Below are 45,684 nucleotides of genomic sequence, written 5' to 3'. Positions count from 1 at the left end.
CCAGATGTGGAAGCCCGGTAACGGGTGAAGCTGACTGGTACTAATAGGCCGAGGGCTTGTCCTCAGTTGCTCGCGTCCACTGTGTTAGTTCTGAAATAACGAACAGCTGTGTCCATGCCAGCGTTCAAATTTCATAGTGTTTCGGTGGTCATAGCGTTAGGGAAACGCCCGGTTACATTCCGAACCCGGAAGCTAAGCCTTTCAGCGCCGATGGTACTGCAGGGGGGACCCTGTGGGAGAGTAGGACGCCGCCGAACAACCCGCCCTTTTAGCTCAGTCGGTAGAGCGTCTCCATGGTAAGGAGAAGGTCAACGGTTCGATTCCGTTAAAGGGCTCCAAAAAAGAAGGCCCCCGCCAATAGGCGGGGGCCTTTTTTGTTTTCAGGCCGATGGCAGGGCGAGGCCGGCGGGGGCTGCGGGCCGCGAGGGCTGGAGGGGCGGGCCGGACCACACCTGCCTAGAGTGGATGTGAAGGCTAGATAAGGTACGTCCGGCGGCTTTGAGGTGCCCCCACAGGCCGCTCGGCTGGCCCAGGAGGCGTGATGACGGTACCCCCCGGCGTTGCGGCACCGCAGCACCCGCAGAACGACCCCGAGGACATCCTCAAGCACGTGGGAGCCACGTGGCACTGGGCGCTCGGCTTCGCCCTCGCGACCCTGATCCCCGGCATCCTCGTGCTGGTCTGGCCCGACGAGACGCTGCACATCCTGGCGGTCATCATCGGTCTGCAGCTCTTGGTGGCGGGCGTCTTCCGCTTCGTCACGGCCTTTTCGCACAGCAGCGACGGCGGCAGCAGACTGGCGGGGGTCCTGATCGCGATGCTCGCGTTCCTGGCCGGCGTCCTGGTCCTGCGTCATCCGATGCAGACGATCGGGGCACTGGCCCTGATCGTCGGGGTGTTCTGGTTGCTGACCGGAGTGCTCACGGCGTTCACCGCGATCGCAGACCGTTCACTCGTCCACCGGGGCCTGCGCTTCGGCCTGGGCGCCCTCGGTGCCGTCGCCGGAATCGTCGTGCTCTGTTTCCCGGTGGATTCGGCGGTCGCCCTGACACGGCTGCTGGGACTCTGGCTCGTGCTGCTGGGCGTCTTCGAAGTGGTGATGGCGTTCGCCCTGCGCTCCGCCACCCGGCGGGTCACAGGCCGGGACACCCCTTAGTCGCCCGTGCGCTGTTCCGGGACGCGGAAGGCCAGGATGGCCATGTCGTCCGAGGCGGGTTCGGCGGCGAAGCGTTCCACCGCGCGCAGGACGCGTGAGGCCACCGCGCCCGCGGTGAGGCCCGTACAGGTGGTGAGCACCTCGGTGAGGCCGTCGTCGCCGAGCATGCGGGCGCCCTCGCGGCGTTCGGTCACGCCGTCCGTGACGCAGAGCAGGACGTCGCCGGGGTCGAGGGTGAGGGTCTGTTCGTAGAGGTCGAGGTCCTCGATCACACCCAGCAGGGGCTGCGGCTCCGCGGCCGCGTCCACCTGGCCGTTCGGGCGCAGGCGCAGCGGGAGCGGGTGGCCCGCGCAGACGACCTTCATCAGGGCGCCGCCGTCGGGCTGGGGGTGGAGCTCGCCGTAGAGGAGGGTGAGGAAGCGGCTGCGGGCGCCCTCGTCGAGGATGGCCGCGTTGAGGCGCTCGAGCACCGCCGGGCCGCCGAGGCCCTCGCGGGCCAGCAGGCGCAGCGCGTGCCGGGCGAGGCCGGTGACGGCGGCCGCCTCGGGGCCCGTACCGCAGACGTCGCCGATGGCGAAGCCGTAGACGCCGTCCCGGATGGGGAAGACGTCGTAGAAGTCGCCGCCGACCTCGTTGCCCTCGCCGGCCGCGCGGTAGATGACCTCGACCTCCATGCCGGGGATGGCGGGGGAGCCGGGCGGCAGCAGGCTGCGCTGGAGCGAGCGGCTGATCGCGGTGCGCTCGGAGTAGAGGCGGGCGTTGTCGAGGGCCAGGGCGGCGCGACGGGACAGGTCCTCGGCGAGTTCGAGGATCTCCTGGCGGAAGTGCTCCTCCCGCGGCTTGCCGAGCGTGAGCATGCCGATCACGCGGTTGCGGGCGAGGAGGGGGAGGACCACCGTCTCGCCCCCGACCGCGAGCGCGGCGTCGGACCACGGGCGGGCGCCGGCCTCGCGGACCGGTTCGGGCGGGCTGACCTCGGAGAGCAGGTCCTTGAGGCCGTCGATGCGCTCCTCGTCCTCGTGGAGGACGTAGGAGAGGAACGGGTCCGAGGACTGGTCGGCGATGGTGTAGACGGCGCACCAGGTGGCCAGGGTGGGGACGGTCATCTGGGCCATGAGGGCCAGGGTCTGGTCCCGGTCGAGGGTGCCGGCGAGCAGGTCGGAGGCCTCGACGAGGAACGAGAGGGAGCCGCGGCGCAGGCGTTCCAGTTCGCCGAGCCGGGCGGACTCGACGGCGAGGGCGATGCGGTCGGCGGCGAACTGGAGGTGCAGGGCCTCTTCGTTGGAGTAGCGGCCGGGGGTCTCGGCGGCGACGCCGAGAGAGCCGGTGAGGCGGCCTTCCACCTTGAGGGGGACGGTGACGGCGGAGCGCATGCCGGTGGCCTCCAGGAGCGGAACGGCTCCGGGGGAGGCGATCAGGTCGTCGTGGACGGCGGGCATGCGGGCGGAGCCGTACCGGTTGGTGCCGGCCTCGACGGGGACGCGGGCGAAGCGCTGGCGGGTGGAGGGCAGGCCGGTGGTGGCGCGGACCTCGAGCTCGGTCTCGTCGTCGGTGGCGAGCAGCAGGAAGGCGGCGTCGGCGTCGAGGAGGTCGCGGGCGCGTTCGACGGTGCGCTGGAGGAGTCCGTCGAGGTCGTCGGGGGCGGGGGAGCCGATGAAGACCTCGAAGGGGTCCGTGGGGCGCGGATCGGTGAAGTGGCCGCTGTCGGAGGTGGGTACCCGTACCGGGGTCTGGAGCACGGCGCGCTCGTCGTCGTGGACGAGGAGGCAGACGATGGAAGGCTCACCGTGGGCGTCACGGACCCGGAGGTGGGAGGCGAAGACGGGGATGACGCGGCCGTCGGCGCCACGGACGCCGTAGCTGCCCTCCCAGCGGGACAGGCGCAGGGCCTCGGCGATGCCGGTTCCGGTGCCGGGGGTCTGCGGCCAGGCGGCGAGCTCGGCGAGCGGGCGGCCGAGGGCCTTCTCGGCGGGGTGACCGAAGATGTGCTCGGCGTCCTCGTTCCATGCGGAGATGAAGTCGTCGGAGTCGATCTGGAGGACGGCCACGCGGACCCGGCTGTCGGCCAGGGGCAGCAGCTGGTCGGGGACGACGGGGCCCGCCGAGCGGGTACCGACCGGCCGGTCTGGCAGGTCGAGGCGGAACCAGACGTGCTTGTGGGTGGCCGTGTACTCGACGCCCCAGCGGGTGGCGAGGGCGGCGCAGAGCATCAGGCCGCGGCCGTTCTCGCGGTCCGGGTCGGCGTAGGGGCGCTCTCCGGGGTGCTGGAGCGGGAGCTCACGCTCCGGGTACCGGTCGGCGACCTCGACGCGTACGCCGCCGTCGGCGCGCAGGCACAGGACCTCGGCCCGGGTTCCGGCGTGGACCACGGCATTGGTGACGAGCTCGCTGGTGAGGACCACCGCGTCGTCGACGATGTCCGCGAAACCCCAGCCGTGCAGGGTGTCGCGGACGAATCCGCGGGCGGCGGCGACCGAGCGCCCGAGGGGATCGAAGCTGGCAGCCGCCCGTGCCGTGATCACTGGTCTCCTTCGACGCGGTTGGACATCGGGTGCCAGGTTACTTACCTTCGCGGTCGGCATGGTGCCGTCGTCGGGGATTCCACCCGCAGGGTACGGCGGGTGTGCGATGGTGCCGAAGTGTTATGGCCGGGTTCGGCCAGGGTGAAACACTGGGCAGGCTTGCAGAGCCGGCTTGTGATGAGCCAGGTGTCCGGTGGAAAAGTGGTCGACCCTTTCGGGAGGGACACGGTGGAGTCTGGCGCAGCGGTGCGGCGTACGGGAACGAGGCCGAAGGGCGGACGTTCCCGGCGCAGTGGCACGACGGAGGTCGATACCGCCGCTCTGAACCGGCTGCTCACGGCCCTGGTGTCGATGCGGGACGGGAATTTCCGCAAGAGGCTGACGGTGTCCGGCGAGGGCGTGATGGCGGAGATCGCCGCCGTCTACAACGAGGTCGCCGACCGGAACCTCCACCTGACCGGGGAGCTGTCCCGGGTGCGGCGGATGGTGGGCCGCGAGGGCAAGCTGAGCGAACGGCTGGAAACGGGTGCCTGTGAGGGCTCCTGGGCGGCCGCGATCGACGCCTCGAACCAGTTGGTGGACGATCTGGCCCGGCCGGTGTCCGAGGTGGGCCGGGTGCTGTCGGCGGTGGCCGAGGGTGATCTGGACCAGCGGATGGATCTGCGGACGCAGGCGGCCGAGGGGGCCGGGCATCCGCTGCGCGGGGAGTTCCTGAAGGTCGGGCGTACGGTCAACAACCTGGTCGATCAGCTGTCCGCGTTCACCGACGAGGTGACGCGCGTGGCGCTGGAGGTGGGCACCGAGGGCAAGCTCGGTGGTCAAGCCCAGGTGCGCGGGATGTCGGGATCCTGGAAGGATCTGACCGACTCCGTCAACACGATGGCGTACCGGCTCACCGCTCAAGTGCGTGATATCGCTCTCGTCACGACGGCGGTCGCCAAGGGCGATCTGTCGCGCAAGGTCACGGTGCACGTGGCCGGCGAGATGCTCCAGCTGAAGAACACCGTGAACACGATGGTGGACCAGCTGTCGTCCTTCTCCTCCGAGGTGACCCGGGTCGCCCGCGAGGTGGGTACCGAGGGCGAGCTGGGCGGCCAGGCGAAGGTGCCCGGGGTCGCGGGCGTGTGGAAGGACCTGACGGACTCGGTCAACACCATGGCCGGGAACCTGACGGCCCAGGTGCGCGGGATCGCGCAGGTGACCACGGCGGTCGCGAACGGCGACCTGTCGCAGAAGGTACGGGTGAGCGCGCGCGGCGAGGTGGCGCAGCTGGCCGAAACGATCAACCAGATGACCGAGACGCTGCGGACCTTCGCGGACGAGGTCACGCGCGTGGCCAGCGAGGTCGGGGCCAAGGGTCTGCTGGGCGGCCAGGCGCAGGTGCCGGGTGCGGCGGGGACGTGGAAGGACCTCACCGACTCGGTGAACACGGTCTTCCGCAACCTCACCACCCAGGTGCGGGACATCGCCCAGGTGACGACGGCGGTGGCCAACGGCGACCTGTCGCAGAAGGTCACGGTCGACGTGGCCGGCGAGATGCTCGAGCTGAAGAACACCGTGAACACGATGGTGGACCAGCTGTCCTCCTTCGGTGCGGAAGTGACGCGTGTGGCCCGGGAGGTCGGCGTCGAGGGCGAGCTGGGCGGCCAGGCGCAGGTGCCGGGTGCGGCGGGGACGTGGAAGGACCTCACCGACTCGGTGAACACCGCCTTCCGCAACCTCACCGGGCAGGTCCGCAACATCGCCCAGGTGACCACGGCGGTGGCCAACGGCGACCTGTCGCAGAAGGTCACGGTGGACGTCTCCGGCGAGATGCTCCAGCTGAAGAACACCGTGAACACGATGGTGGACCAGCTGTCCTCCTTCGCCGACCAGGTCACGCGGATGGCGCGGGACGTGGGTACGGAGGGCCGCCTCGGCGGCCAGGCCCGGGTGGAGGGGGTCTCCGGCACCTGGAAGGAGCTCACCGACTCCGTCAACTTCATGGCCGGGAACCTGACCTCGCAGGTGCGCCAGATCGCTCAGGTGACGACGGCGGTGGCCCGGGGCGACCTGTCGCAGAAGATCGACGTGGACGCCCGGGGCGAGATCCTGGAGCTGAAGAACACCATCAACACGATGGTCGACCAGCTCTCGGCCTTCGCCGAGCAGGTGACCCGGGTGGCCCGGGACGTGGGTACCGAGGGCCGCCTCGGCGGTCAGGCGCAGGTGCCCGGCGTGGCCGGCGTCTGGCGTGACCTGACGGACTCCGTGAACGGCATGGCGGGGAACCTGACCTCGCAGGTGCGCAACATCGCCCAGGTCGCGACGGCGGTGGCGCGCGGTGACCTGTCGCAGAAGATCGACGTGGACGCCCGGGGCGAGATCCTGGAGCTGAAGAACACCCTCAACACGATGGTCGACCAGCTCTCGAACTTCGCGGAGCAGGTGACGCGGGTGGCCCGCGAGGTGGGTACCGAGGGCATCCTCGGCGGCCAGGCGGAGGTGAAGGGGGTCTCCGGTACCTGGAAGGACCTCACCCAGTCCGTCAACTTCATGGCGAACAACCTGACGTCCCAGGTGCGCAACATCGCCGAGGTGACCACGGCCGTGGCCATGGGCGACCTCTCCAAGAAGATCACCGTCGACGCCAAGGGCGAGATCCTCGAACTGGTCACCACGGTCAACACGATGGTGGACCAGCTGTCGTCGTTCGCGGAGCAGGTGACGCGGGTGGCCCGCGAGGTGGGCTCCGAGGGCATCCTCGGCGGTCAGGCCCGGGTGCGCGGGGTGACGGGCATCTGGAAGGACCTGACCGACAACGTCAACCTGATGGCCAACAACCTGACCTCGCAGGTGCGCAACATCTCCCAGGTCTCGGCGGCGGTCGCCAACGGCGACCTGACGAAGAAGGTCACGGTCGAGGCGCGCGGCGAGGTCGCGCAGCTCGCCGACACCGTCAACACGATGGTGAAGACCCTGTCGTCCTTCGCGGACGAGGTGACCCGCGTGGCCCGCGAGGTGGGTACGGAGGGCCGCCTGGGCGGTCAGGCGCACGTGCCGGGCGTTTCGGGGACCTGGAAGGACCTCACCGACTCGGTGAACTTCATGGCCTCCAACCTCACCGGTCAGGTGCGGCAGATCGCCATGGTCACGACCGCCATCGCCAAGGGCGACATGACCAAGAAGATCGACATCGACGCCCGCGGTGAGATCCTGGAGCTCAAGACGACCATCAACACGATGGTCGACCAGCTCTCGTCCTTCGCCGACCAGGTGACCCGGGTGGCCCGCGAGGTGGGCACCGAGGGCATCCTGGGCGGCCAGGCCCGGGTCAGGGACGTCGACGGGACCTGGCGGGACCTGACCGAGTCCGTGAACGAGATGGCCGGGAACCTCACCCGGCAGGTACGCGCGATCGCGGCCGTTGCCACCGCGGTGACCCGCGGCGACCTCAACCTGAAGATCGACGTGGACGCGGCGGGCGAGATCCAGGTCCTCCAGGACAACATCAACACGATGATCGCGAACCTGCGCGACACCACCTTGGCCAACAAGGAGCAGGACTGGCTCAAGGGCAACCTCGCCCGGATCTCCGCCCTGATGCAGGGCCGCCGGGAGCTCGACGACGTCGCCTCGCTGATCATGAGCGAGCTGACCCCGGTGGTCTCCGCGCAGCACGGCGCCTTCTTCCTGGCGCTGCCGGCCGGCGGCACCACCGAGATCGGGACGGAGGGGGGCGCGGACGGCTCGTACGAGCTGCGGATGCGCGGGAGTTACGCGTACGCGGGCGGCCAGATGCCCATCTCCTTCCGGCCGGGGGAGGGGCTGATCGGGGCGGTCGCCGAGGAGAAGCGGATGATCCTCGTCGAGAACACCCCGCCGGGCTACCTGAAGATCTCCTCGGGCCTGGGCGAGGCGCCGCCGGCACACGTGATCGTGCTGCCGGTTCTCTTCGAGGGGAAGGTGCTCGGCGTCATCGAGCTGGCCTCCTTCACGCCCTTCACGCAGATCCAGAAGGATTTCCTCAGCCAGATCGCCGAGATGATCGGTACGAGCGTCAACACCATCAGCGTCAACTCCAAGACGGAGATGCTGCTGAAGCAGTCGCAGGAGATGACCGAGCAGCTGCGCGAGCGCTCCGACGAGCTGGAGAACCGGCAGAAGGCCCTGCAGGCCGCCAACGCGGAGCTGGAGGAGAAGGCCGAGCTGCTGGCCCAGCAGAACCGGGACATCGAGGTGAAGAACACCGAGATCGAGGAGGCCCGGCAGGTCCTGGAGGAGCGCGCCGAGCAGCTCGCGGTCTCGATGCGCTACAAGTCCGAGTTCCTGGCGAACATGTCGCACGAGCTGCGGACCCCGCTCAACTCGCTGCTGATCCTGGCCAAGCTGCTCGCCGACAACGCCGACGGGAACCTCTCGCCGAAGCAGGTGGAGTTCGCCGAGACGATCCACGGCGCGGGTTCCGACCTGCTGCAGCTGATCAACGACATCCTGGACCTGTCGAAGGTCGAGGCGGGGAAGATGGACGTCTCGCCGACCCGGATCGCGCTGGTCCAGCTCGTGGACTACGTGGAGGCGACCTTCCGGCCGCTGACGGCGGAGAAGGGCCTGGACTTCTCGGTACGGGTCTCCCCGGAGCTGCCCGCCACCCTGCACACCGACGAGCAGCGGCTGCTCCAGGTGCTGCGCAACCTGCTGTCGAACGCGGTGAAGTTCACCGACGGCGGGGCGGTGGAGCTGGTGATCCGGCCGGCCGGCGCCGATGTGCCGGTGGCGATCCGCGAGCAGCTGCTGGAGGCCGGTTCGCTGCGGGAGGCGGACGCGGACCTGATCGCCTTCTCGGTCACCGACACCGGGATCGGGATCGCCGCGAGCAAGATGCTGGTGATCTTCGAGGCGTTCAAGCAGGCGGACGGGACGACGAGCCGCAAGTACGGCGGCACAGGGCTGGGCCTGTCCATCAGCCGGGAGATCGCCCGGCTGCTGGGCGGGGAGATCCACGCGGCCAGCGAGCCCGGCCGCGGGTCCACGTTCACGCTGTACCTGCCGCTGCACCCGAGCGAGCTGCCCCCGCAGGGGTACGCGCCGCCGACGCCCGGCGGCGCCCGCGGCGAGCTGTACCGCAGGTCCCTGGACGGGGGCCGGCCCGCGCTGCCGGGAAGCCAGGGCGGACCGGCGGTCGTTCCGTCGGTGCAGGCGCAGCCGGTACGGCCGGCGCTGTCGGCCGTGGAGCCGGCCGGGCAGGGGCAGGGGCAGGGCCAGGGCGGCGGTGGCGGAGCCGCGCTGTTCCGGCGCCGGCGCAAGGCGGCGAGCGATCAGGAGCCGCGTACGGCGGTTCCGGGGCAGCCGAACGTGGTGGGGCCCGAGGACGGCTGGGGCAGCGCGGAGGAGGAACTTCCGGTGGTGCCCCGGACGTACGACTTCCACGGCGAGAAGGTGCTCATCGTGGACGACGACGTACGCAACGTCTTCGCGCTCACCAGCGTGCTGGAACAGCACGGGCTGGCCGTGCTGTACGCGGAGAACGGGCGGGAGGGCATCGAGGTCCTGGAGCAGCACGACGACGTGACGGTCGTGCTGATGGACATCATGATGCCCGAGATGGACGGGTACGCGACGACCTCGGCGATCCGGCGGATGCCGCAGTTCGCGGGCCTGCCGATCATCGCGCTGACGGCGAAGGCGATGAAGGGGGACCGGGAGAAGGCGATCGACTCCGGGGCTTCCGACTACGTCACCAAGCCGGTCGACCCCGACTACCTGCTGTCGGTGATGGAGCAGTGGATGCGCGGCAAATGACCGCCGGGAGAGCGGGCGGACCCTCCTCGCCGACTGACTGTGCCCGCAACGGTGTGGAAGGTCGGTGAACGGGGAACCTTCTGCTCTCCCGCCACGTTTCTGCTTCGTGCACAGTGACATCTTGGTGACAGGGTGTGGCGATCTCGGGACTGGGGCTACGATGACCGGCACAAGGACGGACGGCGCAAGGATGCCGCCCTCTGGGGCGGGGCCCGGCGCACACGCCGGCGCCCGTAGCCGGGGAGGCCCCATGCCGGGGCGAGGAGGACAGGGCATGGTGCAGAAGGCCAAGATCCTCCTGGTCGACGACCGGCCGGAGAATCTGCTGGCGCTGGAGGCCATCCTCTCCGCGCTCGATCAGACACTGGTCCGGGCGTCGTCGGGGGAGGAAGCGCTCAAGGCGCTGCTGACGGACGATTTCGCGGTCATCCTGCTGGATGTCCAGATGCCGGGCATGGACGGATTCGAAACCGCCGCGCACATCAAGCGGCGGGAACGGACCCGGGACATCCCGATCATCTTCCTGACCGCGATCAACCACGGTCCGCACCACACCTTCCGCGGTTACGCGGCGGGTGCGGTCGACTACATCTCCAAGCCCTTCGACCCGTGGGTGCTGCGGGCCAAGGTCTCGGTCTTCGTGGAGCTGTACACGAAGAACTGCCAACTGCGCGAGCAGGCGGCCCTGCTGCGGCTCCAGCTGGAGGGCGGCAACTCGGGCGGCGTGGACGCGGGCAAGGAGACGGCCGGACTGCTGGCCGAGCTCTCCGCGCGGCTCGCGGCGGTCGAGGAGCAGGCCGAGGCACTGACCAAGCAGCTCGGCGAGGACTCCGCCGACGCCGGCGTGGTGGCGACCGCGGCGCACCTGGAGCGCAAACTCACCGGACTGCGGCGGGCACTCGACGCCCTGGAGCCCGGGACGGCCGGAGGGGCTCCGGCCCTGCCCGCGCAGAACTGACCGTGCGCGGGTCGGGGCTGGCGGCGCGTCAAAGCGCCTACGGAGCCGACGACACGAACGGGTGAAGGGGTGGGCACGCGTGTCCACCGGTGTGCGCACCGGTAACCTCGGGCCCATGGCCTCACGTACGTCCGGTAAGGGTTCCCAGAGCGCCGCGGGTACCGCGAAGGGCCGCACCGGCCGGACGGCGGCGCCGGCGAAGAAGGCTGCGCCCGCGCGCAAGCCGCCGGCGAAGAAGGCCGCGGCCGCCAGGCGGGCCCCGGTCAAGAAGGTCGCGGCCAAGCCCGCGCCGTCCCCGACCGGGGGAGTGGTGCGGTTGGTGCGAGCCGTCTGGCTGGGCTGCGCGCACGCGGTCGGCGCCGTCTTCCGCGGGATCGGCCAGGGGGCCAGGAACCTCGATCCCGCGCACCGCAAGGACGGCGTGGCGCTGCTGCTGCTCGCCCTCGCGCTGATCGTCGCCGCGGGTACCTGGTCGAACCTGAGCGGTCCCGTCGGGGACCTGGTCACGATGCTGATCACCGGTCTGTTCGGGCGGCTGGACCTGCTCGTGCCGATCCTGCTCGGCGTCATGGCGGTACGTTTCATCCGCCATCCCGAGCAGACCGACGCCAACGGCCGCATCGGCATCGGGCTTTCCGCCCTCGTCGTCGGTGTCCTGGGCCTGGTCCACATCGCCTGCGGGGCGCCGGGCCGGGACGAGGGCACCACTGCGATGCAGAACGCGGGCGGGCTGATCGGCTGGGGCGCCTCCAAGCCGCTGATCTTCACCATGGGCGCCCCACTGGCCGTGCCCATGCTGGTGCTGCTCACGATCTTCGGGCTGCTCGTGGTCACCGCGACCCCGGTCAACGCGATCCCGCAGCGGCTGCGCAGGCTGGGCATCCGGCTCGGGATCATCGCCCCGAACGAGTACGACGAGGGCTACGGCGCCGAGGCCGAGTCGGTCGCCGGTGACCGGCACGACCCGGAGCAGTGGCGGGCCCGTACCGGAGCCGGCGCGGACTCCGGCGACCCGGCGGACGAGGCCGAGAAGGAGGCGCTCGCCCGCCGGCGCAGGCCGCGCCGGGCCCCGGCACGGACGGGCATGGAGCGGGAGATGGACGCCGTCGACGTGGCGGCGGCGGCCGCCGCCGCCCTGGACGGGGCGGTCTACGGCGGAATGCCGCCCTCCCCGCTCGTCGCCGACCTCACGCAGGGGATCACCGGCGAGCGGCAGGGTGCGGAGCCCACCACTGCGGTGCCGACCGCCCGTGGGGAGCGTCCCGTACCGCGGACCGCGCCCAGGGCGGCCCCGGAGGCCGCGCCCGGGACCGACCCGGACCGTCTCGCCGAACAGCCGCACGCGACCACCGCCGCGGCCTCCGGGACGCTGTCGGTGCCCGATCTGACCAAGGCCCCGCCGCAGACCGAGGCCCTGCCGCCGCGCGCCGAGCAGCTCCAGCTGCGCGGGGACATCACGTACGCGCTGCCCTCTCTCGACCTGCTGGAGAAGGGCGGGCCCGGCAAGACCCGCAGCGCCGCCAACGACGCGGTGGTCGCCTCGCTGCGCAATGTGTTCACCGAGTTCAAGGTCGACGCGGACGTCACCGGCTTCACCCGGGGCCCGACCGTCACCCGGTACGAGGTCACCCTCGGCGCCGCGGTCAAGGTCGAGCGGATCACCGCGCTGACCAAGAACATCGCCTACGCCGTGGCCTCGCCCGACGTCCGGATCATCAGCCCGATCCCGGGCAAGTCCGCGGTCGGCATCGAGATCCCGAACACGGACCGCGAGATGGTCAACCTGGGTGACGTGCTGCGCCTCGCGGACGCGGCCGAGGACGACCACCCGATGCTGGTCGCGCTCGGCAAGGACGTCGAGGGCGGCTACGTCATGGCCAACCTCGCCAAGATGCCGCACGTACTGGTCGCCGGTGCCACCGGTTCCGGAAAGTCCTCCTGCATCAACTGCCTGATCACCTCCGTCATGGTCCGGGCCACCCCGGAGGACGTCCGGATGGTGCTGGTGGACCCCAAGCGGGTGGAGCTGACGGCGTACGAGGGCATCCCGCACCTGATCACGCCGATCATCACCAACCCCAAGCGGGCCGCCGAGGCGCTCCAGTGGGTCGTGCGCGAGATGGACCTGCGCTACGACGACCTGGCCGCCTTCGGCTACCGGCACATCGACGACTTCAACCAGGCCATCCGGGACGGCAAGATCAAACTGCCGCCGGGCAGCGAGCGGGAGCTCAGCCCCTACCCGTACCTGCTGGTGATCGTCGACGAGCTCGCCGACCTGATGATGGTCGCCCCGCGCGACGTCGAGGACTCGATCGTCCGCATCACCCAGCTGGCCCGGGCAGCCGGCATCCACCTGGTGCTCGCCACCCAGCGGCCCTCGGTGGACGTGGTCACCGGACTGATCAAGGCGAACGTGCCCTCGCGCCTCGCCTTCGCGACCTCCTCGCTCGCCGACAGCCGGGTCATCCTCGACCAGCCGGGTGCCGAGAAGCTGATCGGCAAGGGCGACGGGCTGTTCCTGCCGATGGGCGCCAACAAGCCGGTCCGGCTCCAGGGCGCCTTCGTCACCGAGGACGAGATCGCCGGGATCGTCCAGCACTGCAAGGACCAGATGGCGCCCGTCTTCCGGGACGACGTCACGGTCGGGCAGAAGCAGAAGAAGGAGATCGACGAGGACATCGGCGACGACCTGGACCTGCTGTGCCAGGCGGCGGAGCTGGTGGTCTCGACACAGTTCGGGTCCACCTCGATGCTCCAGCGCAAGCTGCGGGTGGGCTTCGCGAAGGCCGGGCGGCTCATGGACCTCATGGAGTCGCGGGGGATCGTCGGTCCGAGCGAGGGTTCGAAGGCGCGGGACGTGCTGCTGAAGGCCGATGACCTGGACGGAGTCCTCGCCGTCATCCGCGGCGAGGCCCATCCGTAATGAAATCCCGGGCAACCGTTTCCCTTGGGCCCGCGTCAAGTTGAAGAGAGGTGGCGGCACCGCGTACGAGATCGCCCAACAGCGTCGGGCCGCCGCGCCGGGGAGGGCTCCCTTCGCCATTCGGATGGCGTAGGAAGTGCACCCTCCGGTTGCTTCACCCTTTCGTCACCCCCCTAGACTGGACTTCCAGCAGGTGGCTACACGCTCGAAAGGCGCCCACGTGTCCATCGGCAACGCCAACTCCCCCGAAGAAGAGCGGCCTTCGACCGACGACCGGTCCGAGGACCGCATCGTCGAACGTCCCGTCGAAGGCCCGTCCATCGGGACGGCCCTCAAGAAGGCCCGGATCGCCGCCGGGCTCACCGTCGACGAGGTCAGTTCCACCACCCGCGTGCGCATCCCGATCGTGCACGCGATCGAAGAGGACGACTTCACGCGGTGCGGCGGCGACGTCTACGCCCGCGGTCACATCCGTACGCTCGCCCGCGCCGTCAACCTCGATCCGGCACCGCTGGTCGAGAGCTACGACGCGGCCCACGGCGGCCGGCCGGCGCCCACGCCCGCCGCGCCGATGTTCGACGCCGAGCGGATCCGCCCCGAACGGCAGCGGCCCAACTGGACCGCGGCCATGGTCGCCGCCATCGTCGCCGTGATCGGCTTCGTGGGCTTCACCGCCTTCGGCGGTGGCGACGAGAAGGACAAGCGCCCGGTGGCGGAAGGTTCCGCCTCCCCCAAGCCCGCACCCAAGCAGAGCGGCGCCAAGCCGTCCACGCAGCCCCAGCAGACCCCGCAGGCACCCAAGCCGGATCCCTCGGACAGTGCCATCGCCGCCGCGCCCAAGGACCTCGTCACGGTGGTCCTGACGGCCGACACGGGCGAGAGCTGGATCTCCGCGAAGGACTCCACCGGTCGGCTGCTCTTCGACGGCACCCTCGTTCAGGGTGAGTCCAAGACCTTCACGGACAAGGAGTCCGTCGACCTCGTGCTCGGCGACGCCGGGGCCGTGAAGCTCTTCGTGAACGGCAAGGAGATCAAGGACGACTTCCAGTCGGGTCAGGTACAGCGGCTGAAATACACCAAGGCCGACCCCGCCCCGGATCAGCCCCAGGCGGGCTGACACGGGTCCGCCCTAGGGCGGAAGGCTTGAATCCGGATCCCCGGGGTGCTGCGCCGCACCCCGGGGATCTTGCTGTACGGGGACTTGCGGCTGGGGCCGACGCCGGGACGAAGTAGTCTTGAGTCCATGCCCGAACGCCGTACCGTCGCCCTTGTCACTCTTGGCTGCGCCCGTAACGAGGTGGACTCGGAGGAGCTCGCAGGCCGCTTGGCGGCGGATGGCTGGGAGCTCGTCGAGGACGCCGCCGATGCGGACGTAGCCGTCGTCAACACCTGCGGCTTCGTCGAAGCCGCCAAAAAGGACTCCGTAGACGCCCTGCTGGAAGCCAACGATCTCAAGGATCACGGCAAGACCCAGGCCGTCGTCGCCGTCGGCTGTATGGCCGAGCGCTACGGCAAGGAACTCGCCGAAGCGCTCCCCGAGGCCGACGGAGTCCTCGGCTTCGACGACTACGCCGACATCTCCGACCGCCTCCAGACCATCCTCAACGGTGGCATCCACGCCTCCCACACCCCGCGCGACCGGCGCAAGCTGCTGCCGATCAGCCCTGCGGAGCGCCAGGCCGCCGAGGTCTCCCTCCCGGGCCACGCCCAGGAGCCGGTGGCCGAGGCCCCCGCCGACCTGCCGGACGGGCTCGCGCCCGCCTCGGGTCCCCGCGCGCCCCTGCGCCGCCGCCTGGACAAGAGCCCCGTGGCCTCGGTCAAGCTGGCCTCCGGCTGCGACCGCCGCTGCTCCTTCTGCGCCATCCCGTCCTTCCGCGGTTCCTTCATCTCCCGCCGCCCCAGCGACGTGCTGGGCGAGACCCGCTGGCTCGCCGAGCAGGGCGTCAAGGAGATCATGCTGGTCTCCGAGAACAACACCTCGTACGGCAAGGACCTCGGCGACATCCGGCTGCTGGAGACCCTGCTGCCGGAGCTGGCCGAGGTGGACGGCATCGAGCGCGTCCGCGTCAGCTATCTCCAGCCCGCGGAGATGCGGCCCGGCCTGATCGACGTACTCACCTCGACCCCCAAGGTCGTGCCGTACTTCGACCTGTCCTTCCAGCACTCGGCCCCCGACGTGCTGCGCGCGATGCGCCGCTTCGGTGACACCGACCGCTTCCTGGAGCTGCTGGACACCATCCGCTCCAAGGCCCCGCAGGCCGGCGTCCGCTCCAACTTCATCGTCGGCTTCCCCGGCGAGAAGGAATCGGACTTCGCCGAGCTGGAGCGTTTCCTCACCCACGCGCGCCTCGACGCCATCGGCGTCTTCGGCTACTCGGACGAGGACGGCACCGAGGCCGTCACCTACGAGAACAAGCTGGACGAGGACACCATCGCCGAGCGGCTCGCGCACATGCAGCGGCTCGCCGAGGAGCTCACCTCGCAGCGTGCCGAGGAGCGCATCGGGGAGACCCTGGAGGTGCTCGTCGAGACCGTGGAAGCGGTCGACGAGGACGGCGAGGGCGCCTACGGGCGCGCCGCGCACCAGGCACCCGAAACTGACGGCCAGGTGGTCTTCACGGACAGCACGGGTCTGGTCCCCGGGCGTATCGTCACGGCAAAGGTGGTCGGCACCCTCGGTGTGGACCTGGTGGCCGAGCCCCTCGGCATGGACCTCGAGGAGGCGGCCGGATGACCGGAGTCCCGGCATCTGCGGCGGGCGGGACCGGCCGCCGGCCCGTACCCGGCGCGAAGCTGGGGGCTGCGGCGGTCGATCAGGCCAGCCTGTGGAACATCGCCAACATCCTGACGATGATCCGGCTCGTGCTGGTGCCGGGCTTCGTCCTCCTGCTGCTCGCCGAGGGCGGCTACGACCCCGCCTGGCGGGCCTGGGCCTGGGCGGCGTTCGCCGTCGCCATGATCACGGACATCTTCGACGGGCACCTGGCCCGGACGTACAACCTGGTCACGGACTTCGGCAAGATCGCCGACCCCATCGCCGACAAGGCGATCATGGGGTCGGCGCTGATCTGTCTCTCCTGGCTCGGTGATCTCCCGTGGTGGGTGACCGGGGTGATCCTCGGACGGGAGCTCGGGATCACGCTGCTCCGCTTCTGGGTCATCCGCTACGGAGTGATTCCGGCCAGCCGGGGCGGCAAGCTGAAGACCCTGGCCCAGGGCACGGCCGTGGGCATGTACGTCCTCGCGCTGACCGGAGCGCTCGCGACCATGCGCTTCTGGGTGATGGCGATCGCCGTCGTGCTGACCGTCGTCACCGGTTTGGACTACATCCGTCAAGCGGTCGTACTGCGCCGCCAGGGCATCGAGGCGGAGCGGGCCGCGAGGTGAGCTTCGCGGCAGGGGATTCACCGGCGGCGGGAGCCGATTCCGGAGCTGTGGATTCCACTTCTGGAGCGATCGAGGCTGTTACCGGAGCGGCGGACGCGACCGGAGTGGCTGCGGATGCGCTGCGCCTGCTTGCGGAGAGTGACCAGAGCCTCGCCGTGGCCGAATCCCTGACCGGCGGCATGGTGGCCGCCGAGCTCACGGCCGTCCCCGGCGCTTCCCGGTCGTTCCGCGGCTCGGTCACCGCGTACGCGACGGAGATCAAGCACCTGGTCCTCGGGGTGGACGCGGGACTGCTCGAGGCCGAAGGTGCGGTGAACGCGCAGGTCGCGGCCGATATGGCGGCCGGTGTGCGCCGTGTGATGGGCGCTTCGTGGGGAATCGCGACCACCGGAGTGGCCGGTCCGGAGCCGCAGGACGGGCAGCCGGTGGGAACCGTTTTCGTCGCCGTGGACGGTCCGGGGGGCAGGAAAACGGTCCGTCTGAGGTTGAAAGGCTCCCGGGCGGAAATTCGTAGGGAGAGTGCACGCACAGTGCTCAGGCTTCTCTCGAACCAACTCCGTGAGAATGCGCGGAGGCAGGATACGGAACAGAACGGGGGGATCTGATGTTTGCAGCCCTGAGTGAACACGACATCGCTCCCCGCACGGCCGCCGCGCGAGGCGGTACGGTGGGGCGTGAAGGATGCGGCTACACGGTCAGAGGAGGGAGCCACCGATGATTCTGCTCCGTCGCCTGCTGGGTGACGTGCTGCGTCGGCAGCGCCAGCGCCAGGGCCGTACTCTGCGCGAAGTCTCCTCGTCGGCCCGAGTTTCTCTCGGCTATCTCTCCGAGGTGGAGCGGGGGCAGAAGGAGGCATCCTCCGAGCTGCTCTCCGCGATCTGCGACGCGTTGGACGTACGGATGTCCGAGCTGATGCGCGAAGTCAGTGACGAGCTGTCGCTGGCCGAGCTGGCACAGTCGGCCGCGGCAAGCGAACCGGTGAGTGTGCCGGTCCGCCCGATGCTCAATTCGGTCTCCATGGCTTCGGTCACGGGTGGGCCGGAGCGGGTGACCATCAAGGCGCCTGCGGAAGCGGTGAATGTCGTAGCCGCGTGAGCGAGCACGTGCGTGTTTGAGCGTGGCCGGAGCCCCGGCCGGTGCCCTGTGCACCGGCCGGGGCTCCCGGCCGTTCTGGGTGCGGTGGCGAGGGGGGTGCGGGAGGATGGGGCGGTCCGGGTTCCGGCCCCTGGGAGGTAGCCGTGCGGCGGTTGCTGCGCATACCCGCGGTGTCGGCGCTCGCGCTGGCGGTGGGGGTGCTGTGGTGGTGGGCCGTGCTGCGGCTGGTGCTGGCGCCCGCCGAGTCCGGGGCCGTGGAGGGCGCGGTGGCGGTGGGCGGCTGGGGGCTGGGGCTGCTGCCGGTGCACTGTGTGCCGGGCCCGCTGCGGAAGGCGAGGGCGCGGCGGGAGGCGCTGCCGGCGGCGGACGGGGCTACCAGGGCATGGACACCCCACCGTTCGGGCGAAGGATCTGACCGGTCATGAACGACGAGGCGTCCGAGGCCAGGTAGAGCACCGCCCGGGCGATGTCCTCGGGCTCGCCGACCCGGCCCAGCGGGGACATCCGGACCATCGCCGCCTCCGTCTGCTCCTGGACCTCGGGGCCGTGGCGGCCGGTCATCGGGGTGCGGATCCAGCCCGGGGCGACGGCGTTGACCCGTATGCCGTGCGGACCGGCCTCGGTGGCGAGGGTCTTGGTCAGCTGGACGACGGCGGCCTTGGCGGCGCTGTAGCAGAGCAGGCCGGGCTGGGCGGCGTCCACGGCCCCGGAGGCCATGGTGACGATCGATCCGGGGCGGCCTGCCGCGATCATGGACCGGGCGGCCTCCTGGCAGGTGCGCAGGACCCCCTTGAAGTTGATGTCCAGGATCCGGTCGAGATCCTCGTCGGCGGTCTCCAGAACGCTGCTCGTGTGCATGACCCCGGCGATGGCGGCCGTGATGTCGAGCGGGCCCGCCGCGGCGACGGCCGCCCGGAGCGCGGCCCGGTCGGCGACGTCGAGGGGATGGAGGGTGGCGGCGCCGCCGGCCTTGGTGACGAGCGCGGCCGTCTCGGCGAGTCCCTGCTCCTCGCGGTCCGCGCAGTGCACGTGCGCGCCGGCCTCGGCGAGGACGAGGGCGGTGGCGCGGCCGATGCCGCTGGCGGCGCCGGTGATCAGGGCGGAGCGGCCGGTGAGGCCGTACGGGGCTGTGGGTGTGGGCATGCCGGGACCGTACGACCAAATCTGACGAACCGTCAATCGGTGTGCCGTGGTGGGTCCCGTTGCCCGGACGCGTCCTACGGGGTCGGGCCCTGCTGGCAGCGGGGGCACCAGTAGGTGGGACGGCCGTCCTGTGGAGCCTCGCGGACGGGGGTGCCGCAGCGCAGGCAGGGGCGGTGGGTGCGGCCGTAGACGAAGAGGTCCTGGCCGGGGCGGCGGCTGCCGGTGGTGTTGCGGGGGCCGGGCCGCTCGCCGGTGTTCGCGGCCAGCAGGCGCTGGGCGGCGGAGGCCAGCCGGGGGAGCGTTGCCTCGGGGAGCGTGCCGACGGGGGTCCACGGGGTGACCTGGGCCAGGAAGCAGAGCTCGGCCTTGTAGATGTTGCCGATCCCGGCGAGGTTGCGCTGGTCGAGCAGGGCCTCGCCGAGGGGGCGCTCGGGGGCGGCGAGGAGGTTGGCGGCGGCGCGGGCGGGATCCCAGTCCGGGCCGAGGAGATCGGGGCCGAGGTGGCCCACGGCCCGGTCCTCCTCGGCGGTGCGGATCAACTCCAGGACGGGGAGGCGGTAGCCGACGGCGGTGTGGTCGGCGGTGGCGAGGATCGCCCGGATCTCGTAGGCGGGGCCGCCGTGCCACTTCTGGCCCGCGGCGAAGACGTGCCAGGCGCCGTCCATGCGGAGGTGGCTGTGCAGGGTGAGGCCGCCCTCGAAGCGGGCGAGGAGGTGTTTGCCGCGGGGGGTGACGTCGAGGGTGACGCGGCCGGTGAGGTCGGCGGTGGCGAAGCGGGGGACGCGCAGGTCGCTGCGGGTGAGCACGCGGCCTGCCAGCGCGGCGTGGAGCCGGGTCGCCGCGCGCCGGATGCTGTCGCCTTCGGGCATGCCTTCATTGTGCCGCCGCCCGCCGGGGGCGGGCGCGGGGCCCGCCGCGGCGCCCGCGCGGCGGCCGGCCCCGCGGCGGGGTGGTGCCGCAGGGGCCGGGGGCGGGGCTACTTCCAGGTGATGCCCTTGCCGTTGCTCGTCGCGTTGTACGGGTTGCCCCAGTACTCGGCCCCGGCGACCTTCGTCTGGGCCGACGGGGCGAGGGCTATGGCGCAGCTGGTCTGGGTCTGGCCGTTGGCGAAGCCCTTCGGCATGGACTCGTCCTTGCACTTCTCGAACTTGCCGATGACCGCGAGGCTCTGGGCCTCGGTGCCGTCCCCGAGCAGGCCCCTCACGTGGCCGACCGAGGCGTACGACATGTCCGTGGTGCCGATGTTCTTGACGGTGTAGCGGATGTAGTACGGGACCTTCCCGTTCGCCTTGTCGCCGAGGTTGAGCCCTTCCAGGTCCGCGGGGGTGCCCTGCTCGATCGCGGTGACGGTGAGGGCGAGCTTGCTGCCCTTGAAGTCTCCGTAGTCGTACGGGATCTGCGCGGCCTCGCCGATCTTGAAGGCCTGGCCGGACGTCGCCGTGCCCGCGGCCCCGGCGGGGGGTTGGCTGCCGGCGCCGGTCGACGGGGCGGCCGAGGCGCCGTGACTGGCCGGGCCGGCCGGGCCGGATGAGGCCGGCTGCGCCGGGAGTTCTTCGTTGCCGTTCTTGCAGCCGGTCAGGGCCAGGCTGCCGACGACCGCCAGGCCGACCGCGCCGAGGGCGGTGTTGCGCATGCTGATGGTGCTCACTCTTCTGATCCCCCATGACTGTGCATTGCCACTGCAATGCCTGTGATCATCTTGATAAAGGATCAATAAGCGGATCGGCCAGTCCAGGAAGGCTCTGCAGCCGTTCTGTGACATGCCCAGGACATGAGCGGAACGGGCGGGGCCGTTTTGTGGTTGTCAGGAGCGCAGGCGCAAACCCCTCGGCGTGGCGTGGAAGCCGGCCGCCTCCAGGGTCCGGCCCAGCGGGGAGGTCAGGGCCGCCGCGGCGTTGATCCGTTCCACCGTCAGGGCCGGGAGGGTGCCCGAGCGGGAGGAGGCCGCCAGGGCGGCCGTGGCCGCCTCGAGCCGGGGGTCCTCCGGGCCGGGCCAGGCCAGCAGGGTCTTGCCGCCGCGCTCCAGGTACAGGGTGAGCTCCCCGTCGACCAGCACGACCAGCGAGCCCGCCTTGCGGCCCGGCTTGTGGGTGGCCCCGGCCGGCGGCTCGGGCCAGGGCAGGGCCGCGCCGTACGCGTTCGCCGGGTCGGCGGCCGCCAGGACCACCGCCGCCAGCGGGGGCGGGGTCCGCTCGGCGGCCCGGAGACGGTCCACCGCGCCGTCCATCGCGAACTGGGCGGCGCCCAGCCCCTCGACCACATAGCCCCGGCGGGCCTGGCCGCTGTCCTCGAAGGCCGACAGGACGCGGTAGACCGCACTGAAGCCGCCCTCCACCCCTTCCGCGGCGACCGCCCCGCGGGTCACCACCCCGTGCCGGTCCAGCAGGGTGCGGGCCAGGGCGTGCGCCCGGTGGGTGGGGTCGGCGGCCAGGGCCGGAAGGAGCGACCAACGCCCGGAGACCGTGGGCGGCCCGGTACGGGACACGGTCGCGCTGAGGGTGCCGTACCGGCCGCGGGGAACGGTGCGCCTGGCCCGATGCGCCGTGGAGCCCGCCGTGCGGCCCGAGCCGAGCAGTGAGCGCAGCGGGGCCAGGGTGTCGTTGGTGAGCCGGCCCGACCAGGCCAGGTCCCATACGGCGTCGGAGAGGGCGACGTCGGACACCTCGGGGAACTCGGCGCGGATCGACTGCGCGATCTGCCGGAAGAACAGGCCGTACCCGCCCGCGAGCGACGCCAGGACCGCCTGGTGGAGGGGGCTCTGTTCCAGCGGGTGCGGCGGGGGCAGGAGCAGCGGGGCCGCCTCCGCCAGATAGAGGGAGACCCAGCCGTCCTTGCCCGGGAGGGCTCCGGCGCCCGCCCAGACCACCTCGCCCGCGGTGGTCAGTTCGTCCAGGAGGCCCGGCGAGTAGCCCGTCACCCGGGACGGCAGGATCAGGCGCTCCAGCGCCGAGGCCGGGACCGGGGCGCCCTGGAGCTGTTCGACCGCCCGGGCCAGGCCGTCGAGGCCGCGCAGGGCTCCGCCCAAGTGCTGCCACTGGGGGAGGAAGGTGGCCAGCGAGGTCGGCGGGACCGGCTCCAGCTCCTGGCGGAGCGCGGCGAGGGAGCGGCGGCGGAGCCTGCGCAGCACCGTCGCGTCGCACCATTCCTGACCGATGCCCGCCGGGTGGAACTCGCCCTGCACCACCCGGCCGGCCGCGGCCAGCCGGTGCAGGGCGCCCTCGGTCACCGCCGCTCCCAGGCCGAAGCGGGTGGCGACCGCGGCCGTGGTGAAGGGTCCGTGGGTGCGGGCGTACCGGGCCAGCAGGTCCCCGAGCGGGTCCTTGACCGGTTCGGTGAACGCCTCAGGGACCCCGACCGGCAGCGCCGTGCCCAGGGCGTCCCGCAGTCGGCCCGCGTCCTCGATCGCCGCCCAGTGGTCCGCGCCGCCGATCCTGACCGGGATGGCGCGCCGGGCCGCGGCGAGCTCCTGCGCCCAGGCCGGATCCGCCCCGCGCCCGGTCAACTGCTCCTGCGTCAGCGGGCCCAGCAGGCGCAGCAGGTCGGCCACCGACTCGGGATCCTTGGCCCGCCGGTCCTCGGTGAGCCACTGGAGCTCCCGCTCCAGCTCCTCCAGCACCTGCGCGTCCAGCAGTTCGCGCAGTTCCGCCTGGCCGAGCAGCTCGGCCAGCAGCCGGGAGTCCAGCGACAGCGCGGCCGCCCTGCGCTCGGCGAGGGGGGAGTCGCCCTCGTAGAGGAACTGGGCCACGTACCCGAAGAGGAGGGAGCGGGCGAAGGGGGAGGGCTCCGGGGTGGTGACCTCGACCAGGCGCACGCGGCGCGCCTCGATGTCACCCATCAGCTCGGTCAGACCGGGCACGTCGAAGACGTCCTGGAGACACTCCCGTACGGCTTCCAGCACGATCGGGAAGGAGCCGAACTCCGAGGCCACCTGCAGCAGCTGGGAGGCGCGCTGGCGCTGCTGCCACAGCGGGGTGCGCCTGCCGGGGCTCCGGCGCGGCAGCAGCAGGGCGCGGGCCGCGCACTCGCGGAAGCGGGAGGCGAACAGTGCGGAGCCGCCGACCTGGTCGGTGACGATCTGGGTGATGTCACCGTGATCGAAGGCGACGTCGGCCGCGCCCAGCGGGGCCTTCTCGTCGTCGAACTCGAACGCGTGCGGAGCGGCCGGGTCGTGGTCCAGGAGGTCCATCGACAGCAGGTCCGCGTCGGGGAGCCGGAGCACGATCCCGTCGTCGGCGTGCATCACCTGCGCGTCCATGCCGTACTTCTCGGCGAGGCGGGCGCCCAGCGCCAGCGCCCACGGGGCGTGTACCTGCGCGCCGAACGGGGAGTGGACCACGACCCGCCAGTCGCCGAGCTCGTCGCGGAACCGCTCGACCACGATGGTCCGGTCGTCGGGGACGTGACCGCAGGCCTCGCGCTGTTCGGCGAGGTACGCCAGGACGTTCTCGGCGGCCCAGGCGTCCAGGCCGGCCGCCAGCAGCCGCAGCCGGGCGTCCTCGTCGCTCAGGCCGCCGAGCTCGCGGAGGAACGCGCCGACCGCGCGGCCCAGTTCGAGGGGCCGGCCGAGCTGGTCGCCCTTCCAGAACGGCAGCCGGCCCGGCACCCCGGGGGCGGGGGTGACCAGCACCCGGTCGCGGGTGATGTCCTCGATCCGCCACGAAGTGGTGCCCAGGGTGAAGACGTCCCCGACACGCGACTCGTAGACCATCTCCTCGTCGAGCTCGCCGACCCGGCCGCCGCCCTTCTTGGGGTCGGAGCCCGCGAGGAAGACACCGAAGAGACCGCGGTCGGGAATCGTGCCGCCCGAGGTGACCGCGAGGCGCTGGGCCCCCGGCCGCCCCGTGATCGTCCCCGCCACCCGGTCCCAGACCACCCGCGGCCTGAGCTCGGCGAACGCGTCCGACGGATAGCGCCCGGCCAGCATGTCCAGCACCGCCGTGAACGCCGACTCCGGCAGCGCCGCGAAGGGCGCCGCCCGCCGTACCAGGGCGAGCAGGTCGTCGAGCTGCCAGGTGTCCATCGCGACCATCGCGACCAGCTGCTGCGCCAGTACGTCCAGGGGATTGGACGGGACCCGCAGGGACTCGATCGCCCCCGTGCGCATCCGCTCGGTGACCACCGCCGCCTGCACCAGGTCGCCCCGGTACTTGGGGAAGACCACCCCGGTGGAGACCGCACCCACCTGGTGCCCGGCCCGGCCCACCCGCTGCAGCCCCGAGGCCACCGAGGGCGGGGACTCCACCTGCACCACCAGGTCCACCGCGCCCATGTCGATGCCCAGCTCCAGGCTGGAGGTGGCGACCACGGCGGGCAGCCGACCCGCCTTGAGATCCTCCTCCACCAGCGCCCGCTGCTCCTTGGACACCGAGCCGTGGTGCGCGCGGGCCAGCAGGGGCGGGGCGCCCAGGGCGGCGCCCGACTGGGCCATGACCTCGGCCGGGGGCTTCCCCTCCGGCAGCTTCTCGCCCAGGGCGCGCTCGTACGCGATCTCGTTGAGCCGGTTGCACAGCCGCTCGGCGAGCCGGCGGGAGTTGGCGAACACGATCGTCGAGCGGTGCGCCTGCACCAGGTCGGCGATCCGCTCCTCCACATGCGGCCAGATCGACGGCTTGTCCCCGCCCTCCTTGCCCTCGGTCGCCGGCGAGCCGCCCAGCTCGCCCATGTCCTGCACCGGGACGACCACCGAAAGGTCGAACTCCTTGGCCGACGGAGGCTGGACGATCTCCACCTTGCCGCGCGGCGCGAGGTACCGGGCCACCTCGTCCACCGGCCGGACCGTCGCCGACAGCCCGATCCGGCGCGCCGGGCGGGGCAGCAGCTCGTCCAGCCGCTCCAGCGAGAGGGCGAGATGGGCGCCGCGCTTGGTCCCGGCGACCGCGTGCACCTCGTCCAGGATGACCGTCTCGATCCCGGCGAGGGCATCGCGGGCCGCCGAGGTCAGCATCAGGAACAGCGACTCGGGCGTGGTGATGAGGATGTCCGGCGGGCGGGTGGCCAGCGCCCGCCGCTCGGCGGGCGGGGTGTCGCCGGAGCGGATCCCCACCCGGATGTCCGGCTCGGGCAGGCCGAGGCGGACCGACTCCTGCCGGATCCCGGTCAGCGGGCTGCGGAGATTGCGCTCCACGTCGACCGCCAGGGCCTTCAGGGGCGATACGTACAGCACGCGGCAGCGCTTCTTCGGCTCGGCGGGCGGCGGGGCCGAAGCGAGCCGGTCGAGGGCGGCGAGGAACGCGGCCAGGGTCTTGCCGGAGCCGGTGGGAGCCACCACCAGCACGTCCGAGCCCTCCCCGATCGCCCGCCACGCTCCCTCCTGTGCGGTGGTGGGCGTGGCGAAGGCCCCCGTGAACCACGAGCGGGTCGCGGGGGAGAACGAGTCGAGCGCAGCACCTGCCATGCCCCCATCGTGCACCCGCCCACTGACAACGGCCCGGACCTGGGCAAACGCGAGGCACGGGCGGAGCGCAGAATGGGGGGATGGGGACGGACGAGGGCGCCGCGGGCCGCCGGGAGTGGGCACGGCACTGGCAGTACGCGGAACTGCCCGGGCTGGACCTGTTGCGGGCCCACTACGTACGCCACACCTTCCCGCGCCACGCGCACGACGGGTACGTCATCGCGGCCGTCACCGGCGGCATCGAGGAGATCGGGCTCCCCGGCCACGTGGTGCGCGCCGGACCGGGCAGCGTGGTCCTGATCAACCCCGAGGTGCCGCACACCGCGCGCGCCGGGGTGCCCGAGGGCTGGGCGTACGCCACCCTCTACCCCTCCAGCGAGTTGATCGCGGAGGTCGCCGACGAGATCGGCACCCTGCGCGGCACCCCCGGCTTCACCGCCGACATGGTCATCGACCCCCGGGGCGCGGAGGCCATCACCGAGGTCCACCGGGCCGCCGAGGCGGGGAACGCGCTGGCCGCCGACACGCTGCTGCGGAGCGTGGTGGCACGGATGCTGACCCGGCACGCCGGACCGCTGCCCGCCCGTACGGTCCCCGGCGCGGGCGGCGCCGACGCGGCCGCGGCCCGGGCCGTCCTGCAGGAACGGATGGCCGACCCGCCGTCGCTGGAGCAGCTCGCGGCACAGCTGGGTACGAGCCCCTTCGCCCTGCTGCGGTCCTTCCGCGAGCGGTACGGGATGCCGCCGCACACCTGGCTGACCGACGCCCGGGTCCGGCGGGCGCGCCGCCTCCTCGACGCGGGCACCGCACCCGCGGAGGCGGCCCTCGCCGTCGGCTTCACGGACCAGCCGCACCTGAACCGGCACTTCACCCGGATCGTGGGGGTACCGCCGGGCGCGTACCGGCGCGAACGGGCCGGCAGGGCCCCTGGGCCGGGCGTGCAAGAACGTACAAGACCCGGGCGGTCCGGCCTGCGTAGTTTCGGGGCGTGGGAGAACATCGAGCAGTGATGGAGGAGGCCCCCGAGGGGGTCGCCGAGGAACGGCCGCGGGCCGCCGTCGTACGCGACGCGCTCGGGGTCGGGGTGGCCGTCGGGCTGTCCGGGTTCGCGTTCGGGGTGACCGCCGCCGGGGCCGGGATCAGCACCCTCCAGGCGTGCGTGCTGAGCCTTCTCGTCTTCACCGGCGCCTCCCAGTTCGCCTTGGTCGGGGCGCTGGCCGCGGGCGGGAACCCGTTCACCGCCGCCGCCGGGGCCTTCTTCCTCGGGACCCGCAACGCCTTCTACGGGCTGCGGCTGTCGCAGTTGCTCAAGCTGCCCCGCGCCGTACGGCCCCTCGCCGCGCACTGGGTGATCGACGAGACCACCGCCGTCGCCCTGGCCCAGCCCGACCGGAAGTCGGCCCGGCTCGGCTTCACCGTCACCGGGCTCACCCTCTATGCCCTGTGGAACCTCACCACCCTGCTCGGCGCGCTCGGCGCCGAGGCCATCGGGGACACCCGGGCGTGGGGCCTGGACGCCGCCGGACCCGCCGTGTTCCTGGCCCTGCTGGCGCCGATGCTGAAGACCTCCACCGAGCGGGCCGTCGCCGCCCTGGCGCTCGTCCTCGGGCTGGGCTTCCTGCCGGTGCTGCCCGCCGGGGTGCCCGTGCTGATCGCCGCCCTGGCCGCCCCGATCGTGCTGTGGATGAAGGGACGCCGCCCGTGAACGTCTGGATCGCCATCGGACTCACCGTCGTCGGCTGCTACGCCGTCAAGCTCGCCGGGCTGCTCGTGCCCGCCGGGGCCCTGGAGCGGCCGCTCGTGCGCCGCCTGGCCGCGCTGCTGCCGGTCGCCCTGCTCGCCGCGCTCACCGCCCAGCAGACCTTCAGCACCGGGTCCGCCCTCGTCTTCGACGCCCGCGCCGCCGGGCTCGCGGCCGCCGGACTGGCCCTGCTGCTGCGGGCCCCGTTCCTGATCGTGGTCGCGGCCGCCGTCGTCGTCACCGCGGGGGTACGGGCCCTGGGTGGCTGACCCCGTCCGGCAGTCGCCCGTACGCCCGCAGGGTGAGCAGGGCCTCCAGGGTGGCGATCGGCCGCCGCTCCAGCGAGCTCCCCGGCGCCCAGGCCCGCCGGCGCACCGGCCAGCCGCCGTCCGGCTGCTGCTCGGCGGTCAGGAAGTCCAGCGAGCGGCGCAGCTCCGCGTCGGTGAACCAGCCGCGGGCCAGGGATTCGGGCCGCCGCGCGAAGTCGTGCGGGTACAGCCGCTCCCCCGGCGCGTAGCCGGGGGCCTCCGGGCACTCCGCCCGCCGCACCGGATCGAGCACCACGAGCCGCTGCTCGCGCACGAGCCGGCCCAGCCGGTCCGCGGCCGCCGCCGCGCGTGCCCGGTCGGGGATGCCGTCGAGGAAGGCCACCGCGCTCTGGACCTCGTACGGATGCGAGTGGCGCAGGCTCTCGATCCGGTCCCAGCAGAAGTCCGTGGCCCGGAAGAGCCAGGCGTGCCAGACCCGGTTGCGGTGCAGCATGCCGACGACCGGGCCCGTGGTGAGCAGCTCGCCCGGCGGGTCGTCGTGCGTCGGGTGGTAGGGGGCCGCGGGGTAGTCGCGGGGTGCGGGGAAGACCACCGGAAGCGCGCCATCCGCGGTGGAGACCCCGGTCAGGTGACGGCAGAGCCGCTCGATGCGCTGCCCGGAGCAGCGGCCCAGGCTGTCCAGGACGCGCAGCGCGTGGGCGGTGTGCAGGGGCTGACTGAGCGGACCGCGTAGATCCGGATCGAGTGCGTGACCGTAGCCTCCGTCTCCGTTGAGGTACGAACCGAGGGCCGTGTCCACCGGGTCGGCGTCCCCGCCGAGGAAGTGGAACGCAAACCGCCGCTGCTCCAGCACGCGGGCCGTGAGCCAGATGAACCCCTCGGCGCGGGCCAGTGGCGCCGGCGGGGTCTGGGGGGAAGCTTCGTCTCCGGGCATGGGTGCAACGTAGGACGAGGGGGCGGGGCGGGGAGGGCCGAACGCGGGCGGTGCACTCTCCCGGGGCGGGATACTGGGGGCATGCGGTTGACGATTTTCTGGGAACGGATGGCGGAGCACTTCGGCGCGGGCTATGCCGACTCCTTCGCGCGGGACCACGTCATGACGGAGCTGGGCGGGCGGACCGTCCACCAGGCGCTGGATGCGGGCTGGGAGACCAAGGACGTGTGGCGCGCGGTGTGTTCGGCGATGGACGTGCCCGCGTCGCTGCGCTGACGCCGCCGAGGTGGCGCCGGCGTGGCGCGATGCCGGCCGACGGCTTCGCGGTACGGGGCGCCGGTGCGACAGACTTGGTGCCGTGGCAGCCAGTGAAGAGACGACCGGACCCGCAGACGCACCAGGCGCGACACCTCCGGGGCAGCCGGGGGCACCGGCGCGGGCCGTGCCGGGGCAGGAGCCGGGCCTGCCCGGCCCCCCGGGCCCCCCGGGGCCACCGCCCCCCGCCGCGGACGAGGCGCGCATGCCGCGCTGGCTGCCGCGCGCCGTGATCCTCGTACTGGCCCTCGTGGCCTGTTTCCAGCTCGGCAGCTGGGCCTTCCACCAGCTCATCGGGCTGCTGGTCAACATCCTGATCGCGTTCTTCCTCGCGCTCGCGATCGAACCCGCGGTCGCCAGGATGGCGGCCGGCGGCATGCGCCGCGGGCTCGCCACCTTCCTGATGTTCCTCGCGGTCTTCGTCGTGACCGCAGGCTTCCTCGCGCTGCTCGGCTCGCTGCTCGCCGGGCAGATCGTCGCCATGGTCGAGGGCTTCCCGGGCTATCTCGACGCGGTGATCAAGGCGATCAACTCCACCTTCCACACCGAGCTCTCCCGGCTGGAGATCCAGGAGAGCGTGCTGCGCTCCGACTGGCTGCGCAAGTACGTGCAGAACAGCGCGTCCGGCGTGCTCGACGTCTCCGCCACGGTGCTCGGCGGACTCTTCAAGCTGCTGACGATCGGGCTGTTCTCCTTCTACTTCGCCGCCGACGGACCGCGGCTGCGGCGCGCGCTGTGCTCCGTACTGCCGCCCGCGAAGCAGGCCGAGGTGCTGCGCGCCTGGGAGATCGCCGTCGCCAAGACGGGCGGCTACCTCTACTCGCGCGGGCTGATGGCCCTGATCTCCGGTGTCGCGACCTACATCCTGCTGGCGGTCCTCGGGGTGCCGTACGCGCCCGCGCTCGCGGTGTGGGTGGGGCTCGTCTCGCAGTTCGTCCCCACCATCGGCACCTATCTCGCGGGCGCGCTGCCGGTCCTGCTCGCCTTCACCGTCGATCCCTGGTACGCGCTGTACGTACTCGGCTTCGTGGTGATCTACCAGCAGTTCGAGAACTACGTCCTGCAGCCGAAGCTGACCTCGAAGACCGTGGACATCCATCCGGCGGTGGCCTTCGGATCGGTCGTCGCGGGGACCGCCCTGCTGGGCGCGGTCGGGGCGCTCATCGCGATCCCGGCCGTCGCCACCCTGCAGGCCTTCCTCGGTGCGTACGTCAAGCGCTACGAGCTGACCCGGGACGCGGATTCCTCTACTTCTCGTCCACGCCGACGCCTACGAGTGCCAGGGCTTCGCTGACGGTCGTCTCGACGGCGGCCTTGTCCAGGCCGAGACCGCTCAGCGGACCCTCGCCGTTCTCCAGCTCCAGGAGCGCGAGCAGGACGTGCTCCGTGCCGACGAAGTCGTGCCCCAGGCGCAGGGCCTCGCGGAAGGTGAGCTCCAGGGCCTTCTTCGCGGACGCGTCGAAGGGGATCAGGTCGGGGACCTCGGCCTGGGCCGGGGGCAGCAGGGCGGCGACTGCGGCGCGTACGTCGTCCGCCGCGACCCCGTGGGTGCGCAGGGCGAAGCCCGCGATCCCGTCGGGTTCGGCGAGGAGGCCCAGGACCAGGTGCTCGGTGCGGATCTCGGTGCCGCCGGCGGCGCGGGCCTCGTTCTGCGAGGCCATGACGATGTTGCGGGCGCGGGGGGTGAACCGGCCGAAGCCCGCCTGGGGGTCCATGCCCCCGTCGCCCTCCTTGTCGGCCTTGGGGACGAAGCGCTTCTGGGCGGCCTGACGGGTGACGCCCATGCTCCGGCCGATGTCGGTCCAGGAGGCACCGGAGCGGCGGGCCTGGTCGACGAAGTGGCCGATGAGGTGGTCCGCCACGTCACCGAGGTGCTCGGCGGCGACGACGGCGTCGCTGAGCTGCTCCAGGGTGTCGGTGTGGACCTTCTTGATGGCCTCGATGAGGTCGTCGAGGCGTACCGGGTTGGTCATGCGAACGGGTTCCACTGAAGGGTTCGTCATAAGGCAACCGTAGGTTGACACTTCCAGGGGTGTCAACCCCGGGTTGTCACTCGGTTGGGCATGGGTGGCGCGGCGCGGCGGTGCCATGCTGAGGAGCGGGGCCGGGCAGGGTGGGGCGAGACAGGGAGGTCGCCATGGGGTTCTACGCCGACCAGGCCGTGCCACGGATCCTCAACCTGGCCTGCGGGGCCAAGACGGCCCGGCCGCTGCGACGCCGGATCTGCCAGGGACTGGCGGGCGAGGTCGTCGAGATCGGCTTCGGCGCGGGGCACAACGTCCCCTTCTACCCGCAGGGCATCAGCGGCGTGGCGGCGGTCGAGCCCTCCGACGTCGCGTGGCGGCTGGCCGCGGAACGGGTACGGGATTCCCGTGTCCCGGTGCGGCGGGCCGGCCTGGACGGCCAGTCCCTGCCCTTCGGGGACGGCGGCTTCGATTCGGCGCTGTCCACCTGGACCCTGTGCACCATCCCGGACGCGGTTGCCGCGCTGCGCGAACTGCGGCGCGTCCTCAAGCCCGGCGGAACCCTGCACTTCCTCGAGCACGGGCTCGCCCCGGAGGGGGACTGGCGCGTGCGCCGGTGGCAGCGACGGCTCGAACCGCTGAACATGCGGCTGCTGGGCGGTTGTCACCTCACCCGGTCGGCCCCGGAACTGCTGACGGCCGCGGGGTTCGCGATCACCTCCCTCGACGTCTTCTACGAGGAAGGGGCGCCGAAGTTCCTGTGCGCCGACTCGCTGGGGACGGCGATCCCCCGCTGACCGTCCGGAAGGTCTGTTTGCTTGCCTAGGAGTCCTAGTTTATAACTAGGACTCCTAGGCACGGTGGGGGGCGTATGGCACGGGCAGGACTGACGGCGGAGCGGGTGACGGTCGCGGGCGCCGATCTGGCGGACGAGGCCGGCTTCGACCGGGTGACCATGTCGCAGGTGGCGCGGCGGCTCGGAGTGAAGGACGCGAGCCTCTACGCGCACGTGCGCGGCCTGGAGGACCTGCGCGGACGGATCGCGCTGCTGGCGGCGGACGAGAAGACCATGCGCATCGCGGAGGCCACCGCCGGGCGGGCGGGCAGGGACGCGCTGGTCGCGTTCGCCGACGCCTGGCGGGAGTACGCCCACCGGCATCCGGGCCGCTACGCGGCGACCCAGGCCCCGATCCGGATCGACCCCGAGCTGGCCGCACGGGCGCCCGGACCGCGACGTGCGGTCGAGCTGACCTACGGGATGCTGCGCGGCTACGGACTGGCCGAGCCCGACCTCACCGACGCGGTCCGGTTGCTGCGCAGCACGTTCCACGGGTTCGTCGCCCTGGAGGCCGCGGGCGGGTTCGCGCACGAGCGTTCGCCGCAGCAGTCCTGGGTCCGAGCCCTCGACGCCCTGCACGTTCTCCTGGAGCACTGGCCCCCGTCCCGAGAGGGAGATTCCTCATGAACGCCCCGACCGCCGGCAGCCTGCGCGTGAGCGGAGCGAGCCTGCACTACGAGGTGCGCGGGCGGGGTCCGCTCCTCCTGCTGATCCCCGGCGGGGCGGGCGGCGCCGCCTCCTTCGACGGCGTCGCGGACGACCTGGCCGCCGAGTACACCGTCGCGACCTACGATCCGCGCGGGATGTCGCACAGCACGCTGGACGACCCCGGGGCCGAGCAGCGCGTGGCCGAACACGCCGACGACGCGGCGCGGATCCTGGACCTCCTGTCGCCCGGCGAGCCCGCCCGGGTGTTCGGCAGCAGCTCGGGGGCGATCGCCGCCGTGCACCTGCTCACCACCCGTCCCGAACGCGTCCGGCGGCTCGTGGCGCACGAGCCGCCGCTGGTCGAGGTCCTGCCGGACGCCGACGAGCACCGCGCGCTCCTGGTGCGCGTACGGGAGGCGCTCCGTACCGACGGGCTGATGCCGGCGATGGCCGTGTTCGCCGCCGGGCTGCGCAGGGGCGGCGACGTCGCGGAGCCGACGGCCGGGGTCGGGCTTCCGCCCCAGGCGGCGGCCCGGGCCGAGCGGACGATGGCCAACCTGCCGTACTTCGTCGAGCGCATCGTGCCGTCCTTCATGTCCTACGCCCCGGACGTCGACGCTCTGGAGGCGCTGTCGGACCGGCTCGTGCTCGCCGGCGGCCAGGACTCGCGCGGCGAACTGCCCTACCGTCCGGCCGCCCTCCTGGCCGAGCGCCTCGGCACGGAGCTCCTGCACTTCCCCGGCGGGCACACCGGCCTGACCACGCATCCCGCCGCATTCGGCGAACTTCTCCGGGCGGCCCTTCGGGGGCCCTCGCAGGTTGAGTGACGGCCACCACGCGAGGGGATCGTCATCGGGCCGGCCGGGCAGATCGGCTGACCGGTGGACCCGGGGTGGGTGTGGCACGCTTGACAGGGAAATCGAACATCCATTCTGATGGGTTATCCACAGCCGCAACGCTCGTGGAGGCGCATTGTCAGTGGCAGGCATTAGCGTCAGTGACGTGAAGCGATCGACTCAAGCAAACCGGGTGGAACCCATGGCAGGCACCGACCGCGAGAAGGCTCTCGACGCCGCTCTCGCACAGATTGAACGGCAATTCGGCAAGGGTGCGGTCATGCGCCTCGGCGACAAGCCGAACGACCCCATCGAGGTCATCCCCACCGGGTCGACCGCGCTGGACATCGCCCTCGGCGTCGGCGGGCTGCCCCGCGGCCGTGTGATCGAGGTGTACGGCCCGGAGTCCTCCGGTAAGACGACCCTGACCCTGCACGCCGTGGCCAACGCACAGAAGGCCGGCGGCACCGTCGCCTTCGTGGACGCCGAGCACGCGCTCGACCCCGAGTACGCGAAGGCCCTCGGCGTCGACACCGACAACCTCATCCTGTCGCAGCCGGACACCGGCGAGCAGGCGCTGGAGATCGTGGACATGCTGGTCCGCTCCGGTGCCCTCGACCTGATCGTCATCGACTCCGTGGCGGCCCTCGTGCCGCGCGCGGAGATCGAGGGTGAGATGGGCGACTCGCACGTGGGTCTCCAGGCCCGGCTGATGAGCCAGGCGCTCCGGAAGATCACCGGTGCGCTCAACCAGTCCAAGACCACCGCGATCTTCATCAACCAGCTCCGCGAGAAGATCGGTGTGATGTTCGGCTCGCCGGAGACCACCACCGGTGGTCGCGCGCTGAAGTTCTACGCCTCCGTGCGCCTCGACATCCGCCGCATCGAGACCCTCAAGGACGGCACGGACGCGGTCGGTAACCGCACCCGCGTCAAGGTCGTCAAGAACAAGGTCGCGCCGCCGTTCAAGCAGGCCGAGTTCGACATCCTCTACGGCCATGGCATCAGCCGGGAGGGCGGCCTGATCGACATGGGCGTGGAGCACGGCTTCGTGCGCAAGGCGGGCGCCTGGTACACGTACGAGGGCGACCAGCTCGGCCAGGGCAAGGAGAACGCGCGGAAGTTCCTCTGCGACAACCCCGCCCTCTCCGACGAGATCGAGCGGAAGATCAAGGAGAAGCTGGGCGTGGGTGTCCGCAAGGACGACGCCGCCGAGGCCAGTGCCGACGCGACCGATGCCACGGCCACCGCCGTGCCCGCCCCGGCGACGAAGGCCAAGACGACGGCCAAGGCCGCCGTGGCCAAGAGCTGACCCGTGCGGGAGCAGGATGGGGGCGGCGAGCGCCGAGGCGGTCGTGAGGGCCGTACGGAGCTGCCGCCCCAGAGCCCCGAGGAGCAGGCGCGGGCGATCTGTCTGCGCCTGCTCACCGGGAGCCCCCGTACCCGGCGCCAGCTCGCGGACGCCCTGCACAAGCGGGGCATCCCCGAGGAGGTGTCGCAGCAGGTCCTCTCCCGGTACGAGGAGGTGGGCCTGATCGACGACGCGGCCTTCGCCGGAGCCTGGGTCGAATCCCGGCACCGCGGCCGGGGCCTGGCCCGCCGGGCGCTGGCCCAGGAGCTCCGGACCAAGGGGGTGCACGCCACCCTCGTGGAGGAGGCCCTGGAACTGCTGGACTCCGATCAGGAGGAGCAGACCGCCCGCGAGCTCGTGGAGCGCAAGCTCCGCTCCACCCGGGGCCTGGAGCGGGACAAGCGGATCCGGCGCCTCGCCGGGATGCTCGCCCGCAAGGGATACCCGGAGGGCATGGCCCTGCGGGTGGTGCGCCGCGCGCTGGAAGCGGAGGGCGAGGACGCCGACGACCTCGGGTATCCGGGGGAGTGAGCCGGTGGGCCCGGGGTGGGGGTAGCCCCCGGGACCGGACGCCGGTGCACGCCAATGTCAACCACCGCATCCGGCGGCAGAGTTGGCCGCATGATGCTGCGTTACGCCCTTCAGACCGTCAGGGACCGCAAGGCCGGTTTCCTCGGCGCCTTCGTCGCATTGCTGTGCGCGGCCGCCCTCGTCACCGCCTGCGGGACACTCCTGGAAACGGGACTCCGCGGAAAGATCGGCACCGAGCGCTACGCGGCCACGCCGGTCCTCGTCTCCGCCGACCAGAACGTCCACGAGACCACGGTCAAGGAGAAGAAGGGCAAGACCAAGACCAAGCACAAGGCCAAGCCCGTCGCCGAGCGGGCCTGGCTCCCCGCCGCCACCGTGGACACCGTCCGGGCCGTGCCGGGAGTCGAGCGGGCGGTCCCCGAGCTCACCTTCCAGGCCGCTGCGCTGGTCAAGGCCCCCCGCGCCCCCCAACGCCGGCGGGGCTGAGAGGCGCGGGGAACGTCATGCGGGCGTGACCGGGAGGCCGGCGGACTTCCAGGCCTGGAAGCCGCCGGTCAGGTCGGTCGCGCGGTGGAGGCCGAGGGCGTGGAGCGAGGCCGCGGCGAGGCTGGAGGCGTAGCCCTCGTTGCAGATCACCACCACCTGGAGGTCGTGGCTCGTGGCCTCCGGGGCGCGGTGGCTGCCCCGGGGGTCCAGGCGCCACTCCAGTTCGTTGCGCTCGACCACCAGCGCCCCCGGGATCAGGCCGTCGCGCTCGCGCAGGGCCTGGTAGCGGATGTCCACCAGGAGGGCGCCGGCACGGGAGGCGTCGTACGCCTCCTGCGCGTCCACGCGCGTGTACCCCGCGCGGACCCGCTCCAGCAGTGCGTCGATGCCGACCGGGGCGCTCACTGCCAGTCCGCCGGACGCTCGACGTGCTCCAGGCTGAGCACCGGGCCGCTGCGGCTGTAGCGGCGGATCAGCGGGAGCGGCGGGTAGTAGGCGTGCACGGAGACCGCGTGCTCGGCCGGGGACTCGTTGAGGACCTCGTGCACGTGGTGTTCGTGGAAGGCCCGCCCCGAGCCCGCGGTGAGGGTGCGGCGGCGGTCGACGTCCGGGGCCAGTTCCAGGGACTTCCAGCCCTCCGCGGGCAGACGCACCGTCAGCGCGTGCTCGGTGAGCCGGCCTCGGGCGGTGGCGAACGCGCCCCGCGACTCGGCGTGGTCGTGCCAGCCGGTGCCGGTGCCCGGCGGCCAGCCGATCAGCCACGCCTCACTGCCGCCCGGCCCGTTCAGCCGGATCCAGGTGCGGCCCTCGGGATCGAGCGGCAACGAGGCGACGACGGCGGGGTCGGCCGCCGTGCGGAGGGCGAAGTCGAGGAGCTCGGCGGCCGTGGGACCCCCGGTGGGCAGGTGCGCAGGGGCGTGCGCGGGTGCGGATACGGGTGCAGACATGAAAGAGGACCGTTCCTGGGTTCGCAGAGGTGCGCGCAGGCCGGTGGACGGCACGGGGCGCGCGGAGGGAAGGCGAATCAGCAGGAAGGGCGACACACGCAGCCCGCGTAGCGGAGCAGGTCCATATGGACCCTCCGCCACAGGCGTACGTCGTTGCCGGTCATTCCGCGAGTGAACCACGGAGTCCCGGAGACGGTCAATCGATCACCACGATCGGGGCCGCCACCCGGGACGCGGGCGCGCCCGCCCGGACGGTGTCCGCCGCCTCGTACAGCTCCGCCGGGCGGACCCCCGCGAAGGTCGCCGCCAGGTGCCCGTCCGGCCGTACGAGCAGCACGGTGTGCGCCGGCGCACCCGGATAGCTGTCCGCGACCAGCAGGTCGGTGCGGACCGGGAGGGCGCTCACCGCCGCGGCGAGGCGGGGCATCAGCCCGGCGCCGAGCCAGTGGCGCCGGTCCCAGACGCCGGTGCCCGGAGCGACCAGGACCACCAGCAGCCGGCCCAACCCCAGCAGGTCCCGCAGGGGGACGGTCGACCCGTCGGGGGCGGTCACCGGGACGTTCGCCACCGGACCGCCCGGTTCCGTGGCCGTCGGAACCTCTCGTACGGCGACCGGCGGGGCGTACGCGGGCTCCGCGCCCAGCGGTCCGCGCCCCAGGTGGCCGTCGGTGAGGAGGGACTCGGCGGAACGCGCGGCTCCGGGGAGATAGGTGCGCAGGCCGCCGCCGGCCCGCAGCGTCGGCATGGCCTGGTCGGCCGCGCGCAGCCGGGAGGCGACCGCGGTGCGCCGCTCGCCCTCGTAGCTGTCGAGCAGGGCCTCGGAGGCCCCCTGGTGCCAGGCCAGGGAGAGCTTCCACGCCAGGTTCTCGGCGTCCCGGAGCCCCTCCTCGACCCCCTGCGTACCGAGCGCGCCCAGCAGGTGCGCGGCGTCTCCGGCGAGGAAGGCGCGGCCGTCGCGCCAACGCCGGGCGAGGCGGTGGTGCAGGGTGTGGACGCCGGTGTCGATGAGGTCGTACGGGGGTGTCGTGCCGCCGCACCAGGCGGCGAGGGTGTCCCGGATCAGGGTCACCAGCGCGTCCGGGGTCACGAGCTCCCCGCGGGCCGGGAGCAGCCAGTCCAGCCGCCACACCCCGTCGGGCAGCGGGCGGGAGGTGACCTCCTGGGGCGGGCTGCGGTGCAGCAGGGCCTCGCCGGGCCAGGGCAGTTCGGTGCGCAGCGCGGCCACGGCGTGCCGTTCCACGGCGGTGCGGCCGGGGAAGCGGATGCCGAGCAGCTTGCGCACGGTGGAGCGGGCGCCGTCGCACCCGACCAGGTAACTCCCGCGCCACCACGTGGTCTCGGCGCCCCGGGTGTGCGCGGTGACGCCCTCGCCGTCCTGCTCCAGGGAATCCAGTCTGCTGTCGGTGACCAGCTGGACGAGCGGGTGGGCCGCGGCGGCGTCGCGCAGTCCGCGCGTCAGCGCGTGCTGCGGCAGGTGCAGCGGGGCCGGGTGGTCCTCGAAGGTGATCCGCTGGGCGGGCTGGCGCCGGCGCATGGTGCGCCAGGCGGCGAAGTACGCCCCCTCGTCGCGCAGCGTCGTACAGCCCAGCCGGTGCGCCATGGCCGCCGTGTCGGCGTGCAGGACGACGGTACGGGCCGGGCGGACCTCCTCCTTGCCGGGTCCTTCGTCGAGCAGGAGGGAGGGCACGCCCGCGCCCGCCAGGGCGAGGGACAGGGACAGCCCGACGGGCCCCGCGCCGACGACGATCACCGGGTCCATGGCGCGGCTCCCGATGTCCGGTATGTGATCACAGAACGTATGCAACCCACTGTAGGTGCCCGCGTCAAGTGACACCGGCCGGCACAACGCCGTGTGGTGCGGCGGATGAGTTCCGCCGCACCACACAGGCTACGCACTATGACTGACCGTATGTCAGACCCGGGGGGCCGGCCGAAGGGGCTCCGGCGTCAGGCTCCGGCCGCCGTGTTCGCGCCGGGGACCGGGTCGTCGATCTCGTCCACGCCGAGCACCGCGCCGGTGCTCTTCTTCGACTTCCGCAGACGGCGTTCCAGCCGGGAGGCGGAGGTGGTGAGGCCGAAGTTCACCACGATGTAGATCAGCGCGATCACGATGAGCGTGGGGATGGTGTTGCTGTAGTTGGCCGAGATCTGCCGGTTCGTGGAGAGCAGCTCCGCGAAGCCCAGCAGGGCGCCGCCGAGCGCGGTGTCCTTGAGGATCACCACGAGCTGGCTGACCAGGGCGGGCAGCATCGCCGTGACGGCCTGCGGGATCAGCACGTAGAACATCGTCTGGCCCTTGCGCATGCCGATCGCCTTGGCCGCGTCGGTCTGGCCGCGGGGCAGGGAGAGCACACCGGCCCGGACGATCTCGGCGATGACGGCCGAGTTGTAGAGGACCAGGCCCGTGACCACGGCCCAGAAGGGCCGGGTGTCGGAGGGGACGTCCAGGAACCGCGGCGCCATCAGCGCGTTGCCGAACAGCATCAGCATCAGCACCGGGATGGCACGGAAGAACTCGACCCACGCGCCGACCGGACCCCGCACCCACGCGTGGTCGGACAGCCGGCCGATGCCCAGCAGCGCGCCCAGCGGGAGGGCGATCACCATCGAGAGTGCCCCGGCCTTGAGGGTCTCCATCAGGCCGGGGATCAGGTACGTGGTCCAGACCCGGCTGTCGGTGACGAAGGGAGACCACTTGTCGGCATCGAGCTGGCCCTTCTCGCCCATGAGGGACAGCGCCCACCACAGGACGAGCCCGAACAGCACGACGAAGATCCCGCTGTAGATCCAGTTGCGCGCCTTGGCCTTGGGGCCGGGGGCGTCGTACAGCACGGAGGTCATCGCTTCACCGCCACTCGCTTGGCGACCCAGCCCAGCAGAAGACCGGTGGGCAGGGTCAGCAGGACGAAACCGAGGGCGAAGACCGCGAAGACCGCGAAGGTCGCCTGCGCCTCGTTCTCGAGCATTTCCTTCATCAGCAGGGCCGCCTCGGCCACGCCGATGGTCGCCGCCACCGTGGTGTTCTTGGTGAGCGCGATCAGTACGTTGGCGAGCGGTGCGATGACCGCCCGGAAGGCCTGGGGGAGCACGATCAGGGTGAGTACCTGGAAGAAGCTCAGCCCCAGTGCGCGGGCCGCCTCGGCCTGGCCCACGGGCACGGTGTTGATGCCGGAGCGCAGGGCCTCGCAGACGAAGGTGCCGGTGTAGGCGATCAGTCCGAGGACCGCGAGCCGGAAGCCGATCTCCTTGAACGTGCTGCCGCCCAGAGCAATGCGGAGGGTCTGGTTGAGTCCCAGCGAGCAGCCGATGACCAGCAAGGTCAGCGGGGTGTTGCGCACCAGGTTGACGTACGCGGTACCGAAGCCCCGCAGCAGCGGGACCGGGCTGACCCGCATCCCCGCCAGGACGGTGCCCCAGATCAGGGACCCGACCGCCGAGTAGAGGGTGAGCTGAACCGTCACCCAGAAGGCTCCGAGCACGTCGTACTGCCCGGAATCAAGAAAATCGAACACGATGCCCTGCGCTCTCCCCAGGATGGCCGGTGAGGTGCGCCGCCGCCCGCGGCAGGCGGGCGGCGACGCTCCTCACCGATGAATCAGCTGCCTTCGGTGATCTGCGGGGCAGGCTCGCTCTTGAAGTTGGCCGGGCCGAGGTTCGCGTCCACGGCCTTCTGCCAGCTGCCGTCCTCGACCATCTTCTTGAGCGCGTCGTTGATCTTGGTCTGGAGCTCCTTGTCGCCCTTCTTCAGACCGATGCCGTAGTTCTCGTTGCTCAGGCTCAGCCCGACCAGCTTGAACTTGCCCTTGTTCTTGTCCTGGGCCGCGTAGCCCGCCAGGATCGAGTTGTCCGTGGTCAGCGCGTCCACGGCCTTGTTCTCCAGGCCGGTCAGGCACTCGGAGTAGCCGCCCTGCTCCAGGAGGTCGGCCTCGGGCGCCAGCTTGGTCTTGACGTTCTGCGCCGAGGTGGAGCCGGTGACCGAGCAGAGCTTCTTCTTGTTCAGGTCCTCGGCCTTGGTGATGCTCGTGTCGTCGGCACGGACCAGCAGGTCCTGGTGCGCGAGGAAGTACGGGCCGGCGAAGTCGACCTTCTCCTTGCGCTTGTCGTTGATCGAGTACGTCGCGACGACGAACTTCACGTCGCCGTTCGCGATCAGGTTCTCGCGCTCGGCGCTGACGGCCTGCTTGAACTCGATCTGGTTCGGCTGGTAGCCGAGCTCCTTGGCGACGTAGGTCGCGACGTCGACGTCGAAGCCCGTGAACTTGCCGTCCGGGGTCTTCAGGCCCAGACCGGGCTGGTCGTACTTGATACCGACGACGATCTTGTCCTTGGCGCCGCCGGACGCACCGCCGTCACTGGCGGCGTCCTGCTTGCTGCCGCCACAGGCGGTCGCGGTCAGGGAAAGGGCGACGGCGACGGCCGCGGCCGCAGCGGCCTTGGAGATCTTCATGGTGAACTTCCCTCGGATGAGACGTTGTTGAACGACGAGCGACACTTACGGCGCACGTACGGCCGACAGGAGCCGATCCGGCGGTGATCCGCATACGGATCACTACCAGACGGAAACCTCAGTGATGCAGGATCTTCGACAGGAAGTCCTTGGCGCGGTCACTGCGCGGGTTGCTGAAGAACTGCTCGGGGGTGGCCTCTTCGACGATCTTGCCGTCGGCCATGAAGACGACCCGGTTGGCCGCAGAGCGGGCGAAGCCCATCTCGTGTGTGACGACCACCATGGTCATCCCCTCCCGGGCGAGCTGCTGCATGACCTCCAGCACCTCGTTGATCATTTCCGGGTCCAGGGCCGAGGTCGGCTCGTCGAAGAGCATCACCTTCGGCTCCATGGCCAGCGCCCGTGCGATCGCCACGCGCTGCTGCTGGCCGCCGGAGAGCTGCGCCGGGTACTTGTCGGCCTGCGAGCCGACGCCCACCCGCTCCAGCAGGGCCACCGCCTTCTCGTGGGCCTGGGCCTGGTCGGTCTTGCGGACCTTGAGCTGGCCCAGCATGACGTTCTGCAGCACCGTCTTGTGCGCGAAGAGGTTGAACGACTGGAAGACCATGCCGACGTCGGCGCGCAGCCGGGCGAGTTCCTTGCCCTCCGAGGGCAGTTCCTTGCCGTCGAGCGTGATGGTGCCCGAGTCGATGGTCTCCAGGCGGTTGATCGTCCGGCACAGCGTGGACTTGCCCGATCCCGAAGGACCGATCACCACGACCACCTCACCGCGGGCAATGCTCAGATCGATGTCCTGAAGCACGTGCAGCGCGCCGAAGTGCTTGTTGACGTTGCTCAGTACGACCAGGTCGTCTGCGGCACCGGCCGCGTCCTGCACGTCCTTGGTCACTGATACTCCGCTCATCGGCTTCTTGCTCCGTCCTCCTCGGTTGGGAGGACAGTAGTGACGTGACGCGCACAACGTCATCACATCTGAGGGAGAATTGAGCATAACGATCCGGCCTCTTCCGGATACGCTCCGTGCGCGACACCGGCGTGGTCGATCATGGACGCGTACCGGGTGCATAACGGAAGGCGCGCCGGAGCGGGCCCCCCTTGACGCGGGACTCCACATCGGCGTGGATGCATGGTGGCCCCGCGTGTGACCATGCCTGGTGACGCCCGCGCGAGAAGAGGAGAGGGGGACTACATGAGACTGCTGCTGGTCGAGGACGACGATCACGTCGCGGCAGCCCTGTCCGCGATCCTCGCCCGCCACGGTTTCCAGGTCACCCATGCCCGCAACGGCGAAGAGGCCCTGCACGCGCTCCTGCCCGGCGGCGCGCCGACCTGCGCACAGTCCTACGGCGTGATCCTGCTCGACCTCGGTCTGCCCGACCAGGACGGCTACGAGGTGTGCGGCAAGATCCGCAAGCGCACCGCCACACCCGTGATCATGGTGACTGCGCGGGCCGACGTACGCTCCCGCATCCACGGCCTGAACATGGGCGCCGACGACTACGTGGTCAAGCCCTACGACACCGGCGAACTCCTGGCCCGCATCCACGCCGTCGCCCGGCGCACCGGCGCCGCCGATGAGGCCGCCGCCCCCGGGACCGGTACGCCCGCCACCGTCCGGCTCGGCCCCGTCAGCATCGAGCTGCCCACCCGCCGGGTCAGCGTGGACGGCGCGGACGTACCGCTCACCCGCAAGGAATTCGACCTGCTGGCCCTGCTCGCGCAGCGGCCCGGCGTCGTCTTCCGCCGCGAGCAGATCATCAGCGAGGTGTGGCGCACGAGCTGGGAGGGGACCGGGCGCACCCTGGAGGTCCACGTCGCCTCGCTGCGCTCCAAGCTGCGCATGCCCGCCCTCATCGAGACCGTCCGAGGGGTGGGCTACCGGCTCGTCGCCCCGGCCGCTCCCTAGGGGCCCTCCGTCGTGCGTGCCCGTCTGCTCCCGCTGCTCGTCATCCTGATGGCGGGCACGCTGCTCGCCCTCGGCTTCCCGCTCGCGGTGAGCCTGGCCGCCGGGCAGCAGCAGCGGGTGGTGGTCGACCGGATCGACGACAGTGCCCGCTTCGCCGCCCTCGCGCAGTTCTTCATCGACGCCGAGGGCTCCGGATCCACCGGCGCCGACGAACGCCACGAGACCCTCGGGCTCGAACTCGCCCGCTACCAGACCCTGTACGGAATCCGCGCCGGCATCTTCTACCGCGACGACAACGCCATGGTCCGCTCCCCGGGCTGGTGGCAGCTCCCGGAGTCCGGCGAGGGGCGCCGGGCCTTCGAGGAGGCGCTGGCCGGGCGGCGCAGCCACGATCCCCCTCAGGTGTGGCCCTGGCAGACCCACGGCAAGCTCCTCGTCATCTCCCCGGTCGTCCTCGACGGCGACGTGGTCGCGGTCGTCGCCACCGAGTCGCCGACCGACCAGATGCGCGCCCGGATCCTGAAGGGCTGGCTGCTGATCGCGGGCGGGCTCGCCGCCGCCATGCTGGTCGCCTTCGGCGCCGCCCTCAGGCTCACCAGCTGGGTGCTCAAGCCCGTGCAGACCTTGGACGCCGCCGCCCACGGCATCGCCACCGGACGGATGAACTCGCGCGTCGCGGCCGCGGGCGGGCCCCCGGAACTCCAACGCCTGGCCCACTCCTTCAACGAGATGGCCGACAACGTCGAAGAGGTACTGGAACAGCAGCGGGCGTTCGTCGCCGATGCCTCCCACCAGCTGCGCAACCCGCTCGCGGCGCTGCTCCTGCGGATCGAGCTGCTCGCCCTCGAACTGCCCGAGGGCAACGAGGAGATCGCCTCCGTCCGCACCGAGGGCAAGCGCCTGACCCAGGTCCTGGACGACCTGCTGGACCTGGCGCTGGCCGAGCACGCCTCCGCCGAGATCAAACTGACCGACATCGGGGGGCTGACCGCCGAGCGGGTCGCCGCGTGGCGCCCGTACGCCGAGGAGAAGGGCGTACGGCTCACCGAGACGGGCCGGACCGCCATCACCGGCTGGGCCGACCCGATCGCCCTGTCCAGCGCGCTCGACGCCGTCATCGACAACGCCCTCAAGTTCACCCCCACGGGGGAGGAGGTCGAAGTGTCGGTCTCCTGCGCGGGGCGCTCCGTCCGCGTGGCCGTCGCCGACCACGGCCCCGGCCTCACCGAGGACGAGCTGCTCCGCGTCGGCGACCGGTTCTGGCGCAGCGGCCGCCACCAGAACATCAAGGGCTCCGGTCTCGGCCTGTCGATCTCGCGCGCCCTGCTCGCCGCGGGCGGCGGGTCCCTCTCCTACGAGAAGAACCCGCCGCACGGGCTGCGGGTGACCGTGGCCGTCCCGCGGACCGACCCCCAGGCCGGCTGAGGCCGAGTCCGGAAGCCTTCGGGAGCTTCGGCTACCAGGCGAGCGTGGTGCGGGCCGGGGCCGACTGCGCGTACAGCTCGTCGACCGCCCGGACCTCGAAGGCCGCCGTCCGCTCCCGACCGGCGCGCGGGACGGCGGGCAGGTGCAGGGCGGTGCCACAGGTGCCACCGAGGAAGCGGCGGGTGCCGTCGGGCAGGACCCGCCACACCTCGTAGTGGCGCGGCCGCCCGCCCGGGCCGGCCGCCGCCCGCCAGGACAGCCGCAGCCAGGCCCGGTCGTCCTGCCGGGCCGAGGCGTCCACGCTCAGGGCGGTGGGCGGGGCCGGGCGCCGGGTGCGGGGCTCGTCGTGTACCGACAGGGCGCCGATCCGCCACGCCACCGGCTTCCTTCCGCGCGCGGTGATCCGTACCGCCAGGCCGTACGCGGTTCTGCCCGTCAGCGACGCCAGCCCGGCCCGCGTCGTGCGCCAGCCCTGCCCGCTGTCCCGGCTCCCGGCCGCCAGCCACGTGTACGGGACCGGCTCGCCGGGACCGGACGGCTCGCGGACGGCCACGCCGAGCTCCACCGCGACCGGCTCCGGCCCGGCGGCGTGCACCAGCTCCAGGACGGACCGGCGGGTCAGCGGCAGCCGTGTGCAGTGCAGCCCGACGACCGCGGGCGCCGTCAGGGCGCCCTCGACCAGCAGGCTGGAACCGCCGCGCCAGGCGTTCGCGAAGTCCAGGGTGACGGCGGGGCGTTCCCCGGTGGTGTCCACCGCCCAGCGGCGGCCCGGGAGCCGGTCCTGGAGCCCGAGGTGGTTCCAGGGCGTCTCCGAGACGACCCTGCCGCCGTCGTACCAGCGCAGCCCGTGCCCGGTGTTGAAGGAGCAGGCGAAGGGGAGCCCGGTGACGGTGGACCGGTCGGCGACGGCCGTGGCGGGCGCCCGCCATCCGGCCTCGGGCACGGGCCGGCCCGGGTCGAGGGACTCGCCCGTCCAGAACCGGTCGTCGGCCCGGTGGAAGGCTTCGGGGGAGCGGTCGGTGAGGTGGTTGCGGGTCCACTCGGGCCGGTAGAAGCCGTAGCTGACGACGTGGTCGCGATCGCGCGGGACGATCGCGTCCCAGTCGACGGGGGAGTCCCAGCCGCGGGACTCGGTGTCCACGGCCGCCCACAGCTCGTGGCGGGAGCGGCCGAGCCGGTCGGCGAGCGCGGCCGAGGCGGCCAGGGTGTCCGGGGTCCAGCGGAAGTCCACGAACATCGTGTCCGAGACCTTCCCGGCCCGGTCCTCGAAGAACTCCTGGTTGAGCGCGTTGAGTGCGCCCTGCCAGCCCACCCGGCCGGTGGTGTTCATGGCGTCGTACCAGGTGATGCGCAGACCGTGGGGCTCGCCCGCCGCCCGCAGGGCGCGCAGGAACTCCCGCATCCGGGTGGCGAGCGCGCTGTCCCCGCCATCGGTCTCGGCGTTCACGAACCAGCCGTCGAACCCGTACGTCCGGGCCACCCGGACGAGCTTGTCCGCGATCGGGAAGCGGCCGAGGGAGTCGCGCTGCACCAGGTCGCGGGTCCACCGCAGGTCGCCGCCGTAGACGACGGGCGGCAGGAACACGTTGCCCAGCACCCGGACCCCGTTGCGGTGCGCGGCGTCGACCACGGGCGCGTTCGGGGCGAGCACGATCCCCTCGCCGGCGGAGCCGCCCCAGAAGAC

38 protein-coding genes, 1 tRNA gene, 1 rRNA gene and 1 pseudogene (1 of these 41 running past the window's edge) are annotated in these 45,684 nt (G+C 71.9%); 25 read left to right on the top strand and 16 right to left on the bottom strand.

Going from position 1 to position 45,684, the window contains the following annotated elements; genetic code table 11:
• Window positions 1-140: 140 nt before the first annotated feature.
• The 3 genes from rrf to ACGFZK_RS27110 all read left to right on the top strand — a co-directional run bounded on the left by rrf (window position 141) and on the right by ACGFZK_RS27110 (window position 1,156).
• Window positions 141-257 (top strand): 5S ribosomal RNA (gene rrf, locus ACGFZK_RS27120).
• Between the two features lie 5 nt (window positions 258-262).
• A tRNA-Thr gene (locus ACGFZK_RS27115) sits at window positions 263-338 on the top strand.
• A gap of 203 nt (window positions 339-541) precedes the next feature.
• Window positions 542-1,156 carry an HdeD family acid-resistance protein gene (locus ACGFZK_RS27110; RefSeq protein ID WP_393851460.1) on the top strand — a complete coding sequence of 205 codons (615 nt, stop codon included), beginning with the start codon at window positions 542-544 and terminating at the stop codon, window positions 1,154-1,156.
• Here ACGFZK_RS27110 and ACGFZK_RS27105 read toward each other — a convergent pair.
• Window positions 1,153-3,738 (bottom strand): SpoIIE family protein phosphatase, encoded by a 2,586-nt coding sequence (locus ACGFZK_RS27105; RefSeq protein ID WP_393851459.1) that lies wholly within the window; start codon window positions 3,736-3,738, stop codon window positions 1,153-1,155. The two genes, ACGFZK_RS27110 and ACGFZK_RS27105, sit on opposite strands and share 4 nt — an antisense overlap.
• 168 nt (window positions 3,739-3,906) lie before the next feature.
• On the opposite strand from ACGFZK_RS27105, the gene ACGFZK_RS27100 reads away from it, so the two are divergent.
• The 9 genes from ACGFZK_RS27100 to ACGFZK_RS27060 all read left to right on the top strand — a co-directional run bounded on the left by ACGFZK_RS27100 (window position 3,907) and on the right by ACGFZK_RS27060 (window position 18,250).
• Window positions 3,907-9,459: a HAMP domain-containing protein gene (locus ACGFZK_RS27100; protein ID WP_393851458.1), complete on the top strand. Its 5,553-nt coding sequence runs from the start codon at window positions 3,907-3,909 to the stop codon at window positions 9,457-9,459.
• Between the two features lie 274 nt (window positions 9,460-9,733).
• Window positions 9,734-10,417 carry a two-component system response regulator gene (locus ACGFZK_RS27095; protein ID WP_393851457.1) on the top strand — a complete coding sequence of 228 codons (684 nt, stop codon included), beginning with the start codon at window positions 9,734-9,736 and terminating at the stop codon, window positions 10,415-10,417.
• 115 nt (window positions 10,418-10,532) lie between these two features.
• Window positions 10,533-13,343, top strand: a complete 2,811-nt coding sequence (locus tag ACGFZK_RS27090; protein WP_393851456.1) for a DNA translocase FtsK — start codon at window positions 10,533-10,535, stop codon at window positions 13,341-13,343.
• 220 nt (window positions 13,344-13,563) lie between these two features.
• Complete coding sequence (locus tag ACGFZK_RS27085) at window positions 13,564-14,460, top strand: helix-turn-helix domain-containing protein (RefSeq protein ID WP_393851455.1); 897 nt, start codon at window positions 13,564-13,566, stop codon at window positions 14,458-14,460.
• A 126-nt stretch (window positions 14,461-14,586) separates the two neighbouring features.
• On the top strand, window positions 14,587-16,077 hold the full coding sequence (rimO, locus tag ACGFZK_RS27080; RefSeq protein ID WP_393851454.1) for a 30S ribosomal protein S12 methylthiotransferase RimO: 1,491 nt from the start codon (window positions 14,587-14,589) through the stop codon (window positions 16,075-16,077).
• Entirely contained in the window at window positions 16,074-16,730 is a 657-nt protein-coding gene (gene pgsA, locus ACGFZK_RS27075) for a CDP-diacylglycerol--glycerol-3-phosphate 3-phosphatidyltransferase (RefSeq protein ID WP_393851453.1), read from the top strand. The genes rimO and pgsA overlap by 4 nt, the downstream gene beginning before the upstream one ends.
• Window positions 16,731-16,798: 68 nt before the next feature.
• Window positions 16,799-17,335, top strand: coding sequence for a CinA family protein (locus ACGFZK_RS27070; RefSeq protein ID WP_393851464.1), 537 nt, complete (start codon window positions 16,799-16,801; stop codon window positions 17,333-17,335).
• A 109-nt stretch (window positions 17,336-17,444) separates the two neighbouring features.
• A complete protein-coding gene (locus ACGFZK_RS27065) occupies window positions 17,445-17,825 on the top strand; it encodes a helix-turn-helix domain-containing protein (protein WP_030012484.1) in 381 nt (126 codons plus the stop codon).
• 143 nt (window positions 17,826-17,968) lie between these two features.
• Window positions 17,969-18,250 (top strand): hypothetical protein, encoded by a 282-nt coding sequence (locus tag ACGFZK_RS27060; protein WP_393851452.1) that lies wholly within the window; start codon window positions 17,969-17,971, stop codon window positions 18,248-18,250.
• On the opposite strand, the gene ACGFZK_RS27055 is transcribed toward ACGFZK_RS27060, so the two are convergent.
• The 4 genes from ACGFZK_RS27055 to ACGFZK_RS27040 form a co-directional block, all read right to left on the bottom strand.
• On the bottom strand, window positions 18,198-18,968 hold the full coding sequence (locus tag ACGFZK_RS27055; RefSeq protein WP_393851451.1) for an SDR family NAD(P)-dependent oxidoreductase: 771 nt from the start codon (window positions 18,966-18,968) through the stop codon (window positions 18,198-18,200). The genes ACGFZK_RS27060 and ACGFZK_RS27055 overlap by 53 nt on opposite strands.
• A gap of 74 nt (window positions 18,969-19,042) precedes the next feature.
• Window positions 19,043-19,837 (bottom strand): Fpg/Nei family DNA glycosylase, encoded by a 795-nt coding sequence (locus ACGFZK_RS27050; RefSeq protein ID WP_393851450.1) that lies wholly within the window; start codon window positions 19,835-19,837, stop codon window positions 19,043-19,045.
• A 107-nt stretch (window positions 19,838-19,944) separates the two neighbouring features.
• Window positions 19,945-20,616 carry a hypothetical protein gene (locus ACGFZK_RS27045; RefSeq protein WP_393851449.1) on the bottom strand — a complete coding sequence of 224 codons (672 nt, stop codon included), beginning with the start codon at window positions 20,614-20,616 and terminating at the stop codon, window positions 19,945-19,947.
• Window positions 20,617-20,772: 156 nt separating this feature from the next.
• Window positions 20,773-25,362 (bottom strand): ATP-dependent helicase, encoded by a 4,590-nt coding sequence (locus ACGFZK_RS27040; protein ID WP_393851448.1) that lies wholly within the window; start codon window positions 25,360-25,362, stop codon window positions 20,773-20,775.
• 80 nt (window positions 25,363-25,442) lie between these two features.
• Here ACGFZK_RS27040 and ACGFZK_RS27035 point away from each other — a divergent pair, with 80 nt between their 5' ends.
• From ACGFZK_RS27035 to ACGFZK_RS27025, 3 genes are read left to right on the top strand one after another with little or no spacing between them, the layout of a single operon-like run.
• Window positions 25,443-26,372: an AraC family transcriptional regulator gene (locus ACGFZK_RS27035; protein WP_393851447.1), complete on the top strand. Its 930-nt coding sequence runs from the start codon at window positions 25,443-25,445 to the stop codon at window positions 26,370-26,372.
• Entirely contained in the window at window positions 26,372-27,067 is a 696-nt protein-coding gene (locus tag ACGFZK_RS27030; RefSeq protein ID WP_393851463.1) for an AzlC family ABC transporter permease, read from the top strand. The genes ACGFZK_RS27035 and ACGFZK_RS27030 overlap by 1 nt, the downstream gene beginning before the upstream one ends.
• Window positions 27,064-27,372, top strand: a complete 309-nt coding sequence (locus ACGFZK_RS27025; RefSeq protein WP_393851446.1) for an AzlD domain-containing protein — start codon at window positions 27,064-27,066, stop codon at window positions 27,370-27,372. The genes ACGFZK_RS27030 and ACGFZK_RS27025 overlap by 4 nt, the downstream gene beginning before the upstream one ends.
• Here ACGFZK_RS27025 and ACGFZK_RS27020 read toward each other — a convergent pair.
• Window positions 27,341-28,306 (bottom strand): hypothetical protein, encoded by a 966-nt coding sequence (locus tag ACGFZK_RS27020; protein ID WP_393851445.1) that lies wholly within the window; start codon window positions 28,304-28,306, stop codon window positions 27,341-27,343. The genes ACGFZK_RS27025 and ACGFZK_RS27020 overlap by 32 nt on opposite strands.
• Before the next feature lie 81 nt (window positions 28,307-28,387).
• Between ACGFZK_RS27020 and ACGFZK_RS27015 the strand changes: the two genes are divergently transcribed.
• Both ACGFZK_RS27015 and ACGFZK_RS27010 read left to right on the top strand, forming a co-directional pair.
• Window positions 28,388-28,582, top strand: a complete 195-nt coding sequence (locus ACGFZK_RS27015) for a DUF3046 domain-containing protein (RefSeq protein ID WP_033217375.1) — start codon at window positions 28,388-28,390, stop codon at window positions 28,580-28,582.
• Window positions 28,583-28,826: 244 nt separating this feature from the next.
• Window positions 28,827-29,915, top strand: coding sequence for an AI-2E family transporter (locus ACGFZK_RS27010; protein ID WP_393851444.1), 1,089 nt, complete (start codon window positions 28,827-28,829; stop codon window positions 29,913-29,915).
• Here the strand turns inward: ACGFZK_RS27010 and ACGFZK_RS27005 are convergent.
• Entirely contained in the window at window positions 29,869-30,624 is a 756-nt protein-coding gene (locus ACGFZK_RS27005; protein ID WP_393851443.1) for a Clp protease N-terminal domain-containing protein, read from the bottom strand. The genes ACGFZK_RS27010 and ACGFZK_RS27005 overlap by 47 nt on opposite strands.
• 134 nt (window positions 30,625-30,758) lie before the next feature.
• On the opposite strand from ACGFZK_RS27005, the gene ACGFZK_RS27000 reads away from it, so the two are divergent.
• The 6 genes and pseudogenes from ACGFZK_RS27000 to ACGFZK_RS26975 form a co-directional block, all read left to right on the top strand.
• On the top strand, window positions 30,759-31,382 hold the full coding sequence (locus ACGFZK_RS27000; protein ID WP_393851442.1) for a class I SAM-dependent methyltransferase: 624 nt from the start codon (window positions 30,759-30,761) through the stop codon (window positions 31,380-31,382).
• Between the two features lie 74 nt (window positions 31,383-31,456).
• A complete protein-coding gene (locus ACGFZK_RS26995; RefSeq protein ID WP_393851441.1) occupies window positions 31,457-32,050 on the top strand; it encodes a TetR/AcrR family transcriptional regulator in 594 nt (197 codons plus the stop codon).
• Complete coding sequence (locus ACGFZK_RS26990) at window positions 32,047-32,898, top strand: alpha/beta fold hydrolase (protein WP_393851440.1); 852 nt, start codon at window positions 32,047-32,049, stop codon at window positions 32,896-32,898. The genes ACGFZK_RS26995 and ACGFZK_RS26990 overlap by 4 nt, the downstream gene beginning before the upstream one ends.
• A gap of 211 nt (window positions 32,899-33,109) precedes the next feature.
• A complete protein-coding gene (recA, locus tag ACGFZK_RS26985; RefSeq protein WP_393851439.1) occupies window positions 33,110-34,219 on the top strand; it encodes a recombinase RecA in 1,110 nt (369 codons plus the stop codon).
• 3 nt (window positions 34,220-34,222) lie between these two features.
• Window positions 34,223-34,789 (top strand): recombination regulator RecX, encoded by a 567-nt coding sequence (recX, locus tag ACGFZK_RS26980; RefSeq protein WP_393851438.1) that lies wholly within the window; start codon window positions 34,223-34,225, stop codon window positions 34,787-34,789.
• 90 nt (window positions 34,790-34,879) lie between these two features.
• Window positions 34,880-35,236 (top strand): annotated as a pseudogene (locus ACGFZK_RS26975) (ABC transporter permease); the annotation flags it as partial.
• A gap of 54 nt (window positions 35,237-35,290) precedes the next feature.
• Here ACGFZK_RS26975 and ACGFZK_RS26970 read toward each other — a convergent pair.
• The 8 genes from ACGFZK_RS26970 to ACGFZK_RS26935 form a co-directional block, all read right to left on the bottom strand.
• Window positions 35,291-35,680: a rhodanese-like domain-containing protein gene (locus ACGFZK_RS26970; RefSeq protein WP_393851437.1), complete on the bottom strand. Its 390-nt coding sequence runs from the start codon at window positions 35,678-35,680 to the stop codon at window positions 35,291-35,293.
• On the bottom strand, window positions 35,677-36,222 hold the full coding sequence (locus ACGFZK_RS26965) for a cysteine dioxygenase (protein ID WP_393851436.1): 546 nt from the start codon (window positions 36,220-36,222) through the stop codon (window positions 35,677-35,679). The genes ACGFZK_RS26970 and ACGFZK_RS26965 overlap by 4 nt, the downstream gene beginning before the upstream one ends.
• Before the next feature lie 77 nt (window positions 36,223-36,299).
• Complete coding sequence (locus ACGFZK_RS26960) at window positions 36,300-36,386, bottom strand: putative leader peptide (protein WP_311318651.1); 87 nt, start codon at window positions 36,384-36,386, stop codon at window positions 36,300-36,302.
• 32 nt (window positions 36,387-36,418) lie between these two features.
• Window positions 36,419-37,981, bottom strand: a complete 1,563-nt coding sequence (locus tag ACGFZK_RS26955; RefSeq protein ID WP_393851435.1) for an FAD-dependent oxidoreductase — start codon at window positions 37,979-37,981, stop codon at window positions 36,419-36,421.
• Window positions 37,982-38,169: 188 nt separating this feature from the next.
• Window positions 38,170-39,063 (bottom strand): amino acid ABC transporter permease, encoded by an 894-nt coding sequence (locus ACGFZK_RS26950; RefSeq protein WP_393851434.1) that lies wholly within the window; start codon window positions 39,061-39,063, stop codon window positions 38,170-38,172.
• The gene (locus ACGFZK_RS26945; protein ID WP_362391035.1) at window positions 39,060-39,734 is read right to left on the bottom strand and encodes an amino acid ABC transporter permease; all 675 of its coding nucleotides are present in this window, start codon (window positions 39,732-39,734) and stop codon (window positions 39,060-39,062) included. Before ACGFZK_RS26945 ends, ACGFZK_RS26950 begins: the two co-directional genes overlap by 4 nt.
• Window positions 39,735-39,817: 83 nt before the next feature.
• Window positions 39,818-40,669, bottom strand: coding sequence for a glutamate ABC transporter substrate-binding protein (locus ACGFZK_RS26940; protein ID WP_393851433.1), 852 nt, complete (start codon window positions 40,667-40,669; stop codon window positions 39,818-39,820).
• Window positions 40,670-40,787: 118 nt separating this feature from the next.
• Window positions 40,788-41,573, bottom strand: a complete 786-nt coding sequence (locus ACGFZK_RS26935; protein WP_393851432.1) for an amino acid ABC transporter ATP-binding protein — start codon at window positions 41,571-41,573, stop codon at window positions 40,788-40,790.
• A gap of 285 nt (window positions 41,574-41,858) precedes the next feature.
• Between ACGFZK_RS26935 and ACGFZK_RS26930 the strand changes: the two genes are divergently transcribed.
• Both ACGFZK_RS26930 and ACGFZK_RS26925 read left to right on the top strand, forming a co-directional pair.
• Window positions 41,859-42,575 carry a response regulator transcription factor gene (locus tag ACGFZK_RS26930; RefSeq protein WP_393851431.1) on the top strand — a complete coding sequence of 239 codons (717 nt, stop codon included), beginning with the start codon at window positions 41,859-41,861 and terminating at the stop codon, window positions 42,573-42,575.
• Between the two features lie 12 nt (window positions 42,576-42,587).
• The gene (locus ACGFZK_RS26925; RefSeq protein ID WP_393851430.1) at window positions 42,588-44,000 is read left to right on the top strand and encodes an ATP-binding protein; all 1,413 of its coding nucleotides are present in this window, start codon (window positions 42,588-42,590) and stop codon (window positions 43,998-44,000) included.
• 31 nt (window positions 44,001-44,031) lie between these two features.
• Here the strand turns inward: ACGFZK_RS26925 and ACGFZK_RS26920 are convergent, their stop codons facing one another.
• Window positions 44,032-45,684 carry the 3' portion of an endo-beta-N-acetylglucosaminidase gene (locus tag ACGFZK_RS26920; RefSeq protein WP_393851429.1) on the bottom strand. The gene runs 543 nt beyond the window's last position, so 1,653 of the gene's 2,196 nt are visible here — the last part of the coding sequence; the start codon falls outside the window, past its right edge; it ends in the stop codon at window positions 44,032-44,034.

Origin of the sequence: Streptomyces sp. NPDC048257 (assembly GCF_043201855.1) — a bacterium.
GTDB lineage: Bacteria > Actinomycetota > Actinomycetes > Streptomycetales > Streptomycetaceae > Streptomyces.
Note: the sequence above shows the minus strand (reverse complement) of the source record. Positions and strands in the feature narration are given on the sequence as shown.

Coding starts and splice junctions, on each gene's coding strand:
- ACGFZK_RS27110 (WP_393851460.1), top strand. CDS start 542: ATGACGGTACCCCCCGGCGTTGCGGCACCGCAGCACCCGCAGAACGAC.
- ACGFZK_RS27105 (WP_393851459.1), bottom strand. CDS start 3,738: ATGCCGACCGCGAAGGTAAGTAACCTGGCACCCGATGTCCAACCGCGT.
- ACGFZK_RS27095 (WP_393851457.1), top strand. CDS start 9,734: ATGGTGCAGAAGGCCAAGATCCTCCTGGTCGACGACCGGCCGGAGAAT.
- ACGFZK_RS27090 (WP_393851456.1), top strand. CDS start 10,533: ATGGCCTCACGTACGTCCGGTAAGGGTTCCCAGAGCGCCGCGGGTACC.
- rimO (WP_393851454.1), top strand. CDS start 14,587: ATGCCCGAACGCCGTACCGTCGCCCTTGTCACTCTTGGCTGCGCCCGT.
- pgsA (WP_393851453.1), top strand. CDS start 16,074: ATGACCGGAGTCCCGGCATCTGCGGCGGGCGGGACCGGCCGCCGGCCC.
- ACGFZK_RS27065 (WP_030012484.1), top strand. CDS start 17,445: ATGATTCTGCTCCGTCGCCTGCTGGGTGACGTGCTGCGTCGGCAGCGC.
- ACGFZK_RS27055 (WP_393851451.1), bottom strand. CDS start 18,968: ATGCCCACACCCACAGCCCCGTACGGCCTCACCGGCCGCTCCGCCCTG.
- ACGFZK_RS27050 (WP_393851450.1), bottom strand. CDS start 19,837: ATGCCCGAAGGCGACAGCATCCGGCGCGCGGCGACCCGGCTCCACGCC.
- ACGFZK_RS27040 (WP_393851448.1), bottom strand. CDS start 25,362: ATGGCAGGTGCTGCGCTCGACTCGTTCTCCCCCGCGACCCGCTCGTGG.
- ACGFZK_RS27035 (WP_393851447.1), top strand. CDS start 25,443: ATGGGGACGGACGAGGGCGCCGCGGGCCGCCGGGAGTGGGCACGGCAC.
- ACGFZK_RS27030 (WP_393851463.1), top strand. CDS start 26,372: ATGGAGGAGGCCCCCGAGGGGGTCGCCGAGGAACGGCCGCGGGCCGCC.
- ACGFZK_RS27020 (WP_393851445.1), bottom strand. CDS start 28,306: ATGCCCGGAGACGAAGCTTCCCCCCAGACCCCGCCGGCGCCACTGGCC.
- ACGFZK_RS27015 (WP_033217375.1), top strand. CDS start 28,388: ATGCGGTTGACGATTTTCTGGGAACGGATGGCGGAGCACTTCGGCGCG.
- ACGFZK_RS27010 (WP_393851444.1), top strand. CDS start 28,827: ATGCCGCGCTGGCTGCCGCGCGCCGTGATCCTCGTACTGGCCCTCGTG.
- ACGFZK_RS27005 (WP_393851443.1), bottom strand. CDS start 30,624: ATGACGAACCCTTCAGTGGAACCCGTTCGCATGACCAACCCGGTACGC.
- ACGFZK_RS27000 (WP_393851442.1), top strand. CDS start 30,759: ATGGGGTTCTACGCCGACCAGGCCGTGCCACGGATCCTCAACCTGGCC.
- ACGFZK_RS26995 (WP_393851441.1), top strand. CDS start 31,457: ATGGCACGGGCAGGACTGACGGCGGAGCGGGTGACGGTCGCGGGCGCC.
- ACGFZK_RS26990 (WP_393851440.1), top strand. CDS start 32,047: ATGAACGCCCCGACCGCCGGCAGCCTGCGCGTGAGCGGAGCGAGCCTG.
- recA (WP_393851439.1), top strand. CDS start 33,110: ATGGCAGGCACCGACCGCGAGAAGGCTCTCGACGCCGCTCTCGCACAG.
- ACGFZK_RS26965 (WP_393851436.1), bottom strand. CDS start 36,222: ATGTCTGCACCCGTATCCGCACCCGCGCACGCCCCTGCGCACCTGCCC.
- ACGFZK_RS26960 (WP_311318651.1), bottom strand. CDS start 36,386: ATGACCGGCAACGACGTACGCCTGTGGCGGAGGGTCCATATGGACCTG.
- ACGFZK_RS26955 (WP_393851435.1), bottom strand. CDS start 37,981: ATGGACCCGGTGATCGTCGTCGGCGCGGGGCCCGTCGGGCTGTCCCTG.
- ACGFZK_RS26950 (WP_393851434.1), bottom strand. CDS start 39,063: ATGACCTCCGTGCTGTACGACGCCCCCGGCCCCAAGGCCAAGGCGCGC.
- ACGFZK_RS26940 (WP_393851433.1), bottom strand. CDS start 40,669: ATGAAGATCTCCAAGGCCGCTGCGGCCGCGGCCGTCGCCGTCGCCCTT.
- ACGFZK_RS26935 (WP_393851432.1), bottom strand. CDS start 41,573: ATGAGCGGAGTATCAGTGACCAAGGACGTGCAGGACGCGGCCGGTGCC.
- ACGFZK_RS26930 (WP_393851431.1), top strand. CDS start 41,859: ATGAGACTGCTGCTGGTCGAGGACGACGATCACGTCGCGGCAGCCCTG.